40 protein-coding genes (1 of these 40 running past the window's edge) are annotated in these 57,671 nt (G+C 73.2%); 13 read left to right on the top strand and 27 right to left on the bottom strand.

Going from position 1 to position 57,671, the window contains the following annotated elements:
• The 4 genes from ACSNN9_RS04740 to ACSNN9_RS04725 all read right to left on the bottom strand — a co-directional run.
• On the bottom strand, window positions 1-7,513 hold the 5' portion of the coding sequence (locus tag ACSNN9_RS04740) for a DNRLRE domain-containing protein (RefSeq protein ID WP_436671383.1). 1,631 nt of this gene lie to the left of the window's left edge; only the first 7,513 of its 9,144 coding nucleotides appear in the window; the start codon lies at window positions 7,511-7,513; the stop codon falls past the left edge of the window.
• 583 nt (window positions 7,514-8,096) lie between these two features.
• A complete protein-coding gene (locus ACSNN9_RS04735) occupies window positions 8,097-8,804 on the bottom strand; it encodes an HAD family hydrolase (RefSeq protein ID WP_436671382.1) in 708 nt (235 codons plus the stop codon).
• A gap of 240 nt (window positions 8,805-9,044) precedes the next feature.
• Complete coding sequence (locus tag ACSNN9_RS04730) at window positions 9,045-9,635, bottom strand: TetR/AcrR family transcriptional regulator (protein ID WP_436671381.1); 591 nt, start codon at window positions 9,633-9,635, stop codon at window positions 9,045-9,047.
• Window positions 9,636-9,817: 182 nt separating this feature from the next.
• Window positions 9,818-12,526: an MGH1-like glycoside hydrolase domain-containing protein gene (locus tag ACSNN9_RS04725; protein ID WP_436671380.1), complete on the bottom strand. Its 2,709-nt coding sequence runs from the start codon at window positions 12,524-12,526 to the stop codon at window positions 9,818-9,820.
• Between the two features lie 42 nt (window positions 12,527-12,568).
• On the opposite strand from ACSNN9_RS04725, the gene ACSNN9_RS04720 reads away from it, so the two are divergent.
• From ACSNN9_RS04720 to ACSNN9_RS04710, 3 genes are all read left to right on the top strand, one after another.
• Window positions 12,569-14,512 (top strand): amylo-alpha-1,6-glucosidase, encoded by a 1,944-nt coding sequence (locus ACSNN9_RS04720; RefSeq protein WP_436671379.1) that lies wholly within the window; start codon window positions 12,569-12,571, stop codon window positions 14,510-14,512.
• 138 nt (window positions 14,513-14,650) lie between these two features.
• Window positions 14,651-15,979 carry a glycosyltransferase family 4 protein gene (locus ACSNN9_RS04715; protein WP_436671378.1) on the top strand — a complete coding sequence of 443 codons (1,329 nt, stop codon included), beginning with the start codon at window positions 14,651-14,653 and terminating at the stop codon, window positions 15,977-15,979.
• A 210-nt stretch (window positions 15,980-16,189) separates the two neighbouring features.
• Window positions 16,190-16,999, top strand: a complete 810-nt coding sequence (locus ACSNN9_RS04710; protein WP_436671377.1) for a metal-dependent hydrolase — start codon at window positions 16,190-16,192, stop codon at window positions 16,997-16,999.
• 17 nt (window positions 17,000-17,016) lie between these two features.
• On the opposite strand, the gene ACSNN9_RS04705 is transcribed toward ACSNN9_RS04710, so the two are convergent.
• The 5 genes from ACSNN9_RS04705 to ACSNN9_RS04685 all read right to left on the bottom strand — a co-directional run bounded on the left by ACSNN9_RS04705 (window position 17,017) and on the right by ACSNN9_RS04685 (window position 21,794).
• Window positions 17,017-18,081: a phosphotransferase gene (locus ACSNN9_RS04705; RefSeq protein WP_436671376.1), complete on the bottom strand. Its 1,065-nt coding sequence runs from the start codon at window positions 18,079-18,081 to the stop codon at window positions 17,017-17,019.
• Window positions 18,078-18,605, bottom strand: a complete 528-nt coding sequence (locus tag ACSNN9_RS04700) for a hypothetical protein (RefSeq protein ID WP_436671375.1) — start codon at window positions 18,603-18,605, stop codon at window positions 18,078-18,080. The genes ACSNN9_RS04705 and ACSNN9_RS04700 overlap by 4 nt, the downstream gene beginning before the upstream one ends.
• Before the next feature lie 110 nt (window positions 18,606-18,715).
• On the bottom strand, window positions 18,716-19,309 hold the full coding sequence (locus tag ACSNN9_RS04695; RefSeq protein ID WP_357874458.1) for a nucleotidyltransferase family protein: 594 nt from the start codon (window positions 19,307-19,309) through the stop codon (window positions 18,716-18,718).
• A 195-nt stretch (window positions 19,310-19,504) separates the two neighbouring features.
• Window positions 19,505-20,053: a hypothetical protein gene (locus ACSNN9_RS04690; protein WP_436671374.1), complete on the bottom strand. Its 549-nt coding sequence runs from the start codon at window positions 20,051-20,053 to the stop codon at window positions 19,505-19,507.
• A 37-nt stretch (window positions 20,054-20,090) separates the two neighbouring features.
• Window positions 20,091-21,794, bottom strand: coding sequence for a bifunctional 3'-5' exonuclease/DNA polymerase (locus ACSNN9_RS04685; RefSeq protein WP_436671373.1), 1,704 nt, complete (start codon window positions 21,792-21,794; stop codon window positions 20,091-20,093).
• A gap of 112 nt (window positions 21,795-21,906) precedes the next feature.
• On the opposite strand from ACSNN9_RS04685, the gene ACSNN9_RS04680 reads away from it, so the two are divergent.
• Window positions 21,907-23,778, top strand: coding sequence for an ABC transporter transmembrane domain-containing protein (locus tag ACSNN9_RS04680; RefSeq protein WP_436671372.1), 1,872 nt, complete (start codon window positions 21,907-21,909; stop codon window positions 23,776-23,778).
• A complete protein-coding gene (locus ACSNN9_RS04675) occupies window positions 23,775-25,505 on the top strand; it encodes an ABC transporter ATP-binding protein (protein ID WP_436671371.1) in 1,731 nt (576 codons plus the stop codon). The genes ACSNN9_RS04680 and ACSNN9_RS04675 overlap by 4 nt, the downstream gene beginning before the upstream one ends.
• Window positions 25,506-25,515: 10 nt before the next feature.
• On the opposite strand, the gene ACSNN9_RS04670 is transcribed toward ACSNN9_RS04675, so the two are convergent.
• From ACSNN9_RS04670 to ACSNN9_RS04650, 5 genes are read right to left on the bottom strand one after another with little or no spacing between them, the layout of a single operon-like run.
• The gene (locus ACSNN9_RS04670) at window positions 25,516-26,445 is read right to left on the bottom strand and encodes a carbohydrate ABC transporter permease (RefSeq protein ID WP_436671370.1); all 930 of its coding nucleotides are present in this window, start codon (window positions 26,443-26,445) and stop codon (window positions 25,516-25,518) included.
• On the bottom strand, window positions 26,445-27,353 hold the full coding sequence (locus ACSNN9_RS04665; RefSeq protein WP_436671369.1) for a carbohydrate ABC transporter permease: 909 nt from the start codon (window positions 27,351-27,353) through the stop codon (window positions 26,445-26,447). Before ACSNN9_RS04665 ends, ACSNN9_RS04670 begins: the two co-directional genes overlap by 1 nt.
• Before the next feature lie 15 nt (window positions 27,354-27,368).
• Window positions 27,369-28,805: an N-acetylglucosamine/diacetylchitobiose ABC transporter substrate-binding protein gene (gene ngcE / locus ACSNN9_RS04660; RefSeq protein ID WP_436671368.1), complete on the bottom strand. Its 1,437-nt coding sequence runs from the start codon at window positions 28,803-28,805 to the stop codon at window positions 27,369-27,371.
• Window positions 28,806-28,831: 26 nt separating this feature from the next.
• Window positions 28,832-29,581, bottom strand: a complete 750-nt coding sequence (locus tag ACSNN9_RS04655; RefSeq protein ID WP_357881406.1) for an SIS domain-containing protein — start codon at window positions 29,579-29,581, stop codon at window positions 28,832-28,834.
• Window positions 29,578-30,540: a MurR/RpiR family transcriptional regulator gene (locus ACSNN9_RS04650; protein ID WP_436671367.1), complete on the bottom strand. Its 963-nt coding sequence runs from the start codon at window positions 30,538-30,540 to the stop codon at window positions 29,578-29,580. Before ACSNN9_RS04650 ends, ACSNN9_RS04655 begins: the two co-directional genes overlap by 4 nt.
• Window positions 30,541-30,732: 192 nt before the next feature.
• On the opposite strand from ACSNN9_RS04650, the gene ACSNN9_RS04645 reads away from it, so the two are divergent.
• Complete coding sequence (locus ACSNN9_RS04645; RefSeq protein WP_436671366.1) at window positions 30,733-31,722, top strand: N-acetylglucosamine kinase; 990 nt, start codon at window positions 30,733-30,735, stop codon at window positions 31,720-31,722.
• Between the two features lie 312 nt (window positions 31,723-32,034).
• On the opposite strand, the gene ACSNN9_RS04640 is transcribed toward ACSNN9_RS04645, so the two are convergent.
• The 3 genes from ACSNN9_RS04640 to ngcE (ACSNN9_RS04630) all read right to left on the bottom strand — a co-directional run bounded on the left by ACSNN9_RS04640 (window position 32,035) and on the right by ngcE (ACSNN9_RS04630) (window position 35,337).
• Window positions 32,035-32,940 carry a carbohydrate ABC transporter permease gene (locus tag ACSNN9_RS04640; RefSeq protein WP_436671365.1) on the bottom strand — a complete coding sequence of 302 codons (906 nt, stop codon included), beginning with the start codon at window positions 32,938-32,940 and terminating at the stop codon, window positions 32,035-32,037.
• Window positions 32,937-33,845 carry a carbohydrate ABC transporter permease gene (locus tag ACSNN9_RS04635; protein WP_436671364.1) on the bottom strand — a complete coding sequence of 303 codons (909 nt, stop codon included), beginning with the start codon at window positions 33,843-33,845 and terminating at the stop codon, window positions 32,937-32,939. The genes ACSNN9_RS04640 and ACSNN9_RS04635 overlap by 4 nt, the downstream gene beginning before the upstream one ends.
• 73 nt (window positions 33,846-33,918) lie before the next feature.
• A complete protein-coding gene (ngcE, locus tag ACSNN9_RS04630) occupies window positions 33,919-35,337 on the bottom strand; it encodes an N-acetylglucosamine/diacetylchitobiose ABC transporter substrate-binding protein (RefSeq protein WP_436671363.1) in 1,419 nt (472 codons plus the stop codon).
• Between the two features lie 195 nt (window positions 35,338-35,532).
• Here ngcE (ACSNN9_RS04630) and ACSNN9_RS04625 point away from each other — a divergent pair, with 195 nt between their 5' ends.
• Window positions 35,533-37,002, top strand: a complete 1,470-nt coding sequence (locus tag ACSNN9_RS04625) for an acyltransferase family protein (RefSeq protein ID WP_436671362.1) — start codon at window positions 35,533-35,535, stop codon at window positions 37,000-37,002.
• On the opposite strand, the gene ACSNN9_RS04620 is transcribed toward ACSNN9_RS04625, so the two are convergent.
• Window positions 36,974-38,464, bottom strand: a complete 1,491-nt coding sequence (locus tag ACSNN9_RS04620; protein WP_436671405.1) for a CoA-acylating methylmalonate-semialdehyde dehydrogenase — start codon at window positions 38,462-38,464, stop codon at window positions 36,974-36,976. The two genes, ACSNN9_RS04625 and ACSNN9_RS04620, sit on opposite strands and share 29 nt — an antisense overlap.
• A gap of 17 nt (window positions 38,465-38,481) precedes the next feature.
• Window positions 38,482-39,789, bottom strand: a complete 1,308-nt coding sequence (locus ACSNN9_RS04615; protein WP_436671361.1) for an aspartate aminotransferase family protein — start codon at window positions 39,787-39,789, stop codon at window positions 38,482-38,484.
• A 162-nt stretch (window positions 39,790-39,951) separates the two neighbouring features.
• On the opposite strand from ACSNN9_RS04615, the gene ACSNN9_RS04610 reads away from it, so the two are divergent.
• Window positions 39,952-41,004, top strand: coding sequence for a hypothetical protein (locus ACSNN9_RS04610; RefSeq protein ID WP_436671360.1), 1,053 nt, complete (start codon window positions 39,952-39,954; stop codon window positions 41,002-41,004).
• On the opposite strand, the gene ACSNN9_RS04605 is transcribed toward ACSNN9_RS04610, so the two are convergent.
• Window positions 40,992-41,669: a Tat pathway signal sequence domain protein gene (locus ACSNN9_RS04605; protein WP_436671359.1), complete on the bottom strand. Its 678-nt coding sequence runs from the start codon at window positions 41,667-41,669 to the stop codon at window positions 40,992-40,994. The genes ACSNN9_RS04610 and ACSNN9_RS04605 overlap by 13 nt on opposite strands.
• Before the next feature lie 361 nt (window positions 41,670-42,030).
• Here ACSNN9_RS04605 and ACSNN9_RS04600 point away from each other — a divergent pair, with 361 nt between their 5' ends.
• The 3 genes from ACSNN9_RS04600 to ACSNN9_RS04590 all read left to right on the top strand — a co-directional run bounded on the left by ACSNN9_RS04600 (window position 42,031) and on the right by ACSNN9_RS04590 (window position 44,142).
• A complete protein-coding gene (locus ACSNN9_RS04600; protein ID WP_436671358.1) occupies window positions 42,031-42,816 on the top strand; it encodes a TetR/AcrR family transcriptional regulator in 786 nt (261 codons plus the stop codon).
• A gap of 176 nt (window positions 42,817-42,992) precedes the next feature.
• Window positions 42,993-43,622 (top strand): DUF6230 family protein, encoded by a 630-nt coding sequence (locus ACSNN9_RS04595; RefSeq protein ID WP_358090217.1) that lies wholly within the window; start codon window positions 42,993-42,995, stop codon window positions 43,620-43,622.
• A gap of 1 nt (window position 43,623) precedes the next feature.
• The gene (locus ACSNN9_RS04590; protein ID WP_436671357.1) at window positions 43,624-44,142 is read left to right on the top strand and encodes a DUF6114 domain-containing protein; all 519 of its coding nucleotides are present in this window, start codon (window positions 43,624-43,626) and stop codon (window positions 44,140-44,142) included.
• 1 nt (window position 44,143) lies between these two features.
• On the opposite strand, the gene murD is transcribed toward ACSNN9_RS04590, so the two are convergent.
• Window positions 44,144-45,490, bottom strand: coding sequence for a UDP-N-acetylmuramoyl-L-alanine--D-glutamate ligase (murD, locus tag ACSNN9_RS04585; protein ID WP_436671356.1), 1,347 nt, complete (start codon window positions 45,488-45,490; stop codon window positions 44,144-44,146).
• A gap of 87 nt (window positions 45,491-45,577) precedes the next feature.
• Between murD and ACSNN9_RS04580 the strand changes: the two genes are divergently transcribed.
• Entirely contained in the window at window positions 45,578-46,927 is a 1,350-nt protein-coding gene (locus ACSNN9_RS04580) for a hypothetical protein (protein WP_436671355.1), read from the top strand.
• A 133-nt stretch (window positions 46,928-47,060) separates the two neighbouring features.
• Here ACSNN9_RS04580 and ACSNN9_RS04575 read toward each other — a convergent pair whose 3' ends face one another.
• The 4 genes from ACSNN9_RS04575 to ACSNN9_RS04560 are packed head-to-tail and all read right to left on the bottom strand — an operon-like array spanning window position 47,061 to window position 52,550.
• A complete protein-coding gene (locus ACSNN9_RS04575; protein ID WP_436671354.1) occupies window positions 47,061-48,977 on the bottom strand; it encodes a PucR family transcriptional regulator in 1,917 nt (638 codons plus the stop codon).
• Between the two features lie 41 nt (window positions 48,978-49,018).
• A complete protein-coding gene (gene argG, locus ACSNN9_RS04570; RefSeq protein ID WP_436671353.1) occupies window positions 49,019-50,470 on the bottom strand; it encodes an argininosuccinate synthase in 1,452 nt (483 codons plus the stop codon).
• Window positions 50,471-50,527: 57 nt separating this feature from the next.
• Window positions 50,528-51,706, bottom strand: coding sequence for an epoxide hydrolase family protein (locus ACSNN9_RS04565; RefSeq protein ID WP_436671404.1), 1,179 nt, complete (start codon window positions 51,704-51,706; stop codon window positions 50,528-50,530).
• Between the two features lie 7 nt (window positions 51,707-51,713).
• On the bottom strand, window positions 51,714-52,550 hold the full coding sequence (locus ACSNN9_RS04560) for a TrmH family RNA methyltransferase (protein WP_436671403.1): 837 nt from the start codon (window positions 52,548-52,550) through the stop codon (window positions 51,714-51,716).
• 115 nt (window positions 52,551-52,665) lie between these two features.
• Between ACSNN9_RS04560 and ACSNN9_RS04555 the strand changes: the two genes are divergently transcribed.
• Window positions 52,666-54,537: a thiamine pyrophosphate-requiring protein gene (locus ACSNN9_RS04555; protein ID WP_436671402.1), complete on the top strand. Its 1,872-nt coding sequence runs from the start codon at window positions 52,666-52,668 to the stop codon at window positions 54,535-54,537.
• Window positions 54,538-54,634: 97 nt separating this feature from the next.
• Here ACSNN9_RS04555 and ACSNN9_RS04550 read toward each other — a convergent pair whose 3' ends face one another.
• Both ACSNN9_RS04550 and ACSNN9_RS04545 read right to left on the bottom strand, forming a co-directional pair.
• Complete coding sequence (locus ACSNN9_RS04550; RefSeq protein WP_436671352.1) at window positions 54,635-55,198, bottom strand: dihydrofolate reductase family protein; 564 nt, start codon at window positions 55,196-55,198, stop codon at window positions 54,635-54,637.
• 156 nt (window positions 55,199-55,354) lie between these two features.
• Entirely contained in the window at window positions 55,355-57,574 is a 2,220-nt protein-coding gene (locus ACSNN9_RS04545; protein WP_436671351.1) for a transglycosylase domain-containing protein, read from the bottom strand.
• Between the last annotated feature and the right edge of the window lie 97 nt (window positions 57,575-57,671).

Raw genomic sequence — 57,671 nt, 5'->3', positions numbered from 1 at the left:
GCTGGCCCCACGGCGAGTACTGGTACGACTTGGTGACCTCACCGGCCACCTCCTCGTTCAGGACCTCGCCGGAGAGACCGAGGTAGTTGAACGTCGTGGTCTTTTCCTTGGTACCGCCGACATCCGTCGTCTTGGTCGTCGTCCGGTCCAGCGGGTCGAACGTGTGCTTCGTCGTCGAGGTGCCCGTGCTCGTCGTCTTGCGGTTCTCGATGACGTGGTCGAAGCCGTCGTAGACGTTCCGCTCGATGACCGTCCCGGCTGCCGTGACGGTGTCGAGCCGGCCGAAGGGGTCGTAGTTGTACGAGGCGGTCGCCCCGCCGGTGGACGCGGTGAGCAGCCGGTTGCGGTCGTAGTTGAAGGTGGTCGTGGCGTTCTTGATCGTCTGGTTGATGACGTTGTTGTTGGCGTCGTGCACGTAGGTCTCGGTGTCGGCGCCGTGACCGGTCTTGACCAGTTGGGACAGGCGGTCGCGCGGGTCGTAGGTGTAGGCGCTGGTGGTGTCGAGGTACGCCGCGTGGTTGTCGGCGTTCATCTTTCTCGCGACGTCCCGGGTGCGGTTGCCGTTCAGGTCGTAGGTGTAGGTGTGCTCCGACACCAAAGTCCCGTTCGGCTTCTTCTCGACCTGGGACTTCAGCGCCCCGTCCAGGTAGTAGGTGTGGTCGACGGTGTTGCCGTTGCCCTTGGCCTGCCTCAACAGTTCGCCACGGTCGGTGTAGGTGAAGGTGGTGGTCTTCTTGTCCGGATCCGCCGCGGATTTGCCGTTGACCACGGTCGACACGAGGTCACGCGGGTCGTAGCCGTAGCTGGCGTACTGGCTGTCGTGGGTGGTGGTCTTCGGTGCGCTGTTCTCGTTGTAGGTGTAGGTGGTGGTGTTCCTGACCGTCCCCGACTTCTTTTCGACGACCGTCTGCACCTGGTTCAGACCGGTGTAGGCCACCGAGTAGGTGTCGACCCGGGCATTGGGTGACGCGTCGGTGATGGTCTGGAGGTTGCCGTTGGGGTCGTACCGGTAGGCGTAGTCGACCTTCTCGTTGTCGGCCTCGCCGGTGTTGCTCCGGACCAGCTTCACCGCGTCGGCGACGACCGTGCCGCCGGCCTGGTCGGACAGGGACACCTTGTGGCTATTGCCCTCAGTGAAGCTGTACGAGCCGAGGCTCACCCAGGTGCCGGCGCTGGCGGTCTGGTTGACCGTCCGCACCGTGTCGCCACCGCCGTGCTTGACCGTGAACTTCGCGTCGGTGGCGGCGCCGGACACGTTCGGGTAGCGGACGAACGCCTCGTACGTGCCTGCCTGGGGCACGTTGAGCTGCCAGGTGAACGTGTTCGTGCCGGTCCCCGCCGGACGGGTGACGTAGTTGTGGCCGTACCTGCCCGTGGCCGAGGTGGCCGCGGTCCAGGTGCCGGTGGCGGAGGTGTTGTTGAAGTCGGAGTTGTCGACCAGCACGACCTGCCTGCCGACCGGCACGCCGTCGTCCGTGCGGGACTTCAGCTTGCCGTCGGGGAAGTAGGACCAGGTCATGGTGCGGTTCGACGATCCGCCCGCCGACGTCACCGTCCGCGCGGTCTGCGCGCCCAGCTTGTCGTAGTCGTACGACGTGACGATGTCCCACGGGTCGCTGCTGGTCTTCGTCAGGCCGTTGTCGAAGTAGCTGTACGTCGTGTCGTTGCGGACCGACTCACCCGCCGACGGTGGCATGCTGACCTTCGCCAGCCGGCCCACGAAGTCGTACTCGTAGGTGGTGACGTCCGCCGTCTTGTAGCGGGCGTCGTCCTTGTCGTACGCCGTGCGGGTCTCCTTCGCCCGGTTCAACTCGTCGTAGACGGTGACCGTGGCGAAGTCGTCCGGGTCGTCCGTGGTGGCCACGCCGCGCGGGCTGATCGTCCTGGTCTGGTTGCCGACCTCGTCGTACTCGTACTTCGTGGTGCGGTAGGTGATGGTGCCGGCGTCGTTCTTGTGCGGCACCTTGACCTGGCTGGGCAGTCCCCGCGGGTCGAGGGTGACCTCGGTGGCGTTGCCGAGCTGGTCGGTGGTGGCCTTGGCCAGACCGTCCCGGTCGTACGTGCTGGTGGTGAACTTGCCCAGCGCGTCCGTGGTCTTGGTCAGCTGGTGGGCCCAGTCGTACTCGTACAGGGTGGTGTAGTCGGTGGTCGAGGCCGAGGCGTTCTTGACCGGGTCGATCACCTTGCGGACGTTGCCGACGTTGTCGTACTCGTAGGTGATCCTGTGGCCGTCGGCGTTGACGACGCTGGTGAGCTGGTAGATCTCGTCGTAGCCGTTGGTGGTGACGAAGTCGCCCTCCTCAGGCGACAGGTTGCCCTTGGGCTCAGTGGTGGTCTCCAGGTTGCCGACCTTGTCGTAGGTGAACGAGGTCTTCCGCTCCGGGTCACCCGTGACGTCGACCGGGGCCAGCGTGTAGGTCAGCTGGTCGGCCTTGTCGTAGACCGCCTTGCTGACGGCGCCGTTCGGCGCGTACGACTCGTAGACGTTGTCGTTCGCGTCGTACTTCGGGGCCGGGGTGACGACGATGTCGCCGGCGGACTGGTCCTTCGGGACCCGGTTCTCCAGCGGACGGCCGAACGTGTCGTACGTCTGCGTGGTGTCCTTGCTGTAGGCGTCGGTGACCTTAAGGACGTTGCCGCGCACGTCGTAGACGAACGTCGTCGCCTTGGTCTTCGCGTCGGTGATGGTTTGCGGGTAGCCGTTCGGGTCGAACCTGTCGTTGACCGTGGTGTTGCCGTTGGCGTCGGTCGCCGTCAGCATCTGGCCCCACGCGTCGTACGTGTAGGAGGTCTTGTAGTCCTCCGGGTCCGTCGTGGTGTTGCCCATCGGGTCGACCACCCAGGCCAGGTCACCGTCGGCCTCGTAGCCGAAGGTGTGCTTGCGGCCCTCGGGGCTGGTCTTCCCGCTGAGCTCGGCGACGTAGCCGTTGAGCTGGCGCTGGTAGGTCAGCACCGTGCCCGGCGTGCCGTTCCTGACCGCCTCGGCGTCCCTGATCTCGGTCGGGTAGCCGGTTTTGGCGTCGTACGCCCAGGTGGAGACGGCCTGGTTGGCCTCCTCCAGCCGGATCACGTTGTGGTCGTCGTCCCAGCCGAGCTTCGTGGTCTGGTTCTTGGCGTTGGTCGTCTCCTTCGGCCGCCCGTAGCCGTCCATCAGGTAGACGGTCGCGTGGTTCTCCGCGTCGGTGGCCGTGGTCCGGATGTCGTTGGTGGCGTCCGGATCGACGTAGCCGAACTGCGTCAGGTGGTCGAGCCGGTCGGTGTAGGACTTGGTCCGCCAGTGCCACTTCGGGTCGTCGCCGGCCTGCGGGTAGTGGTAGGCCAGCTCGGTGGCGTTGCCGCGCGGGTCGGTGGTCTTGACCAGCTTGACGTTCTTGTTGCCCTGCGTCATGTCGTAGGCGAACTTGAACACCTTCTGGTCGCCCATGGCGCCGCTGGATCCGGCACCGTCGATCAGCTCGCCCAGCAGGCCCTTGTCGGTGTACGCGAAGGTGAGCTTGCGTCCCGAGATGTCGGTGATCTGCGAGACGTGGTCAATGATCTTCGGGTTGGTCAGGTTGGTGCCCGACTGCCGGGTCCAGGTGGTGTCGTCGATGTAGTCGAACGTCGTCTGGCCCTTGGTGTAGTAGTCGATGGTCAGCGTCTGCCGGCCGGTCGCGTCGAGCAGGTACCGGAGGAACTTGGTCGGCTTGTTGTTGGACTTGCGCTCCTCGTAGACGAAGCGCATCTCGTTGCCGTTGTTGTCCACCACGCTCGACAGGAAGCCCTCGCAGTCGTAGTAGAACTGCGTCCGGTCGGGCTTGGTGAGCAGCCACGCCTTCGGCTCCTGCGTGTTGGGCTTGCAGTCGAGCGTGGTGACCTTCTGCAGGTGCAGGTGCACGCCCTTGGGCGCCGTCCACTCGTTCGCGGTGGCGTTCCAGGTGAACCGGTGGCTGGTGCCGTCGCCGTCGGTCAGGGTGACCTTCGTCGGGTTCGGGTTGGGGTGGAAGTCCAGCGGCGTGCCCAGGCGCATCATCGACGACGCCTGCAACGACCAGCCGTAGCCGGCGACGGTGTCGCTGGTGTCCAGCGAGTTGTACGCCAGCCGGACGAAGGTCGACAGGCCCCGTGACGGGTTGCTGAACGCGTCGTACGACCAGACGGTGTTGCCGGCGTACAGGTTGTTCATCAGGGTGCCGCCGGCGCCGGTGTTCTTGCCCGCGTACGAGTAAAACTTCTCCAGGCCGAGCTGGTCGGAGGTCGGCTCCTCCACCGCGATGTTCTGCGGCAACGCCTTGATCGCCGTGGTTTCGGAGAGCTTCTTGCCGGTGACCTTGTTGCGTAGCTCCCAGTCGAGCACGTAGTCGGTGCGTTTGTTCCCCTCCGTCGACGGCGGTGGGGTCTTGACCTGCGCGTTGACGTCGACCGTGCCGGCGATCGGCACGGCCGCCGGCAGGGGCGTCGCCACGTGGATGGCGGCGTCGGACACCGGCAGGCCGTCGGCCCGCTTCCACTGGTAGGTCAGCTCCCACTCGGTGGCGGCGAACGCCGCGCCGGTCGGGTTCGACACGGTGACCGGGACGGTGTACGTCGAGGCCGGCGCGAGCTGGTGCGGGGTGCTCGGCGCGTGGTAGGTCGACTCGGCGGTCTGTTCGAGGTAGGTGACCTCCAGCGTCGGGCGCAGCAGCGGCTCGGGTGCCTCCGACGACAGCATCATGGCCCGCGCGGTCTGGGTGGCCTCGTTGCGCATCCGCAGCAGGAAGCCGTTGTTGCCGCCCGGCGTGGCGACCCAGCCCTTCACGGGCTCGGTGACCGTCCAGGTGGCCCACTCCGGGTCGTTGGTGAACCCGTTGAACCCGGCCTTCCAGGTGGTGTCGTAGGCACCGCCTGGGGTGGTCCAGGCGGTGGTGGCGTTCGCCTTGTCCCAGGTGGCGGTCGTCTCGTCGAAGCCCTGCGTCAGTCGGTGCACGTCGACGTACTCGGTCTGCACGTCGCCGGGGAACAGCGAGGTGTTCCACATCCGCAACTGCGCGTCCACGACCCGCGCGGTCGCCGGGATGCCGGCCAGGGTCGGGAACTTCACCAGGCTCCGGGTGGTGCCGAAGTACGTCGAGTTGTTCCCCACCCCCAGGTACGGGTCGCCGAGGTAGCTGTCGACGTTCTCCGTGCGCCGGGTCAGCGACAGGTTCGTGTCGACCACCCCGTTCGCGCCGGTGGTGTCCCCGGCCGCCGCCGCGTCGCGGTAGATCCGGGTGATCTGGCCGGCCTTGGGCAGCGTCACCGCCTGGCTCGGCCCGGCCAGGAGCTGCCCGTCGCGGGTCTTCACGGCGACCATGTAGTAGTAGAACTTGCGGGCCATCGGGTCGGTGTTGTCCGCCGCCGTCGGCACCGCCGTGGTGTCCTGGTACGTGCGGGTGCCCGTCCCGACCGGCGCGATCAGCGTCGCCGACGACGGCCGGAAGTCCTGGTAGATACTGCGGTGCACCTGGTACTCCACCGCGTCGTCATCGGTGTTCGACGACGGGTCCTGGTACTGCGGCCAGGTCAGCACGGCACCGGTGGAGGTGATGGTGGTCGGCGGGTGCACCGCCACACCCGGCCGGCCGTAGGTGACGATCAGCCGCGGCAGGTTGTAGTCGCGCCGGTCGTTCTGGTACGCGTACTCCGAGGCCTCGTAGATCGGCCCGCCCCGCCCCATGGTCACCTCGTCCACCGCCTTGACCACGAAACCGTGGTTCGGCGTGCCGTTGAGCCACTGCTGCACGACGTCGCGTACGGCGAACGAGTTCCACGCGCTGGAGACGCCGCGCGCCTTGTTCGCCACACCCCAGCGGGTGAAGCGCACCGCGTCGGCGATCACCGCCTTGCCCGCCACGTCCCGCAGGACGACCCGGCCGGCCGTGCCGGCGTTGAAGCGGTACGTGCCGAGGGTCGCCCACGCGCCCTTGCTGTCCGGGGTGGTCTGGTTGACCGACGCCGCCGACGAACCGTTCGCGTGCTGCACCGTGTACGGGGTGGGGTTGGCCCGGTCGGACGCGCCCACGTAGTGCACCTCGACCTTGTAGTCCCCGGTCTCGGTGATCGTCGGCGTCCAGGTGTGGGTGTCCCCAGCGGTGGCGTCGTTGTTGAACCGGTAGTCGGTCTTCACCGCGTGCTTGGTCATGTCCGGGTTGCCGGACCACGCCCACGAACCGGTGATCGAGGTGCCCGCCTCACCGTCGTCGAGCTGCACCAGGTTCCCGGCCGGCTGCGCGTCGATGTTCTCGTGCGTGTTCCTCCACGTCGCCGACTCGTCCGTCCACGGCTGCGTCACCCGACGCGCCTCCATCAGCACGTCGTGGTCGTACGAGGTGTGGGTCTGGTCGTAGTACAGCTCCAGCCGGGCGTCGTCGATCGCCGTCCCGGACGGCACCGCGTTCAACGGGAACCGCACCAACGACCGCCAGACCCCGGTGTCCGTCCCCACGCGCAACGGCCAGTTCGTGGGATCCGTCTGGTAGGTGTGGTCCGGGCTGCCGGAGTAGACCTGCACGTCCTGGGAGTCGTCCGGCACCGGCTGGATCCGGATCGTCGGGTCGATCACCACCGGGTAGACCCGCTTCGGGTCGGCCAGCCAGGCGGCGTCCGCGGTCACCGTCACCGTCGTGGCGGCCCCCGACCCGGCCACGGTCTGCGTGACCTTGTCGCTCCACACCTTGCCGTGCGGCGACGCCTCGTCGTCCCGGTCGTCGTACATGAACGGCGCCGGCATCACGAACACCGGCTCACCACCGGCTAGGCCGACGAACGCGATCGACCCGTCGGCACGCTGCTGCGCGGTGAGCCCGGTGGCGTCCAGGGTGAACGTGTACGAGGCCGGGCCGCTCGGCGCCCGGTGCAGGACGATCTTCTCCTTCAGGGCCGTCGGGGTCACGTCGTAGACGACGTCCGCGCCACCAGCCACACCCGGATAGGTGACCGACGAGCCGGAGACCCGGGGCGTGACGCCCTTCGCCGCACCCGCCAGGCCCAGCTCGACGCTGCGACCCTCCTGCTCGAAGCGCACCAGCTCGTCCGAGCGGTCACCGAACAGGCTGGTGAAGCTGTTGGTCGTGTTGCCCTGGACGTACCCCTTCTCCTTCGTCGGGCGCACCCTGGTGTCGATCGGCTGGTACCGGCCCCTGCCGTCCCTGTAGTGCAACGGCACGGCGGAGATCTCCGCCTGGGTCCGTCCGTCGGACAGCTGGTAGACGCGGCTGTTCTTCGTGCGCTTGCCGGGGAGTTCCCTGACCCGCTTCTGCGGGGGCCACACCTTTGCCGGCGGCGCCTTCTCCTGCACCGCCAGGCCGGCGCCGACCACCTCCGGCCGCGCCGGGCGCGGGCCGCCGTCGACCAGCCCCTTCGCCGCGTCGCCGAGCCGGGACAGCAGGCCGTCGTCCTTCGCCGCGGTCGCGGCCTTCTCCGGTTTTCGGTCCGACAGGACCTGGGTCCCGCCCACGGTGGCGGCCAACGCCACCACCAGGCCCGCGATCAGCGGCCCTCGCAGTTTCCTCTTCACCCGTCACCCTCCGGTCGGGAGCCAGTACGACGGGTAGAAGCTAGGAGGGTCGCGCATACCGAAAGCTATCGTCCGGCTACTGGGAGGATCGACCGGTTCACGACCGCCGGGAACGGGTGGCGACGCCGAGTACGGCGCTCTGTGAAGGCGGGTTTCCGCCGTCAGGCGGGGCGGCGGAGGGGCGGTCCGCCGAGGGTGTCAGGACCGGGGCCGCAACTCCCCGGTCCTGCCCCCAGCCGTCCGGCGTGGTAGCGGACGCACCGGATGAGCGCGTGGGCGTGGCACGCCGCCCACGCCGGGCTCAACGCGGCGAGCCTGCCGCCTGCACTCAGCTCCATGGTGCCCACCTGCCGGACTTCGGCACGCTCCCGACTCACCCCGAAGAGCCGTGAGCGCCGAATCAGGCTAGGCGTGCCGCCGGGGCCCCGACAAGGACGGCCGGGGCCGACCCAGGGTGATTGATGTCAAGGTGAAAAAGCGGCATGTCGACGTAACGCGGCCCTGTGGAGAAGCGCTGTTTCCGGTCGAGGCGGCCACTGTGTCCGGTGCGTCCCGCGCCGCTTCCCCGCGGCGCGGGCGCGGCTCAGAAGTGGCGCAGCAGATCGGGGAAGGCGGACAGCCGCAGCACCCCCGGGTCGGTCGGATCCAGCTCGTCGTGCTCCAGCACCCAGGTGTTCTCGTTGGGGATGAACACGGCGTTCAGCCCGGCGGCGCGGGCGGGCCGGATGTCGGACTTCGGCGAGTTGCCGATCATCCAGGTGACGGCGGGGTCGACGTCGTGCTCCCGGGTCAGCCACCGGTAGGTGTCGACGTCCTTCTCCCGCACGATGTGCGCGGCCCGGAAGTGGTGCAGCAGCCCGGAGGCGTCGAGCTTGCGCTGCTGCTCCTCGCGGTCGCCCTTGGTCAGCAGCAGCAGCTCGTGCCGGGTGGCCAGGTCGTCCAGCGCCTCGGCCACCCCGGGCATCAGCTCCACCCGGTGCGCGACCAGGGCCGCCGCCAGGTCCTCGATCTCGCGCCGCTCCGCCTCGGTGGCGGGCCGCTGCCGAAGCCGCTCCAGGCACTCCCCCAGGCTGCGCAGGAACACCTTGCTGCCGTAGCCGTGCGCCACCGCGTTGGCCCGCTCGATGTCGTCCAGGATGGCCCGGGTCTCGGCCCGGTCGAGGGTCGGATGGTCCAGCCACTCCAGGAAGTCGTCGATCACCCGCTCGAACAGGACGTTGTTCTCCCAGAGCGTGTCGTCGGCGTCGAAGACGAGCACCTGCCCGTCGCGGCGGCGGGTCGTGTTCCCCATGACTGTCCTCCCCGTGGTGGCCGGGGCCACGGTACTGCGGCCCCGCCGGCCCGGTCAGCCGGGTTTCGGCGGGGACCGGCCTCCGCTCACCGCGGCCGCCCGCACGCCCCTGCCGACCACGTCGCGCCGCCGACCGCGTGGCCGGCGGCACGGTGACGACAGGCGCCGTCCGAGCGGGCGGCGGCGGGTCGTCAGGGTCGGCTGGTGGGGCGTCGGTGGCGAGCCGCCGGCCGCCCGGGCTCACGGGCCGGCGAGGAGCCTGTCCATGATCATTTCCTCGCGCTGCTCCTGCTTGTCCGGGCGCAGCCGCCCGCCCCGGGTGAGCATGACCGTGCCGTGCAGCAGCGCCCAGCCGAGTTCGGCGAGCGTGTCGGGATCGCGGCCGGCGGCCAGCGGTGCCAGGGCGGCGCGCAGCTCGGCGAAGGCGGCCCCGGGCGCGCCCGGCCCCGGGTCGCGGCCCAGGGTGAGGTCCGAGGTGTGGGCGAGCATCGCGTCGTAGACCTCGGGATTGGCGTACGCGAAGTCGAGGTAGACCGCCACCACGGCCGGCCAGCCGCCGTAGGCCCCGCTGGCGGTCACCCTGGCGGCGGTGGCCCGGGCGGCGGCGAGCGCGGCGGCCAGGTCGGCGAAGCCGCGCACCGCCACGGCGGACATGAGCGCGGCCGGGTCCGGGAAGCGTCGGTAGAGGGCCTCGATGTCGACGCCGGTCCGCTCGGCCAGCCGGCGGTGGGTCGCCGCCGCCCACCCCTCGGCCTCGGCCAGCTCCCGAGCGGCGAGGACGACGCGCTCCCGCTCGGCCGGTTCGGCGTCTGCTCCGTCTGCTGACGACACCCCGCCGATGCTAGCGAGCGTCACCGCCCGTGCCGGGCTCGCGACGGATTGGCGACTCTTCGGCGGCAGGTGCTCCCGGACGGCTCCGGCGGCCCCGCCGCGAGCGTCGCCCAGACGGGGGCCCGGCCTCGTCGCGCCCAGCAGACGCTCGGTGGCCGGGGCCGCCGCCGGGCGTCCCGGCCTCAGCGACGCAGGGTGAGGATCAGGTCGGCGACCAGGGCCGTCCAGCCGGTCTGGTGCCAGGCGCCCAGCCCGGCGCCGTTGTCGCCGTGGAAGTACTCGGGGAAGCAGATCAGGTCCCGCCAGTCGGGGTGGGTCTGGAAGAGCTGGGCGGCGCCGTAGATCGGCCTCCGGCCCCAGCCGTCGCGGGTGAACAGCGAGATCAGCCGCGCGGAGAGGTCGTCGGCGATCTCGTCGAGGGTCCGCTTCACGCCGGAGCGGGTCGGATACTCCACCTGGAGGTCGTCGCCGAAGAAGGCGGCGTAGTCACGCAGCGCGCTGATCAGCAGGAAGTTGGTCGGCATCCAGATCGGGCCGCGCCAGTTCGAGTTGCCCCCGAACAGGCCGCTGGTCGACTCGGCCGGCTCGTAGCCGACGCTGAACTCCTGGCCGCCGAGGGTCACCGAGAACGGCTTGTCGAGGTGGGCCCGGGAGAGCGTGCGCAGGCCGTACTCGGAGAGGAACTCGTCGGTGTCGAGCATCCGGGCGAGCAGCCGGACCATCTGCTCCGGGCCGACCATGGACAGCAGCCGGTGCTGGCGGCCGTCGGGCCCGAGCCGCCGGGCGCCGATGACGTCGGCGTACTCGGGCCGGTTGGTGAGGAACCAGCGCAGCCGGGCGTGCAGCTCGGGCAGCCGGTGCAGGGTGCGGGCGGTGAGCCGGGTCGTCGCGGCCAGCGGCAGCAGGCCCACGACCGAGCGGACCTTCAGGGGCACCTTCGTGCCGTCGGCGAGGCGCAGCACGTCGTAGAAGAACGCGTCCTCGGCGTCCCACAGGCCCTGCTCGTACGCGGCGGCGGCGATGTAGGCGAAGTGCTCGAAGAACTTGGTGGCGGTGTCGACCCAGGTGCGGTCGTGCTCGGCCAGCACGACGGCGATGTCGAGCAGGTTCAGCGCGTACATGGCCATCCAGCCCGTGCCGTCGGACTGCTCCAGCACCCCGGCCACCGGCAGCGCCGCCGACCGGTCGAACGGGCCGACGTTGTCCAGCCCGAGGAAGCCGCCCTCGAAGACGTTGTTGCCGCCGGTGTCCTTGCGGTTGACCCACCAGGTGAAGTTGAGCAGCAGCTTGTGCATCACCCGGGCCAGGAAGTCGTGGTCGCGGCTGCCGTCGATCTCGAAGACCTTCAGCGCCGCCCACGCGTGCACCGGCGGGTTCACGTCGCCGAACGCCCACTCGTACGCGGGGATCTGGCCGTTGGGGTGCAGGTACCACTCCCGCAGCAGGAGCAGCAGCTGCTCCTTGGCGAAGCCGGGGTCGACCCGGGCGATGCTGACGCAGTGGAAGGCCAGGTCCCAGGCCGCGTACCAGGGATATTCCCAGGGGTCCGGCATGGAGATCACGTCGAAGCTCGTCATGTGCCACCAGGCGCTGTTGCGCCCGTGCCGGCGGCCGGAGGGCGGGGGCGCGGAGCCCGGATCGCCCTCCAGCCAGCGCTTGACGTCGAAGTGGTAGAACTGCTTGCCCCACATCAGCCCGGCGATCGCCTGCCGGGCGACGAGTGCCTCGTCCGGGGTCGCGGCGGCCGGGATCACCCCGGCGAAGAACCGGTTCGCCTCCGCCCGGCGGGCCCAGAGGACCGCGTCGAAGCCGTCCCCCAGGTCCGCCGGCGGCGGCGGGGCGCCGCCGGGCGGCGGAGCGGTACGGGTCAGCCGCAGCCGGATGCGCCGCTGCGCCCCGGCCGGCACGTCCAGCACGTAGTGCAGCGCGCCCTTGGTGCCCTCCCGGGCCGGGTTGACCGTCGGCGCCCCGTCGACCACGTGGTCGTTGATGCCGTCCTTCGGGTACGGGGAGCGGCCGGGCAGCCCCCAGAGCCGCTCGGCGTTGGTGTCGTTGTCGCAGAGCAGCGGCGTGGGCTCGCCGTCGCCCTCGAGCAGCAGCTGGCCGAGCACCCGGTGCTCGCCGACGAGCCGCGATCCCTCGCCGACCAGCCGGGGCACCCGCTCACCGCCGGGCAGCCCCCACGCCCAGGTGTTGCGGAACCACAGGGTGGGCAGCACGTGCAGGGTGGCCGCCCGGTCGCCCCGGTTGGCGACGGTGACGACGACGCACATGTCCGTCGGTGTCGCCTTGGCGTAGTCGACGGTCACCGCCCAGTACCGGTCGTCGTCGAAGATGCCGGTGTCGACCAGCTCGTACTCGGTGTCGTCCCGGCCGCGCAGCGCGTTCACGGCGACCAGCTCGTCGTACGGGAAGGCGGCCTGCGGGTAGTGGTAGCGCCAGCGCATCCACGAGTGGGTGGGGGTGGAGTCCTCGTACCACCAGTACTCCTTGGCGTCCTCGCCGTGGTTGCCGCCGTCGCCGCCGAGGCCGAACATCCGCTCCTTGAGGATCGGGTCCCTGCCGTTCCACAGGGCGAGGGCGAAGCAGAACGTCTGCCGGTCGTCGCAGACGCCCGCCATGCCGTCCTCGCTCCACCGGTAGGCTCTGGAGCGCGCGTGGTCGTGCGGGAAGTAGTCCCAGGCCGTACCGTGCTCGCTGTAGTCCTCCCGTACCGTCCCCCACGCCCGCTCGGACAGATAGGGACCCCATGCGCGCCAGTCCTGCTCCCCGGCGTCGGCCTGAGCCAGCCGGATCCGTTCGGGGTCGGGCGCGGAGTCGTCGGGGGGTGGCACGTCGGTGATCACTCGCACATCTTCGACGCCGCCGGGGGACTTCACCACAGGAGCCATTCTCGTCGTGGCGTGTTGCACCCCGCCGCCGGTGGAGGAAAGTTGATCGACATTCGCTTCGGTCCGCAGGTCTGCGGCGACCTGAGCGGCGGCGCCGCCCGGGAGTGGCTGGTCACCGACGGTCTCGGCGGTTACGCCACCGGCACGGTGAGCGGGCTGCGCACCCGCCGGTACCACGGCCTGCTCGTGGTGGCCGGCGAGACGCCGGCGTCCCGCCGGGTGGGACTGGTCGGCCTGGACCCGGCCGTGCTGTTCCCCTCCGGCGCCCAGGTGCGCCTGGGCGCGCACGAATGGGCCTCCGGCGACGTCGACCCGCGCGGCTTCGAGTTGCTGGAGCGGTTCGAGCTGACCGACGGCCTGCCCCGGTGGCGCTGGCGCGTCGGCGACGTGGTGATCGAGCGGGAGCTGGCGATGACGCACGGTCGCTCCTGCGTGGCCGTGGTGCACCGGCTGGTCTCCGGCGGGCCGGTGCGCCTCGACCTGGCGGCGGTCTGCACCTGGCGCGACGCGCACGGCGAGCGCCGCGCCGACGGCCCGGCCCCACGGGTGGAGCCGGTGCCGGACGGGGCCGTGGTCGAGGGCGCGTTCCGGCTCGCCGGACCGGACTGGACCCCGCAGGGCCAGTGGTGGCTCGGCGCCCACCACCGGGAGGAGGCCGCGCGGGGCCTGAACCCCGACGAGGACCTCTGGTACGCGGGCCGGTTCTCCGGCGCCCTGGAGCGCCCGGGCGACACGGTGTCGGTGCTCGCGTGGGCCGGCGAGCTGGCCGAGGAGCCGCCCCCGGCGACCGAGGTGGTCGCGGCGGCCCGGGCCCGCAACCGGCGGGTGGTGGCCGCGGCGAAGCCGGCCGACCCGGTCGAGGCGACGCTCGCGCTGGCCGCCGACGCGTTCGTGGTCGGCACGGCCACCGGGCCGGACGTGGTGGCCGGCTACCCGTGGTTCGGCGCCTGGTCGCGGGACACGATGATCTCCTACGAGGGGCTGCTCCTCTGCACGAACCGGGCCGACGAGGGCCGGGAGCTGCTGCGGGCGTACGCGGCGACGCTGTCGGAGGGGATGCTCGCCAACACGGCCGACACCGGGCGGGTGGAGTACAACACCGTCGACGCGACCCTGTGGTTCCTGCACGCGGTCAGCCGGCACGTCACCGTCACCGGCGACACCGACCTCGGCGACGAGCTGCTGCCCGCGCTGCACGGGGTGGTCGACGCGCACCTGGCCGGCACCCGGTTCGGCATCGCCGTCGACCCGGCCGACGGGCTGCTCACCCAGGGCGGCACCCCGGGCACGGCGCTGACCTGGATGGACGCCCGGGTGTACGGGGTGCCGGTGACCCCGCGCACGGGCAAGCCCGTGGAGGTCAACGCGCTCTGGGTCAACGGGCTGGCCGGCCTGGCCGAGCTGACCGAACTCGCGGGGCGGGACGCGGGCGACCTGTGGCGACTGCACGAGCGGGCCCGCGCCGCGTTCCGGGACCGGTTCCCGGCCCCGACGGGCTGGCTGCACGACGTGGTGGACGCGCCCGCGCCGGCGTACCCGCTGGGTGGGGCCGCGCACCACGACGACGACCTGCTCCGCCCCAACCAGCTGCTGGCCTGGTCGCTGCCGTACGCCCCGCTGGAGCCCGACGAGCCCACCCTGCGCCGGGTCGCCGGCGGGCTGCTCACCCCGCTGGGCCCGCGCAGCCTCTCCCCCGACTCGCCCGAGTTCGTCGGGCGGCACCGGGGCGGTCCGGCCGAGCGGGACGGCGCCTACCACCAGGGCACCGTCTGGCCCTGGCTGCTCGGCCCGTACGCCGACGCCGCCCGGCGGGCCAAGATGCCGATCGATGAACTCTTCGTCGGCGTCGAGGCCCATCTGACCGAATTTGGCCTAGGATCGGTGAGTGAGACGGCCGACGGCCTCGCGCCGCACGCCGCCACCGGATGCCCGTTCCAGGCGTGGTCGGTCGCCGAGCTGCTGCGCGCCCGCAGGAATGGCCGGTAGCGCTTTACACGACCGCAACGGCGTCGTCTCCGCTGGTTAGCCGGCCACCAGCAGGATGGGTCCCGATCCAGTCGCGACCGTCACGGGCACCGGTCCCGTGCCGTCGGCGCGCACTCGGGACAACTCAAAGGGGGCCGCATGTCGCCTGACGCCGACGTGATCGACATCCATCCCGCCCGGCCGCAGCGGGTGCTGATGCTCTCCTGGGAGTACCCGCCGGTCCTGGTCGGCGGCCTCGGCCGGCACGTGCACGCCCTCTCGGTCGCCCTGGCCGCCGCCGGGCACGAGGTCACCGTCGTCACCCGGCACAGCGAGGGCGCACCCCTGGAGGAGTACGCCGACGGCGTCCGCATCGTCCGCGCCGCCGAGGACCCGGTCACCTTCCCCCTGGCCACCTCCTCCCTGCTCGCCTGGACCATGGCGTTCAACCACACCCTCACCCGCGCCGCCCTGCGCGCCACCGAGGCCGGCTCCTACGACGTCATCCACGCCCACGACTGGCTCGTCGCGCACACCGCGACGACCCTGCGCGAGCACCTCGACCTGCCCCTGGTGACCACCATCCACGCCACCGAGGCCGGCCGGCACCAGGGCTGGCTGCCGGAGGAGATGAACCGCACCATCCACGGCGTCGAACACTGGCTGAGCAACGCCTCCGCCCGGGTGATCGCCTGCTCCGGCTACATGCGCGAGCAGGTCACCACGCTCTTCGACGTGCCGACCGGGCAGATCGACGTGGTGCCCAACGGCGTCGACGACCGGGCCTGGCGCGCCCGGCCGGGGGCGGTCACCGCCGCCCGGGCCCGGTTCGCCGGCGACGGCCCGCTCGTCGGGTACGCCGGCCGGCTGGTCTACGAGAAGGGCGTGCAGCACCTGGTGCGCGCCGTGCCGTACCTGCGCGACCGGCACCCCGGGCTGCGGGTGGTCATCGCGGGCGACGGCCCCTACCGGGCCGAGCTGGAGGAGGAGACCCGCCGCCTCGCGCTCGGGCAGACCGTACGCTTCTCGGGCTTCCTGGACTCGACCCGGCTCCCGGCGCTGCTCGGCGCCACCGACGCGACCGTGGTGCCGAGCCTCTACGAGCCGTTCGGGATGGTGGCCCTGGAGGCCGCCGCGGCCGGCGCGCCGCTGGCCGTGGCCCGCACCGGCGGCCTCGCGGAGATCGTCGAGCCGGGCGTGACCGGGGTGACCTTCCCGCACAGCGATCCGGGCGCCCTCGGCGAGGCGGTCGACCAGCTCCTCGGCGACGAGGTCTTCGCCCGGCGGGTGGCCCGGCGGGCGCGCACCATGGTCGGCCAGCGGTACGGCTGGGCGACGATCGCCGCCCGGACCGCCGGCACGTACGCGACGGCGTGCCGCGAGCACGGCCCGACGCAGGCCCGACGCGCCGCCGCCCGGCTCGGCGGGGCCCGCCAGAAGATCACCATCCCCGAGGGGAACCTGCTCGCCGTCGGCGGCGCCTGCTGAGCGGCCCGCGCCGCCTGCGCAGTCCGGTGGCCGACAGACCGGCCCCGTCCGCCGCCCGGCGCGGCATACTTCCTGCCGGTGCGGCGGAGCCACCCACCCCCTCCCCGCCACCGTCCCTCGTGGACCGTCCGGGCGATGCCCCTGCGCCGCACCGGCGAACTACAGTGGCGTAGTTTTGGCGCTCAAGATCCCTGGGGAGGGTGAGCCGACATGATGGGACCGTCCCACGCGCTGTCCGGCGCGGCGGTGTGGCTGGCCGGGTCCTGGGCGCTGCAACACTTCGCCGACTACCACCAGTCCCCGCTGGAACTCGCCGTCGGCACCGCGGTCTGTGCGGGCGGGGCGCTCTTCCCCGACCTCGACCTGTCCGGCAAGGTGACCCGCAACCAGGGCGGGGCGACGGTCGCCCGCACCTTCGGCGTGTTCTCGCTCTTCATCGCCGAGGTGATGGAGAAGGTCTCGCTCGGGGTCTACTACGCGACGAAGCTCAGCAAGGATCCGCGCCGCAACAACGGCCACCGCACGCTGACCCACACCATCCCGTTCACCCTGCTGGTGGGCTGGGGCACCACCACGCTCTGCGCCGCGTACGGCAAGTGGGCGGTCATCGGCATCCTGTTCTTCATGTTCGGGCTGGCGCTGCGGGGCCTGTTCGACAAGTGGGCGGAACGCGCCGGCTGGGTCATCGTGACCCTCGCGTCGGCCGCCGCCGCCTGGTACACCTTCGCCAACCTGCCCGGCGGCCGGGGCTATCCGCTGATCGGCACCGCCGTCGGGGTGGGCTGCTTCGTGCACATCCTCGGCGACATGATCACCCGGGCCGGGGTGCCCATCCTCTGGCCCATCCCGATCAAGCGCCGGATGTGGACGCCGATCGGGCTGCCGAACAAGATCGCCCTGCGGGCCGGCAGCAAGACCGAGGTGGTGGTCGTCCGGGCCGTACTGACCGCGATCTCGGTGCTCGCGGCGGCCGGGCTGGTCGCCCCGTCGGTGCTGCAACGCTTCAACATCGACGTCTGACGGCTCCCCCCGGCCGGTCAGTCCCATGCCTCGGCGGCCCAACGGGCGAGCAGCTCCAGCACGGGCCGACGGCCCGCCATCATGCCGGCCTCGTCGCGGGCGTCGTAGGTGGCGCTGATGGCGGAGCGGCCGAGCCGGCCGAGCATCAGGGGCGCCAGCCAGAAGTACTTGGCCGCACCGGTGAGCCGGACGGCCCGGGCCACCACCTCCGGCGCGACGGCGCCGCGCAGCCCCTCGGCGTAGCGGTCGACCACGGTGGCGGCCACCTCGTCGAGCAGCGCGACGTCGACCAGCCCGTCGAGGAAGGTGTCCAGCACCAGGTTGGCCGCGTCCTCGCCGACCGGCCCCGGGCCGACGCCGGACCAGTCCAGCAGCACCGGGCCGTCGGCGGCGAACACCAGATTCATCGGCCAGCAGTCGTGGTGGCAGAGCGTACGGGGCAGCCGGTCGGTGCCGGCGAGCACCTCGTGCCGCCGCTCCCACAGCGCCCGCAGCGCGTCGCGCAGGGGGCGCGGCCAGGCGGCGACGGCGACCGGGTGCTCCCACGGCACCGGCGCGGCCACCGGCCGGCTCAGCGTGTAGTCGCGCAGCCAGTCGCGCGCCAGCCAGCCCGGCGAGCGACCGCCGGGCAGCAGGTCCCGGGCCTCGGGGTCGCCGAGCCGGCGGGCGTGCCCGACGCCGAGCCGGACCGCCACCTCGCCGAGGTCGGCGGGCGTGCAGGCGACGCCCGGCCGGCCGACCGCCTCGGAGAGCCACAGCGCGACCGAGCCGTCCGGCCGGTCGTCGACCGCCAGCGGCCTCGGCGCGGCCAGCCCGGCGTCGGCGTACGCGGCGGTGGCCAGGCCGCTGCGGTACGCCTCGACCTCCCGGCGCCAGTAGTTCCAGTGCCCCGGCTCGTCGCTGCCGGCCCAGTGCGCCGGCCCGGGGCGGCCCGGCGGGGTGACCAGCTTCAGCACGGCCGGCCGGCCGTCGCGGTGGGTACGCCAGATGCCGCCGGTCACCCCGTTGAGCGTGTTGTGGGTGAGCTGCTCGGCCGGCACGTCGGCGGGGACCAGGTCGGTCGGCGGGCGGGACGCGGTCACGGGGCCTCGGGACCGCCGGGGCGGGCCACCGGGGACCCGGCCGGAGCGAGCGGGGCCGGCGGGCCGGGGCGGCGCCGGCGGGCCAGCCATCCGGTCGCCGCCCGCGACCCCTGCACCACGGCCGCGTGGGCCACCACCGGGCAGAGCACGACCGCCGTCGTGAAGGACCAGGCCAGCGCCGCGTCGGCGACGACCGCCCCGGTGACGGCCGCGATGCCGGCGACGTACAGGCCGACGAGGAACACGGCCACCCCGCAGGCCGCCAGCGTGCGGGCGAACGCGCCACGGCGGGCGAGGGCGACGTCGCCGATGACGACCGCCGGCACCACCACGAGCAGCACCAGGACGGCACCCGGGAGGGCGGCGTCTAGCACCATGAAGGGCCTGGCCAGTGGCCCGCCCGGGCCGGCGTCGGCGACCTGGGCCAACGCGAGCCGCGCCAGGAGGCCGACCCACCCCTCGGCGACGTACACCAGCCAGGCGACGACCGCCCCGGCGACGTGCCGGGTCAACGTGCCGATCATCGGCGGACCTCCCCGTTGCCGGCGGGCCACCAGCCGGCCGGCGTCGCGCGCGGCGACGGGTGCCGCGCCCCGCCGACGCTAGCGGAGGGACCAGCCGCCGTGGGGGCGGGTCAGACGCCGACGCGCTGGGGTGGGACGGTCAGCCCGTAGAGCGCCATCAGTTCCGGAGTGTCGACCCGGCTGCCGTCGGCCACCGAGTCGCAGGAGATGTCGACGATCTGGTCCTTGTGCGCCAGCAGGTACGGCCGGGCGCCCACGTCCGCGCTGGCCAGCGTGGCGATGCCGGACCAGTGCCGACGCCCGAACAGCATCGGGTAGCCGCGCAGCCCGTCGTAGGTCGCGCAGACCAGCACGTCGGGGTACGGCAGCGCGACCACCCGGCGCACGGCGGCGGCGGTCAGGCCGGGCATGTCGACCGGCACCACCACGACCGCCTCGATGCCCTCGTCGTCGAGCGCGGCCAGGCCGGCCCGAATCGACGAGCCGACGCCGGTCCCCCACGCCCTGTTGATCACCACCGTGGCCCGGCTCAGGTCCGCCGTCTCGCGGACCTGGTCGGCCGCGGCGCCGAGCACGACCACGATCCGCTCGCAGCCCGCCTCGGTCATCGTGTCGATCATCTGGTTCACCAGGGGCTTCTTTCCCTGGTGCAGCAGCGCCTCCGGGCCGCCGATGCGACGACCCCCGCCCGCGGCGATGATCATTCCTGCGATCCGGTTCAGCTGGGCCCCCTCCACCGTGGAGCGGGCCGTGGCGCGAGGACACGGCCCGCTCCGTCGTACGGACATCGGGAGCAACGAGGACAAGGCGGACCGGGTAGCGGGGCGAAAAGGGAAAATAGTGCAACTGTTACCGGGGCGGAACCTCCCCGGGCCCTGCGCGGGAGGCTGTGCGGACGGTCAGGACGGCGTCCCGGCGGCGGCGACCGCGACCGGCATCGGGTCGCGGGGCGGACGCGACAGCAGGCGCGCCAGGTCACCGTGGGTCTGCGCGAGGAACCCGGCCGCCGTGGCGGAGTAGATGGACATGAGCATGGCCGGCTGGAACGCCAGCAGGCCCGGGCCCGCCAGCGCGGCACGCCGCTCGCCCAGCGACACCGGTCGGTAGGGCGCGCCCAGCTCGGCGGCGAGGCCCGCCGCGGTGAGCGCGACGGGCCCCGTCAGCTCGTACGTGCGCCCGCGGTGGGCGGCGGGGTCGGCGGCGACCCGTACGGCGGCGTCGGCCAGGTCCTGCCGGGCCACCGCCGCCAGCGCCCCCGTGCCGAACGGGGCCGTGACCGCCCCGCCGACCGGGGCGGCCAGCTGGCCGAACAGTTCGGCGTAGAGCCCGTTGCGCAGGATCGTCCAGCCCAGCCGGCTCTCCCGCAGCCGGCGCTCCGTCCACCGGTGCGCGAACGCGAAGGCCAGGTGGTCGCCGGCGCCGACCAGGCTCGTGTGGGACGCCGCCAACCCCGGAGCGGGCGTCTCCTGACCGGGGCGGAAGCCGTCACGCCGCGTCGGCGTAGCAGTCGACGACCGACAGGTCCAGCGGGAAGCGGACCGGGGTGTCGCCGAAGAGCAGCGCGGCGGCCTGCTCGCCGCACCGGGTGACCGCCTCGGCGACCGCGTCGGCCCGCTCCGCCGGGCAGTGCACGACCACCTCGTCGTGCTGGAAGAAGACCAGCTCGCCGCCGGTGCTGGCGAGCCGGCCGCGCAGCGTCGCCAGCAGGGTCGAGGCCCACTCGGCGGCGGTGGCCTGGATGACGAAGTTGCGGGTGAACCGCCCCCGGGACCGGGCCGCCCGCGCCCGCGGCGACTGCGGATCGCCGCCGCCGTCGGGGAGGTCGGCGTCGGGGTCGCCGAATCCGGCGGTGCCGGGCGGGCAGGTGCGACCCAGCCAGGAGCGCACCAGCCCGCCGGCCTCCCCCGTGCGGGCGGCCGCCTCCACGTAGCCGAAGGCCGTCGGGTAGTTGCGCCGCAGCACCGCCAGCGCCGGCACGGCCGCCCCGCCGGTCTGCCCGTACATCGCGCCGAGCAGCGCCACCTTGGCCCGGGGCCGGTCGCCGCCGAAGGCGTCCTGGGCGAGGGCGGCGTAGAGGTCGCCCGCGCCACCGGCGGCGGCGAGCCGGGCGTCGCCGGAGACCGCGGCGAGCACCCTCGGCTCCAGCTGGCCGGCGTCGGCGACCACGAACCGCCAGCCCGGTTCGGCCACCACCGCCCGGCGGATCACCTTGGGGATCTGCAACGCGCCGCCGCCCCGGGTCGCCCAGCGGCCGGAGACGACCCCGCCCGGGACGTACTCCGGCTGGAACCGGCCGTCGCGCACCCAGGCGTCGCGCCAGGCCCAGCCGTGCGCCGTCCAGATCCGGTAGAGCTCCTTGTACTCCAGGACCAGCGGCACCGCCGGGTGGTCCACCCCGCGCAGCACCCAGGCCCGGGTGTTGGGCAGTTCCACGCCGGCCCGGGCGAACGCCCGCAACAGCTCCGCCGGGGAGTCGGCGTGCAGCTGGCGTACGCCGAACGCGTCGGCGATCCGCGCGGCCAGCTCCGCCAGCCGGCGGGGTGGGCCGCCCACTGGCGACGGCTCGCCGAGCAGCTCGGCGAGGAGCTCGTCGTGCACGTCGGCCCGCCAGGGCAGCCCGGCGGCACCCATCTCCACGGCGATCAGCGCGCCGGCCGACTCGGCGGCGACCAGCAGCCGGAACCGGCCGGGATGCTCGGTCGCGGCGATCCGGGCGAGCTGGTCGGCGTAGACGCGGGTCAGCGCCTCGACGCCGGGGCCCGGCGGGCCGGGCAGGGCGTCGAAGAGCGCGCCCTGGCCGTGGCCGGGCGGCGCGGCAGGGCGGGGCGGCGGGTCGGCCGGCACCGGCGCGCCGGTCAGCCGGGCCCAGGCCGCCGCGAGCGAGCGGGGCTCGCCCCAGCGGCCGGCGTGGCCGAGCAGCAGGGCCTCGGTCAGCTCGACGTCGTGGCAGCGCTCGACCCGCACCCCGGCGCGCAGCAGCGCGGGGTAGACCGTCGCGCCGGAGGCCCACACCCAGCGCGGGCGGTCCGCCGCCTCGCGGGCCGCGACGGCGGCGGCCAGGTCGGCGACCGGCTGCACCGGGCCGGCCGGGCGCCCGGCGGCGTCGAGGGGCCGCAGCGCTCCCCCACCCCGCTCGTCCGAGACCACCGCCACCAGCACGGACGTGATTCTGCCTCGCCCCTGCGACACTCCACGCGCCAACCGCCGCTGGGCGGGTCGGCCGTGACCGGCGGCGACGACACGTCGGCAGGCGGTGGGAACGGGGCGGTGCGGCGGTGCCCCGGCTCGGTAGCGTGGGCCGGTGCCACCACGCATCCCCCATCCCGAGCCCGGCACTCCGGACACCAGGGGGCCGCTGCGGTACCTGTGGTGGCTGGTCCGCTGCCAGCCGTGGCGGGTGCTGCGCGGCAGCCTGCTCGGCACGGCCTGGATGACCGGGCTGTCGGTCCGGCCCTACCTGATCTCCCGCGCCGTGGACGACGGGCTGCGCACCGGCGACACCCGGGCCCTGGCCCTGTGGGTGGCGGCGATCGTCGTCGCCGGCGTCGGGCTGTCCTGGCTGGGCATCATGCGGCACCGCACGATGACCTTCATCCGGGAGGACGCGAAGGCGCGCTCCGCCGCCGTGGTGCTCCGCCAGCTGTCCCGGGTCGGCGCCGTGCTACCGCGCCGGGCCGCGGCGGGCGAGGTGGCCACGGTCGGCGGCACGGACATCGACCGGGCGGCGCAGGTGATGACGGTGACCGGGCCCGGCGTCGGCGCGGTGGTCGCGTACCTGGTCGTCGCCGTCGTGCTCTGGTCGATCTCGCCCCTGCTCGCGCTCTGCGTGCTGGTGGGCGTGCCGTCGGTCGTCCTGGTCGTCGCTCCCCTGCTGCGCCGGCTGGAGCGGGCGGAGTCGGTCTACCGGCAGCAGCAGGGTGAGCTGACCGCCCGGTCGGGCGACATCGTGGCCGGGCTGCGGGTGCTCGCCGGGGTGGGTGGCCGCGGCCTGTTCGCCCGCCGGTACGCGGCCCGCTCCCGCGACCTGCTCGCCGAGGGGTACCGGGTCGGCGCCGTGAACAGCTGGATCGACGCGGCGACGGTGGCCGTCCCCGGGCTCTTCCTCGCGGCGGTGGTGTGGCTGTCGGCCCGGATGACGGTCACCGGCGACATCAGCGTCGGGGAGCTGGTCGCGGTCTACGGCTACGTCGCGACGCTCGTCGTGCCGGTCTGGTTCCTGCTGGAGGGCGGCCACCAGCTGATCCGGGGCCGGGTCGCGGCCCGCCGGATCGTGGCCCTGCTCGCCGTCACGCCGGACGACGTCGGCGGGCCGCGCGACACGCCGGCCCGCGCCGGCGCGGCGACGGTTCCCGGCAGCCGGCAGCCGGCCGGCCCCGCCGGCCCGGTCCCGCCCTCCGGCGGCCCTGTCGGCCCCGCCGGCCCGGTCCCCGCCGGCCCGGTCCCGCTCCCCACCGGTCCGGTCGCGGCCCCCGCCGGTCCCGCCGACCTGCACGACCCGTCGAGCGGGCTGACCGTCCGGGCCGGCCGCCTCACCGCGGTGGCCGCCGCCGACCCGGCGGAAGCCCTCGCGCTGGCCGACCGGCTCGGCCGGTACACCGTCAGCGACGCCTCCTGGGGCGGCGTGCCGCTGACCGGCGTCGGACTGGAGCAGGTGCGGGCCCGCATCCTGGTCGCCGACCACGACGCCTACCTGTTCGCCGGGACGCTGCGGGACGTGCTGCGCGGGGCCCGGCCCGACGGCGACCGCGAGCGGTTCGCCGCCGCCCTGCACGACGCGTCGGCCGAGGACGTCGTCGACGCCCTGCCGCGCGGGCTCGACACCCCGCTGGACACCCGCGCCCGCTCCCTCTCCGGCGGCCAGCGGCAACGGGTCCGGCTGGCCCGGGCGTTGCTCGCCGAGCCGGAGGTGCTGATCCTCGTCGAGCCGACCTCCGCGGTGGACGCGCACACCGAGGCGCGGATCGCCGAGCGGCTGCGCCACGCGCGGGCCGGCCGGACCACCGTCGTGCTCACCACCTCGCCACTGCTGCTGGGCCGGGCCGACGAGGTCGCGCACCTGGTCGCGGGGCGGGTCACCGCCACCGGCACCCACGCCGACCTGCTCGACCGCGACCCGGGCTACCGGCGGCTCGTGGCCCGTGGCGACGCCGACGCCGAACAGGCGCTGCGGTGAGCGGGCTACCGGTCGCCGACCGGGCCACCGTGCGCCGGGCGACGCGCCAGCTGATCGCCCGCGACCGGCGCGCCGTCGCGGTCGTGCTGGCACTGCACGCGACCGCCACGGTCGCCGGGCTCGCCCCGCCGTGGCTGCTCGGCGCCATCGTCGACCGGGTCTCCGCCGGGGCCGGCGTCGCCACCGTCGACCGGCTCGCCCTGGCGATCGGCGCGGCCGTGCTGGTCCAGGCGCTGCTGTCGCGGTACGCGCGCTACGCCGGCCACCGCTTCGGCGAGCGCGCCGTGGCCCGGCTGCGCGAGGAGTTCGTCGAGCGGACGCTGAACCTGCCCGTCGGCGTCGTCGAGCGCGCCGGCTCCGGGGACCTGGCGACCCGCAGCTCGGTCGACGTGGCGACGGTCGGCACCACCGTCCGGGACGTGGTGCCCACCATCGTCGTCGCCTCGGTGCAGCTGACACTGCTGTTCGGGGCGGTGTTCCTGCTGCACCCGCTGCTCGGGCTGGCCGCGCTCGCCGGGCTGCCGACGATCGCGCTGGTGACCCGGTGGTACCTACGGCGGGCCAGCCCGGCGTACCTGGCCGAGGGGGCGGCCGCCGCCGAGCTGACGGAGACGCTGACGACCACCGCGGAGGGCGCCCGTACGGTCGAGGCGTTCCGCCTCGCCGACGAACGGATCGGGCACGGCACCGCGCGCATCGCCCGGGTCTGGGCCGCCCGGCGGGCGACCCTGGCGCTGCGCACCGTGTTCTTCACCGTGGTGGAGGCCAGCTACCCGCTGCCCGTGGCCGCGCTGCTGCTGGTCGGTGGGCTCCTGCTCGCGCGGGGCGAGGTGTCCCTCGGCGCGGTGGTCACCGCGACGCTCTACCTGCAACAGGCGATCGAGCCGCTGGACCGGATCCTCCAGTGGACCGAGCAGGCGCAGCGCGGCTTCGCCTCGTTCGCCCGCGTGCTCGGCGTCGGCCAGGTGCCGCCGGAGCGGCCCGGCCGGGCCGCCGCGCCGGTGGACGAGCGGCTGGTCGTGCGGGGCGCCCGGTTCGCGTACGGCGGCGGACCCGACGTGCTGCACGGCATCGACCTCCAGGTGCGGCCCGGCGAGCGGTTGGCGCTCGTCGGGCCGTCGGGGGCCGGGAAGTCCACCCTGGCGCGGCTGCTCGCCGGGATCGACGCGCCCCGGGAGGGGGTCGTCAGCGTCGGCGGCTGCCCCGTGACCGATCTGGACCCGGCCGAGCGCCGGCGGCGCATCGCCCTGGTCACCCAGGAGCACCACGTCTTCATCGGATCGCTACGCGACAACCTCGCGTTCGCCGCCCCGGACGCCTCCGACGACCGGATGCGCGCGGCGTTGGCCACGGTCGGTGCCGACTGGCACACCCGCCTGCCCGACGGCCTCGACACCCTCCTCGGCGACGGGGCGCACCAGCTCGGGGCGGCCGAGGCCCAGCAGCTCGCGCTGGCCCGGCTGGTGCTCGCCGACCCGCACACGCTGATCCTCGACGAGGCGACCGCCGCCCTCGACCCGACCACCGCCCGGCGCACCGAGCGTGCCCTGGCCGCCCTGCTCACCGGGCGGACCGTCATCGCGATCGCGCACCGCCTCAACACCGCCCACGACGCCGACCGGGTGGCGGTGCTGGAGGGGGGCCGGATCACCGAGCTCGGCAGTCACGACGAGCTGGTCCGGGCCGACGGCCCGTACGCCGCCCTGTGGCGTTCCTGGCATCCCTGACCCGACCGGGTCACTTCACCGCGCCGGAGGTGAGGCCGGACTGGATCTGACGCTGGAAGATCGCGTACACGACGATCATCGGGAGGATGGCGATGGTCAGGGCGGCGAAGAGGCCGGACCAGTCCGCCTCGTAGCCGGCGTTCACCGAGATGTCCGCGATGCCCTGGGTGAGCACCCACTTGTCCTTGGCGTTGGAGAGCAGCACGAGCGGCAGCTGGTACTGCCCCCACTGACCGATGATGTTGAAGATCCCGACGCTGATCAGGCCCGGCTTCGCCATCGGCATCATCACCTGGAAGAAGAGCCGGGTGTGCGAGCAGCCGTCGATCATCCCCGCCTCGGCGACCGACGACGGCAGCGTCTTGAAGAACGCGGCCAGGAAGAACACCGTGAACGGCAGCGAGTAGGCGATGTAGACCAGCACCACCCCGGTGTGCGTGTCCAGCAGTCCCAGGTTCTTCACCACGAAGAAGAGCGGCACCAGGGCGAGGAAGACCGGGAAGGCCAGCCCGGAGACGAACAGGTAGTAGATCGCCCGGTTGCCCCAGAACTTGTAGCGCGCCAGCACGTACGCGGCCATCGAGCCGAGCAGCATGGTGCCGAAGGTGCTGCACGCCACCACGATCACGCTGTTGAGGAAGTAGCGCCCGACGTTGGCCTTGTTCCACGCCCGGGCGTAGTTTTCGAACCTCAGCTCGCCCGGCAGGGTCCACGGGCTGCTGAAGATCTCCGTGGTGTTCTTGAACGAGGCGAGGAACGTCCAGAGGATCGGCACGATCACGATCACCGCCCAGACCGCGAGCGCCACGTGCCCGAGTTTGGCGAGGAGCCGTACCTCCGAGCGGCGGCCCCTGCCGCCGCGCCCACCCGCGGCGCCCGGCTTGACGGTCTTCGGCGGTAGCGCCGCCGGTGTCGGCGGCAGCGTCGTCTGCGGGTTCATCAGTACTCCACGCTTTCCCGCTTGGTCAGCCGCAGCGTCAACGCCGCGAACGTGAGGGTGAGGAAGAACAGCGCCACGCCCATGGCCGAGGCGTAGCCGTACTTCGAGTAGACGAAGGCGTTGCGGTAGATCTCCATCGCCAGCACGGTGGTCGCGCCGTCCGGGCCGCCGCCGTCCACCGAGAGCACCGAGACGATGGCGAACGCGTCGAACGCGGCGATGCCCAGGTAGACCCAGGCGACCTGGAGGGTGTCCCAGAGCAGCGGCAGGGTGACCCGGAAGAAGAGCGTCACCCGGCTCGCCCCGTCCACCTCGGCGGCCTCGTAGATCTCGCCGGGGATGGAGGCCATGCCCGCCGAGAAGAGCACCACGTAGAAGCCGACCGCCTGCCAGACCAGCACGCCGATGATCGACCAGAGCGCCAGGTTCGGCCGGACCAGGAAGAGCACCGGGTCGAGGCCGAGCTTCATCAGCACGCCGTTGATCAGGCCGGACTCGTTGGGCCGGTAGACCATCTGGAACAGCACCGCGATGATGGCCACCGCCAGGACCTGGGGGAAGAAGAACACCACCCGGTAGAACTTCGACCCCCAGACCCCCTGACGCTGCCCGCCGCTGCTCTTGCCGCCCACGTTGAGCAGGAACGAGAAGAACAGCGCGATGGCGATGGTGATCAGCGGCAGGGCAAGCAGCAGTACGCCGTGGTGCTGGACCGCCTTCCAGAAGTTGTCGTCGTCGAACAACCTCCGGAAGTTGTCGAAGCCCACCCACTGCGGGGCCGAGAGCCCTCGCCAGTTGGTCATCGAGATCTGGAACGCCTGCGCGTACGGCGCGATGACGAAGACCACGTACAGCGTGACCGGGACGAAGAGGAACCCGATCACGAACGGATACTTGCCGTGCCGCATGACCTCACGCTCCGATCAGCGCTTGAACTTGGCGATGGAGCTGTCCTTCTTGATCGCGTCGGCGCGCTTCTGGATCCGCTCCACGAAGGCGTCCGCCTTGATCCGGCCGAACATCAGCTCGTTGGTGGCCGTCCGGGCCTCCGTGTCGAGCTCCTTGTACCAGCCGTCGAAGTACAGGTTGAACACGTCCTGGCCGGCGGCCTTGAGCGCCTTCTGCGAGCTGGCCACGCCGGGCGGGAAGGCGTAGCCCTCCGAGCCGGCGGTGACCACCGTCGGGGCCTTGACCACCTCGGTGAAGCCCTTCGCGCCGGCCACCGAGAGCATCTGGCGCATGTACTCCAGGCCGCCCTTGGGGTTCTTGCTCTTGGCCGAGACGAAGTACCCCTCACCGGCGGTCGCCCGCAGCGCCGTGCCCGGCAGCTTGTCCGAGGCGGACAGGCTCGGCACCGGCATCAGCTGGTACTCGAAGCCGGACGGCGTGTCCTTCTTCTGCTCGCCCTCCAGCCAGTCCCCGCTGGGGTAGAAGGCCAGCTTGTACTGGTTCTGGCGCAGCTGCACGTCGGTGTGCTTGAGCCCCTCGAAGCTCTTGTCGACGTACTTGGCGCCGATCTCGGCCCACGCCTCGGCGGCCTGCTTGACCGCGTCCTGCTGCCAGGCGCCGTCCTCCAGGTTGTCGATGTTCTTCAGCACGTCCGTGCCGCCGATCTTCGCCGCGTGGGTGAGGATCACGTTCCACTGGTAGTACGCGGCGTTCGCCCCGGCGTAGCCGTACGGGGTGATGCCCTTGGCCTTGATCTGGTCGAGCAGGGCGGTGAACTCCGACCAGTTCTTCGCCGGCGCCCAGCCGTTGTCCTTGAACAGCTTGCCCGAGTACCAGATGCCGAAGACGGTGGAGACGTAGTACAGGACGTACGGCTTGCCGTTGAACGAACCGGCCTCGACGGTGCCCGGCACCACGGTGTCGCGGACCTTCTTGTTGGGGTCGTCGACCGACGGGGCGTCCCACAGCTCGGTGAGGTCCATCAGCTGGCCGTCGGCGACCAGGGAGCCGAAGTCGATCAGCTTCTCGCCGGAGTTGTTGACGAACTCCGGCGGGTTGCCCGAGGCGAACCGCGGCTGGAGCACCGTGGACACGGCCTGGGTCGACTGGTGCTTGATCTCGGCCTTCGGGAACGCCTTCTTGTACAGCGGCTGGTGCACGTCGGTGGCGTACTTCTCGCCGTAGCCACCGTTGAAGATGACCACCTCGATCGGCGCGTCCTCGGCGACGCCGAGCGGGTTGGTGGCGCTCTTGGTGCCGCCGGCGACCTGCTCGTTCTTCTCGTCGCCACCGCTGGTCGCGCAGGCGCTCAGCAGGCCGGCTGCGGGGGTGGCGAGCAGGCCCACCGCGGCGGCCCGACGCAGCACGGTCCGGCGGCTCAGGTCGGCCGGGTTGTCGGGGGTATTCGACATCGTCGTCTCTCCTTGTGGTGTTCGGGTCAGGCGGTCCGCCGGAGGCGCCCGGCGTACCGCGACTCGAGGGCGTGGTTGTGCTCGTCCCCGCCGGGGACGTTGGCGGAGAGGTAGATAGGGGGTACCTCCCCGGCCTGGTGGAACCGTCGTACGACCTCGGCGGTCAGCAGCTGCGCCAGCAGCGCCGCGGTGACCGAGGAGACCGCACAGACCGCGCCGCCGCCCTCGAGCGGCAGCAGTGCGTCGCCGTACGGCGCGCCGTTGTCCAGCACGACGTCGGCGAGGTCGGCGAGGCGCCTGCCGGACGGGTGCCGCGGGGCGACCCGTGCGGTGTGCGCGACCGAGGTGACCGCGATCAGCGGGTGGCCGCGGCCGGTGACCAGCGTCGCCAGCTCGACCACCGAGCCGTTGATGCCGGACTGGGACGCCACCACGAACACGTCCCGCGGCTGCGGGGCCGCCAGCGCGTAGAGCTGGTGGGCGACGGCGGGGTCGCGCTCCAGCTTCGGGTCGGCGAGCACGTCGCGCGGGGCGTCGCCGTGCAGCACCAGGTCGTGCAGGGAGAGCCGGTTGGTGGGCACCAGGCCGCCGGCCCGGGCGACCAGCTCCGCGGCGAACGCCTCGGAGTGGCCGGCGCCGAACGCCTGGAGCACCCCGCCGGCGCGCAGGCTGGCGGTGATCAGGTCGGCGGCGGCGCCGATGCCGTCGGCGCTGGCGTCGACGAGCCGGTCGAGCACCGGCCGGACGGCGTCGGCGTACCCCTGGGCACTGATCATGCGGTGGCCCCCTTCGCGGCCTTGTGCCCGTCGACGGCCTGGGCGGTACGCCGGAAGGCCGCGTGGGCGCGGTCGTGGGTGCGCTGGGCGACGGCGATGTAGAGCAGGTCGAGCACGACCAGCTGGGGGTGCCGGGCGGACAGCGCGTCGGGGCGGAAGGTGGTGGCCTGGCTGGCGGTGAGCAGCACGATGTCGGCCAGCTCGGCCAGCGGCGAGCGCGGGAACCCGGTCAGCGCCACGGTGGTCGCGCCCCGGCTGCCCGCCTCGGCGAGCATCTCGATGGTCTCCCGGGTCTGGCCGGTGTGCGAGATGCCGAGCGCCACGTCGCCCTGGCGCAGCAGGGCCGCGCTGGCGAGGCCCTCGTGCACGTCGTTCCAGGCCCAGGCCGCCACCCCGATGCGGTGCAGGCTGAACTGCATCTCCTCGCCGACCAGGGCGCTGCCGCTGGCGCCGAAGATGTTCACCCGGGACGCCCCGGCGATGGCGACGGCGGCCCGTTCCACCTCGGCGAGGTCGAGCAGCGCGGCGGTGTCGTGCATGGCGCGGGTGTCGGCGGCCATGATCTGGTCGAGCACCCGGGAGAGGGGGTCGCTCGGCTGGATCTCGCGTCCGATGTCGACGGTCCAGCCCGCCGAGCGGGCCCGGCCGGTCTCCGCGGCGATGCCGAGCCGCAGGTCGGCGTAGCCCTCGAAGCCCATCGCCCGGCAGAACCGGGTGATCGTCGCCGGGGAGGTGCCGCTGCGTTCGGCCAGCTCCACGATCGTCGCCCGGGCGGCGGCCTCGGGATCGCTGAGCACGTGCTCGGCGACGCGGCGCAGTGCCCCCGTCAGCTCGCCCGCGCCGGCCCGGACCCGCGCCAGCACGCCCTCGGAGCCGACCCCGAGCGCCCCCCGCCGGTCGACCGCGCCGGCGTCGACCACCGCGGTCCCCGCGGAGGTGTCCACCTCGTGATCAACCATGGGGCACCTTTCGGAAAAGACTGTTAACTGTTAGTGGTAAAAGTTCTTACTAAAGGCCCCTCCGTGTCAAGGCTGTGGTCGAAGTTTTCAAACTGTTACCTGGCGCACGGCCCGCGGACCCGCCTACCCCCTTGCCCGCCGCCGCCGGGCCGGCCAGCATGAACGCGGCGTCGATCGGAGGGGCGGGTGCGGATGTCCGACAGCGTCGTGGTCGGCCTCGACGTCGGGGGTACGTCCACCCGGGCGACCGCCCTGGCCCTGGACGGGCGGCGGCTGGGCAGCGGACGGGCGGGCGGCGGCAACCCCACCAGCCACGGGGCCGAGCGGGCCGCCGGCGAGCTCCTGGCCGCCCTGCGGGAGGCGCTCACCGACGTCGATCCCGCCCGGGTGCGCGGCGGCACGATCGGGCTGGCCGGGGCGGGCCGACTGCTCGCGGACCCGGCCGGCCGGGACGCCTTCGACCGGGCCTGGCGCGACGCCGGCCTGCGCTGCCCGTACGCGGTGCACGGCGACGCGCTGGTCGCGTACGCCTCGGGCACCGCGAGCCCCGACGGCACGGTGCTCATCGCCGGCACCGGGGCGATCGCCGCCGGGGTCCGGGGGCTACGGCTGGACCGAATCGCCGACGGTCACGGCTGGCTGCTCGGCGACGCGGGCTCGGGCTTCTGGCTGGGCCGGGAGGCGGTCCGCCGGCTGCTCGCCGACCTCGACCGGGGGCACGCGCCGGGCCGGCTGGCGAGCGCGGTGCTCACCGAGCTGCTGGGCCCCGCCGAGGTGGCGTCCCGCCCCCGGGACACCGTCGACGCCCTGGTCCAGGCGGTGACCCGGCGGCCCCCCGTGGAACTGGCCCGGCTCGCGCCCCTGGTGGTCGCCGCCGCCGTCGACGGCGAGCCGGTGGCCGGCGGGCTGATCGACGAGGCCGCCGCGCACCTGGCGCGGAGCGCCGCGCGGATCCGCCCGGCCGGCGATGCCTCCCCGATCGTGCTCGGCGGCGGCCTGCTGACCGGCGACACCCCGCTCGCCGCGGCGGTGCGGGCGGAGGTCGGCCGGCAGTGGCCGGACGCGCCGCTGCACTCGGCCGGCGACGGCGCCGCCGCGGCGGCCTGGCTCGCCGCCCGCGACCTGCCCGAGGTGACCGACCCGCGGGCCCTGCACGCCCTGCTGGTGCCGGCGACGGCCTGACCCCGCCGGGGCGAGGGCCATCGGCCCCACCGCCCTCCGGGAGAGGTCGCAGGCGGCGTTCAGCGCGAGCGACCCGCCGACGGGTTCGTCGAACGACGCTGTCGAGCTGAGTCGTCTACGACATCAGCTCGACAGCGCACGAGCCGAGCTGGCCGTACCGCGCCGCGCCGCCGAGCCGAACCGAGATGGCCGAGCCGCGCTGGCGAGCCGACTCGGCACTGCCGCCCCGGCAGCCGCGGTGCGCGGGCGCGGGCACGGGCGCCGGGCGGTCGCGTCGAACGGCGATCAGAAACGGTCGCCGAAGGGCCGGAGTTACTTGAGCTGGCCGGCGGTGAGGCCGGACTGGACCTGGCGCTGGAAGAGGATGTAGACCAGCAGCACCGGGACCACCGCGATGGTGAGGCCGGCGAAGAGTTGCGCGTAGTCCCCGGCGTAGCCCTGGTTGACCGAGAGCGCGGCGAGCCCCTGGGCGAGCACCCACTTGGACTCGTCGCCCTGCATGAGCACCTGGGGCAGCAGGAACTGGTTCCAGTGGCTGAGGAAGTTGAAGATGGCGACGCTGATCAGTCCCGGACGTGCCATCGGCAGCATCACCTGGAAGAAGAGCCGGAAGTGACCACAGCCGTCGACCAGGGCCGCCTCCGCGACGGCGGTGGGCAGGGTACGGAAGAAGGCGGTCAGGAAGAACACCGTGAACGGCAGCGAGTAGGCCGCGTAGACCAGGATCAGCCCGGTCCAGGTGCCGAAGAGGCCGGCGTTGCGCACCACGAAGAACAGCGGCACCAGGGCGAGGAACACGGGGAACATCAGCCCGCCCACGAACAGGTAGTAGACGACCTGCTTGCCCCGGAACTCGTAGCGGGCGAAGACGTACGCGGCGGTGGCGCCCATCAGCATGGTGAGGGTGACCGAGCCGGCGACCACCACGAGGCTGTTGAGGAAGTACTGGCCGATGTGCGCCCCGCTCCAGGCGCGGGACCAGTTGTCGAAGCGCAGCGCGTCGGGGAGCGCCCACGGGTCGGCCAGGATCTCCGCGTTGCTCTTGAACGAGCTGATGAACATCCAGAGCAGCGGCAGTACGGTCAGCGCGCCCCAGAACAGCAGGAAGCCGTGCGACAGCACGTTGGCGACGCCGAGCTCGCGGCGTACCGGGCGGTCGGCGGGGCCGGCGGGCTCGGCGGGCAGCGCCACGGGTGCGGGCTTGTCCAGAGTCGTCACGAGTACTCGATCCTGTCTCGCTTGCTGGCCCGCAGCGCCAGCACCGCCACCGTGAGGGTCAGGAAGAACATCACCACGCCGATCGCCGAGGCGTAGCCGAACTTGGTCTCGCTGCCGAACGCCGTGTCGTACATCCGCACGCCGATGACGTCGGTGGAGAAGTTGGGGCCGCCGTTGGTCATCAGCTGCACCAGGATGAACCCGTCGAGGGCGAAGATGGCCAGGTAGACCCAGGCGACCTGGACGGTGTCCCAGAGCAGCGGGATGGTCACCTTGCGCAGCGTGGTCAGCCGGGAGGCGCCGTCGAGCATGACCGCCTCGTAGATCTCCTTGGGGATGGCCGACATGGCCGCGCCGAAGAGCACCACGTAGAAGCCGACGTTGCTCCAGATCATCACGGCGAGGACGCACCAGAAGGCGGTCCGCGGGTCGCCGAGCCAGGTGGGCGCGGCGAGACCGACGCCGTTCAGGGCGCTGGTGAGCAGGCCCTTGTTCGGGTGGTAGACCTCCTTCCAGAGCAGCGCGATGATCACGACGGAGAGCACCTGGGGGAAGAAGTAGACCGTGCGGTAGAACGACGAGCCGCGCACCCCGCTGACCCCGGCCCGCCCCTTCCGGCCGCCCATGTTGAGCATGGTGGCGAAGAAGAGGCCCAGCACGATCGTCAGCACCGGAACCAGCGCCAGCAGGATCGCGTTGTTCTTCAACGCGTTCCAGACGTAGTCGTCGTTCCACAGCGTCCTGAAGTTCGCCAGCCCGACGGAGTTGGCGTCGGGCGAGTAGCCGAGCCAGTCGGTCGTGGAGATCTGGAACGCCTGCAGGTACGGCGACACGACGAAGATGACGTAGAGCAGCACCGGCGGCACCAGGAAGGTGACGATCAGCGGGTACTTGCCATGTCTCACGATGAGGTCCTACCTCTTCAGCGGCGGCCCGGTGAGGGCGGGATGGACCACTCCGCCCCCACCGGCCGGGGTGTCAGGCGGCCCGCTTGTACTTCTTGATCGAGCTGTCCTGGGCGATCGAGTCCGCGCCCTTCTGGCACTGGTCGAGGAACTCCGCCGGGCCGATCCGCCCGCTGAAGAACTCGCCGCACGCGGCGTCGACCAGGTTGCGCTCCAGCTTGCGGTAGTAGTTGTTGTAGACCCAGTTGAAGCCGTTGCTGCCGGACGCGTCCAGCGCCTTCACCACCGTGCTCAGCCCGAACGGCAGCTCGACGCCCTCGCTCGCGCCGGCCACCACGGTCAGGCTGGAGACCTTCCTGGTGAAGTCCTGCGCGCCCTTCTTGGAGAGCATGACCCGGAAGAACTCCAGGCCACCGGCGACGTTCTTGGCCTTCGCCGGGACCATGAACGGCTCGCCGGCGGTGCCCCGGACGGCCTCGAACGGCAGCTTGTCGCCGCTGCCCAGACTCGGGGTCGGCTGGATGGTCATGTTGAAGCCGGCCGGCGTGACGTCCTTCTGCTCGCTCTCCAGCCAGGAGCCGCAGGAGATGAAGGCGGCCTTGCCCTGGCACCACGCGGTCTGCGACTGCTTGTGGTCGAGGCCGGGCGAGCCCTCGAGGATGAACTTGTCCTTGACGATCTGGTGCCAGGCGTCGGCCGCGGTCTTCATCGCGTCGGACTTCCAGGCGTTGGGCTCCAGGTTGTCGATCGCCGTGGCGACCGAGGGGCCGCCGAGCTTGATCGCGGTGGAGATCAGCGGCCAGCTCATGTAGCGCGGGTGCGCGCCCGCGTACGTCCAGGGGGCGATGCCGGCGGCCTTGATCTGCTTGCACAGCGCGATGTGCTCGTCCCAGGTCTTGGCGTACTCCCACTTGCGCTCCGTGAAGAGCTTGGTGGAGTGCCAGATGCCGTAGACGGTGTAGGTGTAGTTCATCACCAGGAACTTGCCGTCGTACGAGCCGACCTCGACCGCGCCCGGCAGCAGGGTGTCCTTGACCGTCTTGCCCGGGATGTCGAGGCTCGGGGCGGCGAGCAGCTCGCCCAGGTCGGCGACGGCGTTCTGCGACACCAGGCCGTTGAAGTCGATCTGGCCGGCGCCGGAGTTGTTGACCACGTCCGGCGGGGTGCCGTCGACGAAGCGCGGCTGGAGGGTCTTGCTGATCTCCTGCGTCGCCGAGTGGTTGATCTTCGCCTTCGGGTACTTCTCGGTGTACATGGCCTCGTGGGCCTTCGCGTACTCCTCGCCGAAGCCGCCGTTGAAGATCACCACCTCGAGGGGCGCATCCTCCTTGACACCGAGCGGGTTCTGTTCGCTCTTGGTGCCCTTGTAGGCGCCGGCGTCGCCCTTGTCGTCGCCACCGCCGCCCGTGGCGCAGCCGGTCAGCAGGCCGGCGGCGGGGGTGGCCAGGAGGCCGGCGGCAGCGGTACGCCGCAGGATGTCACGCCTGTTCATGGTCTCTCCTCGGATCGGTCCGGGCGGCCGCCGGAAGGGGGATGGTGACCGCCGCACGAGGCGCAGGGGGAATTTGTCTTCAGTTCGCAATATCTTGCTGAAGAATTTCTACGGCAGGAGGGCGCGGACTTCAACCCCCGGGAACCGAACCGTTATCAGCACCGGCCAGTCGCCGCCTGACGTACCCTCGGGGCCATGCGCCGCCTGCGGCAGCTCGCCGCGCGCACCCCCGCTGGTCGGCAACGTTACGTCGACCTGCTCCGGGCGCTCGCCATCGGCATGGTCGTTCTCGGCCACTGGGCGGTCGCCGCGATCGGCGAGGACGCCACCGGCCGGCCGACGGGACGCTCGGCGCTGCCCGACCTGCCGTGGGCGTACCCGCTCACCTGGGTCGCCCAGGTCATGCCGATCTTCTTCCTGGTCGGCGGGTACGCCAACGCGGCCTCGCTGACCGCCCGCCGGGCCGCCGGCGTCGACGCCACCGCCTGGCTGCTGGACCGGGGCGCCCGGCTGCTGCGCCCCACGAGCGCGCTGCTGCTGGTTATCGCCGGCGGCGCCGCGCTCGCGTCGCTGGTCGGCGTCGAGGCGACCCTGGTGCGTACCGTCGGCTGGTTCGCCACGATCCCGCTCTGGTTCCTCGCCGCCTACCTGATCGTGGTGCCGCTGACCCCGGCGATGCTCGCCCTGCACCGCCGCTTCGGCCTGCTCGTGCCGTCGGCGCTGGCCGCGCTGGTCCTCGCGGGCGACGTGGCGCGGGCGCTGGGCCCGGCCGAGCTGGCGCTGCCGAACTACGTCTTCGGCTGGCTGGCCGTGCACCAGCTCGGCATCGCCTGGCGCGACGCCGACGCCGGGCGTCACGACGCCCATCCCGCTCCACGGGCCGCGCCCGCGCGGGGTGGGCCCCCGGCGCGCCCCGCGGCCGCGCGGGAACGCGGGCTGCCGCTGTCCCGCCGCGCGGGCGCGGCGACGCTGCTGGGCGGGCTGGCGGCGACGGTGCTGCTGACCACCGTCGGACCGTACCCGGTGAGCATGCTCAACGTGCCGGGCGAGCGCCTGGACAACGCGGCCCCGCCCAGCCTGGCCCTGCTCACCCTGACCGCCGCCCAGTTCGGGCTGATCCTGCTGCTGCGCGGCCCGGCGGAGCGTTGGCTGCGCCGTTCCCGGCCCTGGCAGGCGGTGATCGCGGTGAACGCGGTCGTGCTCACCGTCTTCCTCTGGCACCTGACCGCCGCGATCCTGCTGGTGGGCGCGCTGGACGCGGCCGGGAAGCTGCCGACCCCGCCGGTGGGGTCGGCGGCCTGGCTGGCCTGGCGGGTGCCGTGGGTGCTGATGCTGGCCGTGGTGCTGGCCGCCCTGGTCGCCGTCTTCGGCCCCGTCGAGGCCCGCACCGGCCGCGCCGGGAGCGCCAGCGCCGGAGACGGCCGGCGGGCCGGCGGCGGGGCCGCGGCGGGCCGCGCGCCGGCCGGGCGCGGGTGGCGGGCCACCGCGCGCACCGCGCTCACCGCCGCCGGTTTCGCCGCCGTCGTGTACGCCCTGGTGGTCAACGCGGAGACGCCGAGGTCGGCGCCCGAACCGCTGGGGGTGCCGGCGGCGGCGCTGGTGGCGTACCTGGTCGGGGCGGGCACCCTGCGGCTGCTCAGGTCTGGGTGGGGAAGCCGAGGTTGACCCCGCCGTGCCGGGGATCCAGCCAGCGGCTGGTGACCACCTTGCCCCGGGTGAAGAAGCGCACCCCGTCCTCGCCGTGCGCGTGCAGGTCGCCGAAGAGCGAGGCCTTCCAGCCACCGAAGGAGTAGTACGCCATCGGCACCGGGATCGGCACGTTGACGCCGACCATGCCGACCTCCACCTCGTGCTGGTAGCGCCGGGCCGCGCCGCCGTCGTTGGTGAAGATCGCCGTGCCGTTGCCGTACGGGTTGGCGTTGACCAGCTCCACCGCCTCGTCGTACGAGCCGACCCGCACGACGCCGAGCACCGGGCCGAAGATCTCGTCGGTGTAGATCGACATGTCCGGGGTGACGCGGTCGAACAGCGTCGGGCCCAGCCAGAACCCGTTCGGGTCCCCGTCCGGCTCGACGTCGCGGCCGTCCACCACCGGCACCGCGCCGGCGGCCACCCCCGCCTCGACGTACGAGCGCACCCGGGCGGCGTGCGCGGCGGTGACCAGCGGGCCCATGTCGCAGCCGCGCCGGCCGTCGCCGGTGCGCAGCCGGCCCATCCGCTCGGCGATCCGGGCGACCAGGGCGTCGGCGACCGGCTCCACCGCGACCAGGACCGAGATCGCCATGCACCGCTCCCCCGCCGAGCCGAACCCCGCGTTGACCGCCGCGTCGGCGGCCAGGTCCAGGTCGGCGTCGGGGAGCACCACCATGTGGTTCTTCGCCCCGCCCAACGCCTGCACCCGCTTGCCGGCGGCGGTGCCGCGCTGGTGGACGTGCCGGGCGACCGGGGTGGAGCCGACGAACGACACCGCCTTCACGTCCGGGTGCGCCAGCAGCGCGTCCACCGCCTCGGCGTCGCCGTTGACGACGTTGAGCACCCCGTCGGGCAGGCCCGCCTCGGCGAACCACTCCGCCAGCAGCAGCGCCGCGCTGGGGTCCTTCTCGCTCGGCTTGAGCACCACCGCGTTGCCGCAGGCCACCGCGATCGGCAGGAACCACAGCGGCACCATCGCCGGGAAGTTGAACGGGGAGATCACCGCCACGACGCCGAGCGGCTGCCGCAGGCTGTAGGAGTCGACCTCGGTGGAGACGTTCTCGCTGAACCCGCCGCGCAGCGCCGAGGGGATGCCGCAGGCGTACTCGATGATCTCCAGGCCGCGCTGCACCTCGCCGGCGGCGTCGGCGAGCACCTTGCCGTGCTCGGCGGTGATCACCTCGGCGAGCCGGTCCCGCCGCGCGTGCACCAGCTCCCGGAAGGCGAACAGCACCGCCGTCCGTCTGGCCAGCGACGCGTCGCGCCAGAGCCGGGCCGCGCGCCCGGCGGCCTCCACCGCGACCGCGACGTCCGCCGCCGAGGCCAGCTCCACCCGGGCGGTACGCCGGCCGGTCGCCGGGTCGAAGACGTCCCCGTGCCGCCCGGACGAACCGCTGAACGGCTTGCCGTCGACGAGGTGGCCGATGACGCGCACGTCGTGCTCCGCCGCGCTCACGCCGCCACCTCCGCCGCCACACAGGAGCGGATGGCGTCGACGAGGATGGCCAGGCCCTCGCGGGCCTCGTCCTCGGTCAACGTCAGTGGCGGGCCCATCCGCAACACGTTGCCGTACAGGCCGCCCCTGCCGGTGAGCAGCCCGCCGGCCCGGCACGCCTCGAAGACGCGGGCGGTCAGGGCCGGGTCCGGCTCGGCGGTGCCCGGCCGGACGAACTCGACGCCGAGCATCAGCCCCTTGCCGCGTACCTCCGCGACGCCGTCGAGAGCGCCCACGGCGGCGCGCAGCCCGTCGGCGAGGATCGCGCCGGTGCGGGCCGCGTTGGCCTGGAGGTCGTGGTCGAGCAGGTAGTCGAGTACCGCGTTGCCGGCGGCCGTCGAGACCGGGTTGCCACCGAAGGTGGAGAAGCTGATCGCCGGCACCGACTCCAGCACCTCCGCGCGGCCGACCACGCCGGCCAGGGCGAAGCCGTTGCCGATGCCCTTGGCGAAGGTGAGCAGATCCGGGGTGACGCCGTGCGCCTGGTAACCCCAGAAGTGCTCCCCGGTGCGACCCCAACCGGTCTGCACCTCGTCGGAGACGAACAGGATGCCGTGGGCGTCGAGGACCTTCTTCCAGGCGGCGAAGAGCCCGTCCGGCGGGTGCACGAAGCCGCCCACCCCCTGGACCGGCTCGGCGATCAGACAGGCCACGTCGCCGGCGGTCTGGGTGGCGAGCACCTCGTGCAGGTCCTCCACGGCGGCCTCGACCCGCTCGGCCTCGCCGAGCCGGGCCAGCAGGCCGCGCAGCCGCTCGCCGGAGTGCAGCCAGGCCACCTGGAGCGGGTTGAGCGCGCTGGCGGACCAGCCCCGGTTGCCGGTCACGCCCATCGTCGCGTACGACCGGCCGTGGTAGCTGTTGCGCACGGCGAGGATCTGGTGCGAGCGGCGGTGGTTGGTGGCGGCCAGCAGCGCCGCCTCGTTCGCCTCCGTGCCCGAGTTGGTGAAGAAGACCCGCGCGTCGGGGATGCCGGAAAGCCGGGCGACCTTCTCGGCCAGCTCGACCTGCTGCCGGATCAGGTAGAGGGTGGAGCTGTGCACGATGCCGGTGCGCAGTTGCCGCTCGACCGCCTCCCGGACCTCCGGGACGTCGTAGCCGAGCATGTTCGTCAGCACGCCGCCGAAGAAGTCGAGGTAGGTGCGTCCCTGGGCGTCGGTGACCCGGCGGCCGGAGCCGCGGACCAGCTCGATCGGCTCGTCGTAGTAGAGCGGCATCCAGGACGGGAGCGCGGCCCGGTGCCGGGCCAGCAGATCGTCGGTGGTCATCGTCGCACCCTCTCAGCGGCGTTCGCGGTAACCGCACGCTGCCACCACCGGGCGGCGCGGACAAGAGCCACTGTCCAACGCGGCGCCGGGGCCCCTGACACCCCCGTCGACCCGGCCCGGTCGTTCGCCGCCGGCCGCCTCGGCCGCCGGTACGATCCGGCGGTGCGGACCGGTGAGGTGGCGCTGCCGACGGGCGCGGCGGGGACGGACGTCGAGCAGATCGCGGCCGGCGTACGGGCCTGGGCGGGCTCGGCGCCGCTGCGCGCCCTGGTCGGGCACTTCGGCGGCGACTGGCCGGACGGCGACCTGGCGGCGGTGCTGGCCGGCCTCGACGACTTCTCCGCCCGGCACTGGGACTTCCGGGGCGGCCGGGAACGCCCGGACGCCCGGGAACCGGCCTTCGACCCGGCCACCGCGCGGCTGGTGCTCGCCGCCGCCGCCGCGCTGGGCATGGTCCGTCCGGCGGCCCCGGCCCGCTCGCGGTACGCCCACCTGGTCGTGCTCGGCGGGTTGGCGCACGCCTGCCAGCGCCGGGTCGCGTACGCGGCGCACCTGCTGCGCGCCGGCACCCGGGTCACCGGCGAGGTGGCGGTGCTGGGCAGCTTCCGCCCGCTGTCCGACGTGGAGGGCCGGGCCCTGGAGGCGGCCGGCGTCGCGCCCTGCGACACCGAGGTGGCGGCGCTGGACGCGGCGGTGCGGCGCGAGTTCGCGGTGGCCGCCCCGGCCGACGAGGACGGCCACGACGCCGGGCACCCGCACCACTCCTGGTCGTCGCGCACGTACCGGCCCGCGGGCGGCCCGCCCGTCCGGGTGCTCGCCGCCCCGTCCGGCGACCCCGCGCGGCGGCGCGCGCACACCGCCGACACCCAGCGGTTCTGGGCCGAGCACGTCCGCCTGCGCGCGGGCGAGCCGGTGCTGCTGGTGACCGCGCCGGTCTACGTGCCGTTCCAGCACTGCGACGCGCTGCGCACCCTCGCCGTGCCGTACGGCTGTGAGATCGAGACCGTCGGCGTCGACCCGGCCCTGCCCGACCTGGCCGGGCTGCCCGAGCCGGCGCTCACCCCGGGCCGCTACCTCCAGGAGGTCCGCTCGGCGATCCGGTCGATGCGCGCCCTGCACGCCGCCCTCAGCGACGGCTGGCCGGCGCACGACCGGGGGCCGACGCACGACGGATCGCCGCACGCCGGCCCTGCTGAGCGCGGTCAGTTGACGTAGACGGGGCTGTTCCCCTTGGTGGCGTCCTGCACGGGCGAGTACGCCGCGGAGAAGTAAGCCGTGCCGAAGCAGAGGCTGGGGCCGGAGAACTTCGTCAGCGTCTGGTTGGTGAAGGTGATCGAGTTGTCCGCGTTGTTCGCCGTGCCGGTCAGGCTGTTGGTGCTGGTCCGGTAGACGCAGGTGATCGGGCCGAGCAGCGAGTTCAGCACGACGCTGCTCTGGATCGGCGCCGTCGCCGTGCCGCTGATCCTGACCACGCCGGCGCTGGTGACCGAGGTGGCGTACGGCAGGTTCTGGACGGTCACGCTCTGCACGCCGGTGGTGCCGACGATGTTGCTGGTGCAGCTGGTGAAGGACTGCGCGGTCAGGCTCTCGGTGGCGGTGCCCGGGGCCGCCGGGTTGCTCAGCACCGTGGCGCTGAAGGTGGACGCGGCGCACTTCACGCCGGTGGTGCCCGTGGCGGAGGAGTAGAAGGTGGCGTTGGTACCGGTCCTGAGGCTGGCCCGGATCACGTCGTTGACGGCGACGGCGGTGCCGCCCGGCGTCGGGTAGGTCAGCACGTTGTTGGCGAGCGGCGCCGGGGCGGCGGAGCCCGGGGCGGCGGCGAGGCCGGTCAGCAGCGCGAGGGTGGCGAGACCCACGCCGATTCGTCCGTACCTGAGCATGGTTCTTCCTTTCGGGGGACGGGGGCGACCAGGGCGCGCGGGCGGGGGTGTCCGCGCGGCGATCGGAGCCGTCGCGTGGCGGACGGCGGTGGAGGGTGCCGGGCGGCCGTCGGGGCCGGACGGCGGTGGTGCGGTGGGGTCAGCGGGCAGGTTGGCCTGGCACGCCGCGGCGCAGCGGCGTCACCTGCGTCTTCGCGGCCTTGGGAGGGTGCCGATGTTCCGCGATAATGGCAGCCATCGAGCCCTCCCTCGATGAGTCGACGGGTGACCGTCCGGAAGATCACCCATGGTGACGGGATCCCGACTGAGCGTGCAGAAAGTTATAAACCCCGGAGGGTCGCAAAGTCAATCGAATCGAGAGGTGGACACGTTGACCATGCAGCGCCGTCCGCATCCGGCGCAGGCCCCCCTGCCGGGCGCACGCCCGGGCCGCGACCCCGATCGCGCGATCAAACGTGGTCCGCGCCGGCTCTCCGCCGAGGCGGTGGCCGCGACCCAGCGCGACCGCCTCCTCGACGGGCTCGTACGGGAGGTGGCGACGAAGGGCTACGACAACGCCCGGGTCACCGACATCTGCCACGCCGCCGGGGTGACCCGGCCGGCGTTCTACGCCCTCTTCAGCGGCAAGGAGGACGCCTTCCTCGCCGCGTACCGGCACGGCATCGCCGTGCTGTCGCAGCTCATGGAGAGCGCCTACCGGGAGGCCGGACCGACGTGGTCGGACGCCGCCCGCGCCGCGCTGCGCACCCTGCTGGAGGTGCTCGCGAGCGTGCCCGCCTTCGCCCGGATGGCGCTCGTCGAGGTGGACGCGGCGGGCCCGGACGCGCGCCGGGAGCGCGACGCCCTGCTCGGCAGCTTCCGCCGGTTCTTCGCCGACGCCGGCCCCGGCCCGGCGGGCGCGGGCGTGGACCGGGACGCGCTGGTGTCCACCGTGGTCGGCGGGATCCACGCCACCGTCCGCAGCCGGGTGGCCCAGGGTCGGGCGACGGAGCTGCCGCAGCTGTTGCCGGTGCTCACCTACGCGGCCACCGCACCCTTCCTCGGCACCGACGACGCGACCCGGGCGACGCGGCTGGCACGCCCGGCCGACGGCCCGGGCACGACCGCGCCGTGCGCGCCGGCCGGCGAGGCCGCCACCGTTCCCTGACGCGCGGTCGGAAACCGCAGCGGTTTTTCACTTTGGCCGCATTTGGCAGATGCCGCCTCAACCAGCCCCCACCCGCCGTTGACCTGCCACTTACCCGGCGGTAACTTCAGCCTGCGCAACCCCTTCAGCCGATTTCCCATTGTCGCCGATGAATCGATCTCGAAAAGGGAGCCGCCATGTCGGAGCAGATCGCACCGATCGAACCCGATCCGCCGCGCAGCGGCGTGCGCTGGCGCCGGTTCGCCGTCACGCTGGGCACCGTCGTGGCGGGTGCCGCCGGCATGGTCGTGCTGACCGCCCAGGGCGTGCTGGGCGCGCAGTTCGCCATCTCCGGCATGCCGTTCACCGTCACCGCCGACCGGCTCACCGGCACGGGGTTCGAGCAGTTCGCCACCCTCGACCAGATGATCCCGGACAGCCCCAACCAGGGCGACACCGGCGGGCAGGTCCTGGTGATCGTGTCGGCGATCGACAAGGCCGAGCTGACCAACCTCTGCCAGAGCATCAACCTGGGCGGCGTCTACCTGAAGATCACCGCCGGCGGCGACGGCAGACCGGTCACCGCCCGCACCCTGGTCGTCGACGGCGACGAGGTCGCCGGCAACGCCTCGTTCCGGAACATCAACGTCGGGCAGGACGCCAGCACCCTCGACCAGGTGCCCGGCGTGAAGGGCAACCCCGGCGTGTTCGCCCAGCAGGCGGATACGGTGACCATCACCAACCTGCGACAGAACAACTACGCCACCACGGCGGCCGTCTTCAACCTGCCCAACCTGCGCATGGCGTTCACCTCCGACGGATGCTGACGTGACCACCGGACGAGACCACCCGGCGCCAGCCGTCCGCCGACCCGGCGGCCGCTGGCGCCGTTGGCGGCGGGGCCGCCCGTTCACCGCCGGGGTGCTGATCGCGCTCGGCGGCCTGGAGATGCTGGTGACCCTGCGCGCGCCGCTCGGGGTGCTGCTGCACGTCGGGCCGCAGGGGCTCGCCGCGTACCTGGTGCCGGCCGTCCTGGTGCTCTGCGGGGTGCTGCTGGTCGCCACTCCGCAGCAGCGGGTCTTCTACGCCGTGCTCTCGCTCTTGCTCGGGCTGGTCTCCTGGCTGACCTCGAACCTGGGCGGCTTCCTGGTCGGGATGCTGCTGGCCCTGGTCGGCGGGGCGCTCGCCTTCGCCTGGACGCCCGACAAGCAACGCCCACCGACCGGTGCCACCGGCACGCCCGGAGCGCCGGCCCCGGAGGACGAGGCCGAACCCGAGGACGAGGACGGCGGCTCGCTGTTGCCGGGCGCGCACACGCCGGACCCGACTCCCGCCGAGCGGGGCTGAGTCAGCCGGCGGTGTCGCGTACCGCCTGGGCGAAGACCTCGGAGCGGTGCTCGAAGTTGCGGAACCGCCCGTAGCTGGGCGCCGCCGGGGAGAGCAGCACCACCCCGTCGGTTGGGGTCAGCTCGCGGGCCCGCCGGACGGCGGCGACCAGGTCGTCGACCACCTCGGTACGCACCTTGGGCAGCCCGGCGAGCGCCTCGACGATCCGGGCGCCGCTGTCGGGGATGCCGAGCACGGTCAGCTCGCGCTCCGCGAGGTGCTCGCGCAGCGGCGCGTAGTCCAGGCCCCGGTCGGTGCCGCCGACGATGACCGTCAACGGCCGCCCCTCGTACGCGTCGATGGCGTGCATGGCCGCGTACGGGCTGGTGGCGAGGGTGTCGTCGACGAAGGTCAGGCCGGACGGGTCGGCGATCTCGGTGAGCCGGTGGGCCAGCCCCTGGAACTCGGCGACCGCCACGGCCAGCGCGTCCCTGCGGGCCACCACGTCGACGCCGAGCGCGTCGAGCACGGCGAGGGCGACGCAGAGGTTGCCCTCGTTGTGCCGACCCACCAGGGGCAGCACCGCGCGCGGGAACAGCGGCTGGTCGCCGAGGTGGAACCAGGGCGTGCCGTCCGCGCCACCGGCCACGTGGGCGGTGTCCGGCAGGCCGGCGCGCACCGCCGCGCGGTCGCGCAGTTCGAGGGCGAGCCTCGGGTCGGCGCCGTTGACCACCACGGTCCGCGGCCCGTGCGCCAGCAGGTTGAGCTTGTCCCGGTAGTACTCGCGCTCGCCGCCGTGCGCGTCGAGGTGCTCGGGGAAGAGGGCGGTGACGACCGCGACCCGGGGCGAGTCGGTCAGGTCGCTGCACTGGTAGCTGGAGAGCTCCAGCACGTACAGCTCCGCGTCCGGCAGGTCCAGCGTCGGCACGCCGATGTTGCCGCCGAAGACGTTCGGCCGGTCGACGGCGGCGAGCAGGTGGCTGATCAGGCTGGAGGTGGTGCTCTTGCCCTTGCTGCCGGTCACGCCGACGGTGCGGGCGGCGTGGTCGGCCATCCACAGGGCGGTGCCCTGGGTGACGGTCGCGCCGCGCCGGCGCAGCTCCACCAGCCACGGGTGGGTCTGCGGCACGCCGGGCGAGCGGACCACCACGTCGGCGGCGGCCAGCCGGGCGAAGCCCTCCTCGCCCGTGACCAGCGGCGCCGCCTCGGCCAGCGGCCCCTCCCAGGGCAGGCTGAGGAAGTTGGCACTGTCGTCGACGGCGACCAGCCCGGCCGGGCCGTGCGCGGCGATCGCGGTCACCGCGGCCCGGCCCTCCCGGCCGGCCCCCCAGACGGCGACGGTACGTCCGCGCAGGTCAGACAGGCGCACTGATTCTCCTCGGGGATGTCTACGGCGGGGCACAGGCACGTCCGGCACAGCCGGACACGCCGGACGAACCAGGGCCTAGTATGGCGTGTGCCCAATGAACAGCTGCGGCGGATGGACGCCTTCACCTTCCCGTCCTACTCGATCGACCTCTCCACCGGGGAGGTGCTCTTCGACTACGCCCTCACCGGCCCCGACGGCGAGCAGCGGTTCACCGAGGTGGTCACCCTCCCGCTGCCGGACGCGCCGCCGTCCGACGAGACCGTGACGACCCTCGGCCGGGTGCTGGAGCTGCTGCACGTCGTCGCCGGGGTCAGCTACTACAAGGCCGCCGCGCCGCCCCGCCTGGTGCTGCCGGCGCCGCTGGGCACGGCCGCCGCCGAGCTGGTCACCGCCGTCTACACCAAGGGTCTCGCGGAGTACGCGTACCGCAACCAGTTGCCGCACGTGCTCCAGCTACGCCCGGAAGTGCCGCCCGGCACGGTCTCCCCCGCCCGGGAGTACGACGACTCCGACCGGCGTCCGCTGTCGGCGGTGGGCGGCGGCAAGGACTCCATCGTCAGCCTGGAGGCGCTGCGCCGGGCCGGCCTCGACCCGGTGCCGTTCTCGGTCAACCCGAACCACGTGATCGTCGCGGTGAACGAGGCGTCCGGCCTGGCCCCGCTCGCCGCCCGGCGGCGCATCGACCCGGTGCTGTTCGAGCTGAACGCCGCCGGGGCGCGTAACGGCCACATCCCGGTCACCGCGATCAACTCGCTGATCGCCGTCGCCACGGCGGTGCTGCACGGCCTCGGGCCGGTGGTGATGTCCAACGAGCGGTCGGCGTCGGATCCCAACCTGGTCTGGAACGGCCACGAGATCAACCACCAGTGGTCCAAGGGCGTGGAGGCGGAGGGGCTGCTGCGGGCGGCGCTGGCCGAGCACGCCGGGCTGACCGAGCCGTACTTCTCGCTGCTGCGCTCGCTGTCGGAGCTGCACATCGCCCGGTCGTTCGCCGAGATCGACCGCTACGACGACGTGGTGACGAGCTGCAACGCCGCGTTCAAGCTGCGCGACGCCAGCGAGCGCTGGTGCCGCAACTGCCCGAAGTGCCGGTTCGTCTTCCTGGCCATGGCGCCGTTCATGTCGCGCGAGCGGATCACCCACATCTTCGGTGGCGACCTGCTCGCCGACCCCGCACAGATCCCCGGCTACCGGGAGCTGCTCGGCGTGGACGGGCACAAGCCGTTCGAGTGCGTGGGCGAGGTGGAGGAGTCGGTGGTGGCGTTGAGCCTGCTCGCCGAGCAGGACCAGTGGCGCGACGCCCCGGTCGTGCGCGCCCTCGTCGACGCCGTACCCGACACGGCCTGGTCGGCCGCCGCCGACTCCGACGTCTTCACCCCCGGCGGCCCCAACCACGTCCCCCCGCCCTACGCGAAGGCCCTCGCCGCCCTGACCTGACCCACCCACCCCGCCCCAGCCCCAGCCCCCGCCCCAGCGTCGATCATGAGGTTGGCGGCGCGGTTCGGGCGATTCCTCCCCGCCAACCTCATGATCGACGGCGGACAGGAGCTGCTGGCGGGAGTTGGTGGGTTCAGGGGGTGCGGATGGCGTCGAGGGCCAGCAGGGCGACGTGCAGGGAGAGGCAGTCCTCCACCGAGTCGAGGTCCACGTCCAGGACGCGGCGGATCCGGGCCAGCCGCTCGTAGAACGCGGGCCGGGACAGGTGCGCCGCGCCGGCCGCCGCCGACTTGTTCCGGCCCTGCTCCAGGTACGCCCGCAGCGTGCCGAGCAACTGCTCCCGCGGGTGCTGCGCGTCGTAGGCCAGCAGCGCGCCGAGTTCCCGCTCGACGAAGGTCTGCAACCGGGGCTCGTCGCGCAGCAGGTGCAGCAGCCCCGCCAGCCCCACGTGCGGCAGCCGGAAGACCGGCAGGTCCCGCCGGTCCCGGCGGGCGGCGTCGGCGATCTGCCGGGCCTCGACCAGCGACCGACGCGCCTCCCGCAGGCCGGGCACGGCGGAACCGGCCGCGATGAGCAGTCCGCCGCCCGCTGGCCGGGCCACGCCGTTCGTCCGGCCGTTGGACCGGGCCGTTCCGTCACCACGGGCGGGGCCGACCAGGCGGACCTGGGCGTCGGGTCGCGCGGAGCCACCCGGGCGGGGATGACTGTCCGGGCGGACATGGCCGTCCGAGCGGGCGGCGGTGTCCGGGTGGGTGCGGTGCAGCGCGGTGGCGAACGCGGCCAGCGCCCGCTCCTCGGCCGCCGGCTCCGGCAGGGCGAGCAGCACACCGACCGACTGGTCGTCGACGGCGCTGGTCAGCCCGGTCAGTTTCGCCTCGCGCAACGCCTGCCCGACCGCCTCGGCGAGATCGCGCAGGCGCGCCGGGCCGGCCTGCGGGCCACCCGCGCCCGCGTCGGCCGGGTGCCCGGGCTCCGCGAGCGGGCCGCCCTCCCCCGCCGGTTCGTCGCCGCGATGCCGCACCACGACCCCGACCAGGTGCCGGCGCTCCAGCACCACGCCGAGCGCCCGGGCCCGCAGGGCCACCTCGTCCACCGGCAGCGAGTGGTCGAGCAGGGCGGTGAGCAGCGTACGGTGGATCTGCCGCTCCAGGCCCTCGGCGTCGCGCCGGATCAGCCGGCCGAGGGCCAGCGTCGAGGCGGCCCGCTCGACCAGGATGGTCAGCCGGGTGGGTGGGGCCACCGGCGGCGCGACGATGCCGACGGGCGCACCGCCCTCCCCGGTCGGCGCGAACCCGCGCCGGTCGGCCGCCAGGTCGCCCCCGCCCGGCCAGCGCAGCAGCAGCCGGCCCCAGTCCTGCCCCCGGGCGCCGACCGTGGTGACCAGCCACCCGTTGTCGGCGTCGTACGCGGTCCGCCCCGCCGGCCGGATCCGCCGGGAGTGCTGCTCCCAGCAGTCCAGCAGCAGCTCGGCGCTCTCCCCCGCCGGGTCGTACGCGAGCACCTGCCGGGAGAGGTTCTCCAGCACCACCGGGCAGCCGGAGAGCTCGGCGGCCTGCCGGACCACCTCGCCGGTGCCGGCACCCTCCACCGACAGCTCCGTGAAGCGCTGGTGGATCTCCTCCGTCGCCCGCAGCTCGGTCAGCTGGGCGTCGACGATCAACGCGTGCACCGCCTCGGTGATCCGGACGAACGGGGTGGCCCGCCGCAGCTCGACCAGGGGCAGCCCGCGCCGTTGGGCGGCGGCGGCCATCACCCGGGGCACCGCGCTGACGTACCGGCGGCCCAGCTCGACGACCAAACCGGAGACGCCGACGTCCGCCAGGTCGCCGATGAACGCGCGCAGCCCGGCGTCGTCGGCGGGCAGCCCGATGCCGGTGGTCAGCACCAGCTCCCCGCCGCCGAGCAGGGGGGCGATGTCGGGCACCTCGGTCACGTGCACCCAGCGCACCGGGCGGTCGAGGCCGGCCTCCCCGGCGACCAGGCGCGGAGCGCCGTGGCGGACCGGGTCCAGCGCGAGGACCTCACGGACGGTAGGAAACACGGGCGACACGCTACCGTCCGTGACGTCGATTCCGCACGGCCCAGGCTTGCTCAGTCGACGCCGAACTCCATCGCGGCGCGGTCGAGCGCCTCGTCGTCGGCGGAGGAGACGCCCCGGGAGGCGATGGCCTCCGCGCCACCCTGCGGCATCGCACCGATCAGCCCGGTCGAGGCCGCCTGCGCGGCGCCGACCATCCGCTGCGGGGCCGCGCCGCCGACCATGCCGAGGGTGGCGTACTGCTCCAGCTTCGCCCGCGAGTCGGCGATGTCCAGGTTGCGCATGGTGAGCTGGCCGATCCGGTCCGACGGGCCGAACGCCGAGTCCTCGGTGCGCTCCATCGACAGCTTGTCCGGGTGGTAGCTGAACGCCGGACCGGTGGTGTCGAGGATCGAGTAGTCCTCGCCCCGGCGCAGCCGCAGCGTCACCTCGCCGGTGACCGCCGTGCCGACCCAGCGCTGCAACGACTCGCGCAGCATCAGCGCCTGCGGGTCCAGCCAGCGCCCCTCGTACATCAGGCGGCCGAGGCGGCGGCCCTCGTTGTGGTAGTTCGCCAGGGTGTCCTCGTTGTGGATGGCGTTGACCAGCCGCTCGTACGCGGCGTGCAGCAGCGCCATGCCGGGTGCCTCGTAGATGCCCCGGCTCTTGGCCTCGATGATCCGGTTCTCGATCTGGTCCGACATGCCCATGCCGTGCCGGCCGCCGATGGCGTTGGCCTCCAGCACCAAATCGACGGGGCTGCCGAACTCCTTACCGTTGATCGTCACGGGGCGACCCTGGTCGAAGCCGATCGTGACGTCCTCGGTCGGGATCTCCACCGACGGGTCCCAGAACCGGACCCCCATGATCGGGTTGACCGTCTCGATGCCGGTGTCGAGGTGCTCGAGGGTCTTCGCCTCGTGCGTGGCGCCCCAGATGTTGGCGTCGGTGGAGTACGCCTTCTCGGTGCTGTCCCGGTACGGCAGGCCGCGTTCGAGCAGCCACTCCGACATCTCCTTGCGCCCGCCGAGTTCGGTGACGAAGTCGGTGTCCAGCCACGGCTTGTAGATGCGCAGCTGCGGGTTGGCCAGCAGACCGTACCGGTAGAACCGCTCGATGTCGTTGCCCTTGAAGGTCGAGCCGTCGCCCCAGATCTGGACGTCGTCGGAGATCATCGCCCGGACCAGCAGGGTCCCGGTCACGGCCCGGCCCAGCGGGGTGGTGTTGAAGTACGCCCGCCCGCCCGAGCGGATGTGGAAGGCACCGCACGTCAGCGCCGCCAGGCCCTCCTCGACCAGGGCGGCGCGGCAGTCGACCAGCCGGGCGACCTCCGCGCCGTAGCTGAGCGCTCGCCCCGGCACCGAGGCGATGTCGGGCTCGTCGTACTGGCCGATGTCGGCGGTGTAGGCACAGGGAACGGCGCCCTTGTCGCGCATCCACGCGACCGCGACAGAGGTGTCGAGACCGCCGGAGAAGGCGATGCCGACACGTTCACCGATGGGCAGGGAGGTGAGAACCTTGGACACAGGGAAGATTATGCACCAGCCCGCATGGGCATGCAAATGACCGGTCGGCCCGCCGGATCAGTCGGTCGGCTCCGCGCGGAGCTGCCGGAAGAACGCCCGGATGTCGGCGACCAGCAGGTCGGGCGTCTCCATCGCAGCGAAATGCCCGCCTCGGTCGTACTCCGTCCACCGCACGATGTTGTTCGTCCGTTCGGCGATGTGCCGCACCGGAATGAAGTTGTCCCGGGGGAAGGCGGCCAGAGCGGTCGGCGCGGCCGACGGCTCCGGCGGCGACCCCCAGTAGTCCGAGTGCGCCCGCTCGTAGTAGATGCGGGCGGACGAGCCGGCGGTTCCGGTGAGCCAGTAGAGCATCACGTTGGTGAGCAGGTGGTCGCGGTCGACGGCGTCCTCCGGGCGGGTCGACGAGTCCGTCCACTCCTTGAACTTCTCCGCGATCCAGGCCAACTGGCCGACCGGAGAATCCGTCAGGCCGTAGGCGAGCGTCTGCGGTCGGGTGGACTGGATGGCCGCGTAGCCGGTGCTGTCGCGGTCCCACCGTCGGGTGCGCCGCCACGAGGCCAGCGTCCGCTCCCGTTCCGCCGGGCTCAACGTGGCGAGCAGATGGGCGTCCGGCTCCTCCGTCACGGACGAGCCCGGCAGCAGATTCAGGTGTACGCCGACGACGTGGTCGGTCCGCGTCCGGCCGAGTTCGCGGGAGATGGCCGAACCCCAGTCACCACCCTGCACGCCGTAGCGCCGATAGCCGAGACGTCGCATCAGTTCGGCGAATGCGGCGGCCACCCGCCGGAACTCCCAGCCGGTCTCCCGCGTCGGCCCGGAGAACCCGAACCCCGGGATGCTCGGCATGACGAGGTGGAAGGCGTCGCAGGGGTCGCCGCCGTGGGCTCGCGGATCCGTCAGCGGCCCGGCGACCTCAAGGAACTCCACGATCGACCCCGGCCAGCCGTGCGTGACGAGCAGCGCAGTCGCGCCCGGCTCCGGCGACCGGACGTGCGCGAAGTGGATGTCCGCCCCGTCGATCGTGGTGGTGTACTGCGGCCACTCGTTGAGTCTGGCCTCCGCGGCACGCCAGTCGTACTCGTGCCGCCAGTACCGCGCCAGGTCCATCAGGTAGTCCCGCGGGACGCCGTACTCCCAGCCCACCCCGGGCAGCTCGTCGGGCCACCTCGTGCGATCGAGCCGCTCGCGCAGATCGTCGAGATCGCGTTGCGGGACGTCGATCCGGAAGGGTCGGATGCCGGCGTCAGGCGAAGTCGTCACGGCCCAGCTCCCAGAAGGCGACCGCGGCCGCGGCGGCCACGTTCAGCGAGTCGACCCCGCGCCGCATCGGGATGACCACCCGCACGTCGCTGGCGGACTGGGCCGCCGCCGTGAGGCCGGGGCCCTCCGCCCCGAGGAGCAGCGCCGCCCGCTCGCGCTGCGCCGCGGTGAGCCGCTGGATCGGTACGGCGTCCGCAGCCGGCGTCATGGCGAGCACGCTGAAGCCCGCCTCCCGCACCTGGTCCAGGCCCGCGGGCCACCGTTCGAGCTTGGCGTACGGAACCGCGAAGACCTCCCCCATGCTGACCCGCACGCTGCGCCGGTACAGCGGGTCGGCGCAGGTCGGCGACAGGAGCACCGCGTCGATGCCGAGCGCGGCCGCGCCCCTGAAGACCGCGCCGAGGTTCGTGTGGTTGTTGACGTCCTCGAGGACCACCACCCGCCGGGCTGCCGCCAGCACGTCGGCGGCGGCCGGCAGCGGCTTGCGCCGGAACGACGCCAGCACCCCCCGGTGCACGTGGAAGCCGGTCGCCCGGTGCAGCACGTCCTGGGTGGCGGCGTAGACGGGGGCGTCGCCGGTGTCCAGGTCGGCGAGCTGGTCGGCCCGCTTGGCGTCCACCAGGTACGACCGGGCCGGGTAGCCGGCCCGCAGCGCCCGGCGCAGCACCAGCTCGCCCTCGGCGATGAACAGGCCGTGCGGCGGCTCCCAGCGGGTGCGCAGCTCGACGTCGGTGAGCGCGCGGTAGTCGGCGATCCGGTCGTCGTCGGGGTCGGTGATCGGGTGGATGGGCACCCGCCGATTCTGCCGGACGCGCCGCAGCCGCCCCGGGCCGCCCGACGGCGGAGCGACCTGAGGAGTTTTGTCCCGGTAAGAAGGGGAATGGCGGGCCGGAGCGGCGGACCGACGGAAGGACAGTCAGGTGAACGCACGTCCCATGGGCACGCCGGGGCCGGCCCGGACCGACCACCCTGACGGATGGCGCGTCGACCTGGGCCCCCTGCCCCGCGACGCCACCGTCGCGGACCACATCGTGCACCGGCTGGCGGGCTGGGGCGTGCGCCGGTACTTCGGCTATCCCGGCGACGGCATCAACGGCCTGACCTCGGCGCTGCAACGCACCGGGGAGCGGGCGCAGTTCGTCCAGGTCCGGCACGAGGAGACCGCCGGCTTCGCGGCCTCGGCGCACGTCAAGTACGGCGGCGGGCCGCTCGGCTGCGCGCTGGTGACCAGCGGGCCCGGCGCGATCCACCTGCTCAACGGCCTGTACGACGCCAAGCTGGACCACCAGCCGGTGGTCGCCCTGGTCGGCCACACCGCGCTCACCGCCGAGGGCGGCGGCTACTACCAGGAGGTGGACCTGCTCGCCCTCTACAAGGACGTCGCGGCCGCCTTCCTGGCCCAGCTCGACCACCCCAGCCAGGTCCGCCACCTGGTCGACCGGGCCTGCCGCACGGCGCTGGCCCGGCGTACCGTCACCGCGCTGGTGCTGCCGTCCGACATCCAGGACGCGCCGGCCGTGCCGGAGCCACCGCACGCGCACGGCTACTACCGCACCAGCGACGTGCCCAGCAGCGGCCCGACGGTGCCGCCGGAGGCGGACCTGCGCCGGGCCGCCGAGCTGCTGGGCGGGGGCGAGCGGGTCGCCATGCTGGTCGGGCAGGGCGCGCTCGGCGCGGTGGACGAGGTCCGCGCCGTCGCCGACCGGCTCGGCGCGGGGGTGGCGACCGCGCTGCTCGGGTTCGCGGCCGTCGACCACCGGGAGCCGTGGGTGACCGGCGCGATCGGCCTGCTCGGCACCCGGCCCAGCTGGCAGCTGATGAACGAGTGCGACCGGCTGCTGATCGTGGGCAGCAACATGCCGTACTCGGAGTTCTACCCGCCGCAGGGGCGGGCCCGGGCGGTGCAGATCGACCGGGACGGCACGCAGTTGGGGCTGCGGTACCCGACCGAGGTGAACCTGACCGGGGACGCCGGCCCCACCCTGCGGGCCCTGCTGCGCGAGCTCGGCCCCGGCCCGGGACCGACCCGCTGGCGGGCGACGATCGGGAAGGCGACCTCGGCCTGGCGCGAAGCCCAGCGGGACCTGGCCGGACAGGCCGCCGACCCGGTCAACCCGCAGCTGCTCTTCGCCACCCTCAGCGACCGGCTGCCCGACGACGTGATGATCTCGGTCGACTGCGGCACCACGACCGCCTGGTACGCCCGGCACGTCCGGGTCCGCCCCGGCATGCTGGCCAGCCTCTCCGGCACCCTGCTCTCGATGGGCGGCGCGATGCCGTACGCGCTGGCCGCCAAGTTCGCCCACCCGGACCGTCCGCTGGTGGCCCTGATCGGCGACGGCGCGATGCAGATGAACGGGGTCAACGAGCTGATCACGGTGGCCAAGTACTGGCGGAGCTGGTCGGACCCCCGGTTCGTGGTGCTCGTGCTCAACAACCGGGACCTGGCCTTCGTGAGCTGGGAGCAGCGCTCCAGCCAGGGGACGCCGATGTTCCCGGACAGTCAGCAGCTGCCCGACATCGGCTACCACCGGTGGGCGGAGGTGCTGGGCCTGCACGGCGAGCTGGTCGACGCGCCGGAGCAGGTGCCGGGCGTCTGGGAGCGGGCGCTGAGCGCCGACCGGCCCGTGGTCGTCAACGCGTTGGTCGACCCGGCCGAGCTGATGCTGCCGCCGCACTTCACCGCCGAGCAGGCCCACAACACCGCCGCGGCCGTGCTGCGCGGCGACACGGACTGGGCGGGCATCATCCGGCGGGGGCTGCCCACGGCGGTCGCCACCCTTCGGCCGGGGCGCGGCCGGGGCTGACCGGGGCGGTCCGGGCCCCGCCGGTGCCGGGCCCCGCCGGACCCGGCCGACGCGACGGGCACCGGCGGGCGCAGCCCTCGCCGGACCCAGGCCGGCGTCAGCCGGCCCGGTGGTACCGCAGCAGCACCGCCCTGCCGTCGAAGGTCCGCGACTCCGCCAGGCGCAGCCCCATCCGCTCGGTGGCGGCGAAGACCGGCTTGCCGCCGCCCAGCACCACCGGGTGCACGAAGATCTGGTACTCGTCGATCAGGCCGAGGTCGGTCAGCGCGGCGGCGGCGTCGGCGCCGCCGTTGAGCAGCAGGTCACCGCCCGGCTGCTCCTTGAGCGCGGTGACCTCCGTGGCGAGATCGTCGCCGCCGACCACCCGGGCGCCGTGCTCGGCCGCGGTGAGCGTGCGCGAGAGCACCACCTTCGGCGTCCGCCGCCAGATCGGCACGAACGCGAGGTCGTGCGGGTGGTCGGAGATCGACTCCGCCTGCGGCCAGTAGCCGGCCATCATCTCCCAGACCCGGCGGCCGTAGAGGAACGCGCCGGCCCGGCCGCACTGCTCCAGCGAGAACGCGGACAGCTCCGGCCCCATCTCCGGCCAGTCGAACTCGCCGTTCGGCCCCTCGATGAACCCGTCGAGCGACTGGTGCACCCCGTAGACGATCTTCCGCATGGTCCTGCTCCCGTTGGCGACGGACGCCCCTCGTGGGCGTTCTCGCCAGGTGGTCGGAGCGGCGGCGCCGGATCCGACAGGCCCGGACGACCTTTTTCAGGATCTTTTCCGGTCGGGCGCCCCCGCCGGCGGGGTCAGCCGCTCGCGGGCCGGCCGTCAGCGCCTGCGCTCCAGCCAGCGCCGCAGGTCCGACAGGCGCTCATCGTCGGCGGGCGACGGCCGCCGCTCCTCGGACGGGGGGCGGCGCTGCTCGACCGGCGGACGCTCCACGGGGCGGCGCGGGTCGCCGACCAGCTCCCGGCTCGGGGCGGCGAAGGCCTTCTCCGGCTCACCGGCGACGGCGGTGCCGATGACCCGGGCGACCGCGTCGATCACCCTCGCCTGCACCGCCGCGCCCACCGAGTCGGTCGGGTCGTCCGGGTTGGCGGCGATGCCGGCGACCGCCACCTGCGGGGTGAAGCCGACGAAGGTCTCGGTGGCGTTCTTCTCCGAGCTACCGGTCTTGCCGGCCACCGGCCGGCCGTCGAGGATCCGGTTCACCGAGGTGGCCGTGCCCCCGTTGCACTGCCCGGACGCCGACTGCTGGCCCACCGGGCAGCGCGCCGCGTCGGTGGCGGCCCGGGCCACGTCGGCGTCGAGCACCCGGCGGCAGGAGGGGTCGCCCACCGGCACCCGCTGGCCGTCGGCGGCGGTCACCGAGACCACCGGCAGCGGTGCGCAGTACGTGCCCTCGGCGGCCACGGTGGCGTACGCGTTGGCCAGGTCGAGCGGGGTGGTGGCGGTCACGCCCAGGGTGAACGAGCCCCAGTCGGCGGCGTCGTTCTCGGCGAAGGTGGCGTCGGCGTCGGCCCGGAAGGTGATGCCGAGGCGCTTGGCCATCTCGACCACCTTCTCCTGCCCGACCTGTTCGGCCAGCCAGACGAAGTAGGTGTTCACCGAGCGGCCGAAGCCGTCCCACATCATCCGGTAGCCGTCCATCCACTCCGGGTTGGCGTTGGCCGGGCACCACCGGCCGTCGCAGCTGCCCTCGCCCTCGGCCGCGTACCGGGTGGGCAGCCGGCTGGGCGCGTCGAAGCCGGTGGAGAGCGGCTTGCCGGCCTCCAGCGCGGCGAGCATGGTGAAGAGCTTGAACGTCGAGCCGGCCTGGTAGCCGTCCACGCTGTCGCCGCCGGAGATGAGCGGGTTGACGGTGTTGGGGCGGTTGGCCTGCCCGTCCGGGTTGGCGTCGAGGCTGTAGTGCCGGTTGACCGCCATCGCCAGCACCCGACCGGTGCCCGGCTCGACGGCGGCGATCGGCAGGGCGCGCTTGTCGTCGTAGGAGTAGACGCCAATGGCCTGCTTCTGCGCGGTGGCCTGGATCCGCGGGTCGAGCGAGGTCACCACGGTGTAGCCGCCGCGGCGCAGCGCCTGCTCGCGCTCCTCGACGCTGGCCCCGAACTCGGGCTGCGCGAGCCACCACTGCCGCAGGTAGTCGCAGAAGAAGCCCCAGTCGTCGTGCCCCTGCGCGACGGCGGTGCACCCGTTGGGCTGGGCGGTGGGGCGCAGCGTCAGCTTCTCGGCCCTGGCCCGCGCGGCCTCCTCGGCGCTGATCGCGCCGGTGGAGACCATCGAGTCGAGCACGTAGCCGCGGCGGGTCAGCGCGGCGTCCGCGTTGCCGTCGATCGGGCTGTACGCCTCCGGCGACTGCACCAGGCCGGCGAGCAGGGACGCCTCGCCGAGGGTCAGCTCCGCCGGGGACTTGGCGAAGTAGCGCTGGCTGGCCGCCGCGATGCCGTACGCGCCGGAGCCGAAGTACGCGATGTTCAGGTACCGGTTGAGGATCTCGTCCTTGCTCAGGCGCTGCTCCAGCGCCGTGGCGTACCGGATCTCCTGGATCTTGCGCCCGACGGTCTGCTCGGTGGCGGCGGCGCGCTCCTCGGCGGTGCGGCCGGGATCGGTCTTGAGCACGTTGCGGACGTACTGCATGGTCAGCGTGGAGCCGCCCTGCTGACCGCCGCCGGAGACGTTCGACACCACGGCCCGCAGCAACCCGCGCAGGTCGGCGCCGCCGTGGTCGTAGAAGCGCCGGTCCTCGGCCGCCACGATCGCCTGCCGCATCACCGGGGCGATCTCGTCCAGCGGCACGTCGGTGCGGTTGACGTCGTAGAACGTGGTGATCAGCGTCTTGCCGTCGTTGGCGTAGAGGTAGGAGCGTTGCGGCGTGACCGGGGTGCGCAGCGCCTCGGGCAGCGCGGCGTACGACCCGACCGCGGCCTTGGCGGCGAACCCGAGCAGCAGGTTTCCCGGCAGCGCGGCGACCGCCAGGACGAGGCCGGCGAGCACGCCGGCGAGCAGCACGGTGAACAGCCGCGACAGCGGCGGGCGGGGTGGGGCCATGGTCCCCAGGGTTGCCACGCGGCGGGCCGATCGACCACCCCCGCAGCCCGGTTGTCAGCAATTTCACCGCCCGTGACCAGCGACTTCCCATCCCACC

The sequence above is a fragment of the Micromonospora sp. URMC 107 genome, assembly GCF_051386315.1.
GTDB lineage: Bacteria > Actinomycetota > Actinomycetes > Mycobacteriales > Micromonosporaceae > Micromonospora.
This window is presented reverse-complemented; position numbering and strand designations above follow the sequence as displayed.

What these genes read in the sequence shown, in the direction of transcription:
- ACSNN9_RS04735 (WP_436671382.1), bottom strand. Translation starts at nt 8,804, where the DNA reads ATGGGGAACACGACCCGCCGCCGCGACGGGCAGGTGCTCGTCTTCGAC.
- ACSNN9_RS04725 (WP_436671380.1), bottom strand. Translation starts at nt 12,526, where the DNA reads ATGGCTCCTGTGGTGAAGTCCCCCGGCGGCGTCGAAGATGTGCGAGTG.
- ACSNN9_RS04715 (WP_436671378.1), top strand. Translation starts at nt 14,651, where the DNA reads ATGTCGCCTGACGCCGACGTGATCGACATCCATCCCGCCCGGCCGCAG.
- ACSNN9_RS04710 (WP_436671377.1), top strand. Translation starts at nt 16,190, where the DNA reads ATGATGGGACCGTCCCACGCGCTGTCCGGCGCGGCGGTGTGGCTGGCC.
- ACSNN9_RS04700 (WP_436671375.1), bottom strand. Translation starts at nt 18,605, where the DNA reads ATGATCGGCACGTTGACCCGGCACGTCGCCGGGGCGGTCGTCGCCTGG.
- ACSNN9_RS04695 (WP_357874458.1), bottom strand. Translation starts at nt 19,309, where the DNA reads ATGATCATCGCCGCGGGCGGGGGTCGTCGCATCGGCGGCCCGGAGGCG.
- ACSNN9_RS04670 (WP_436671370.1), bottom strand. Translation starts at nt 26,445, where the DNA reads ATGAACCCGCAGACGACGCTGCCGCCGACACCGGCGGCGCTACCGCCG.
- ACSNN9_RS04665 (WP_436671369.1), bottom strand. Translation starts at nt 27,353, where the DNA reads ATGCGGCACGGCAAGTATCCGTTCGTGATCGGGTTCCTCTTCGTCCCG.
- ngcE (WP_436671368.1), bottom strand. Translation starts at nt 28,805, where the DNA reads ATGTCGAATACCCCCGACAACCCGGCCGACCTGAGCCGCCGGACCGTG.
- ACSNN9_RS04655 (WP_357881406.1), bottom strand. Translation starts at nt 29,581, where the DNA reads ATGATCAGTGCCCAGGGGTACGCCGACGCCGTCCGGCCGGTGCTCGAC.
- ACSNN9_RS04650 (WP_436671367.1), bottom strand. Translation starts at nt 30,540, where the DNA reads ATGGTTGATCACGAGGTGGACACCTCCGCGGGGACCGCGGTGGTCGAC.
- ACSNN9_RS04645 (WP_436671366.1), top strand. Translation starts at nt 30,733, where the DNA reads ATGTCCGACAGCGTCGTGGTCGGCCTCGACGTCGGGGGTACGTCCACC.
- ngcE (WP_436671363.1), bottom strand. Translation starts at nt 35,337, where the DNA reads ATGAACAGGCGTGACATCCTGCGGCGTACCGCTGCCGCCGGCCTCCTG.
- ACSNN9_RS04625 (WP_436671362.1), top strand. Translation starts at nt 35,533, where the DNA reads ATGCGCCGCCTGCGGCAGCTCGCCGCGCGCACCCCCGCTGGTCGGCAA.
- ACSNN9_RS04615 (WP_436671361.1), bottom strand. Translation starts at nt 39,789, where the DNA reads ATGACCACCGACGATCTGCTGGCCCGGCACCGGGCCGCGCTCCCGTCC.
- ACSNN9_RS04605 (WP_436671359.1), bottom strand. Translation starts at nt 41,669, where the DNA reads ATGCTCAGGTACGGACGAATCGGCGTGGGTCTCGCCACCCTCGCGCTG.
- ACSNN9_RS04595 (WP_358090217.1), top strand. Translation starts at nt 42,993, where the DNA reads ATGTCGGAGCAGATCGCACCGATCGAACCCGATCCGCCGCGCAGCGGC.
- ACSNN9_RS04555 (WP_436671402.1), top strand. Translation starts at nt 52,666, where the DNA reads ATGGGCACGCCGGGGCCGGCCCGGACCGACCACCCTGACGGATGGCGC.
- ACSNN9_RS04550 (WP_436671352.1), bottom strand. Translation starts at nt 55,198, where the DNA reads ATGCGGAAGATCGTCTACGGGGTGCACCAGTCGCTCGACGGGTTCATC.
- ACSNN9_RS04545 (WP_436671351.1), bottom strand. Translation starts at nt 57,574, where the DNA reads ATGGCCCCACCCCGCCCGCCGCTGTCGCGGCTGTTCACCGTGCTGCTC.